The organism is Prochlorococcus sp. MIT 0701 (assembly GCF_000760295.1).
In the GTDB taxonomy this organism is placed as follows: Bacteria; Cyanobacteriota; Cyanobacteriia; order PCC-6307; family Cyanobiaceae; genus Prochlorococcus.
This window is the reverse complement of sequence record NZ_JNBA01000007.1, coordinates 1-57,671: the sequence shown is the minus strand read 5'-3', so window position 1 is coordinate 57,671 and position 57,671 is coordinate 1. Positions and strand designations below refer to the sequence as shown.

Sequence of the window (57,671 nt, the reverse complement as noted above, 5' to 3'; positions counted from 1 at the left end):
GCAAACCTTACACTGGTTGGAAACTTTGTGCCATTACATCTAGATATCTTGCGCCTCCAGAATATAGTAATGTCAATTCAGTAACCTGTACAGCTGCACGCAAGGCCGGAAAACTTCCTGAGCTGATTGAGTAGTGCTGCAGTTGTTTGTTTTCTACTGATTTAAGAGGCCACCAGACCTTATGCTCCCAAGTTCTTCTTTTGGGTATTAATTTTTTGCTTTGGTTGAATTGTTAGAAGCTTTTCTATGATCAAAAATTTCCCCTATATGAACACTTCCTAAAACGATAACGCCAATCATGATTGGCAGCTATGGCTAGCTGACCATTCATTATTTTCAGTTTTTCCTATCAAGCCTCATAGTAGATTAAAGCAATTATTATTAGCAATATTCTTATTGCATAAGTGTATGAATGAACACAAAGGTGAGCCTGTAAAGTAGAAATCATATGTTGATGAAACCAACTTAACTCTCTCTTGAATCCTGCTTTCGGCAATACCATCGGGCGTAATATTTTTCGAGTGATTGGGAGGAGAATTCATGCCCATCAAGAGTTCATTCACTTATCAATTCGTCAATGCGTCTGAATTGGCCAGGTTGTCAACATTGTTTGTACCAATAATGGACATTGGTCCACGTTGCAGGGGAAATGTCTACTGAGCTTGGTTTAAACACACTGGAGCTCCCCCCATGCTCCAGTGATCTCTATCTCTTAGTCTCTTGCCATGCAGCCACGGATTTTTCAAGTTCATTGACTTAGCCAGCCATGAAATGGCTCATTTCTTTTTTGAACAACGAATTTGCGTGTGCTTGCTGAAGCTAATGATGATGCAGAAAGTCAGACTAGTCAGACGTACTTTTACAAGAGTCTCAGGCTTCTAATGACTTACTTTCTATCTCAGACTATCGATGATGCCATGACATGAATGGCTTGGATAGCGAGCTACTTTGCCTTTTGTCTATAAACCTAAGGTCGCAATGATTGGGAAGCCAGCAGTGTGAAGCTTTTGGCAACACTTAAGTAATCCGGCTCTACGTCTATACATTCTTCAAAGCTTCTAGTCTCAATCTTTTGTAATTGCATCTACTTTGACCCATCTAAGTATGGATGATTTGTAAGTCTTGATCGAGCTATCACTGATTGGCATCAGGGATTATTTTGCCCTTGTTTGAACTTTAAGGCTGCTCAAGACGACTGGATATGCTTGATCACGTGGCCACACCATCACCTACTGAGCAGAAGAACCGCAAACGCCCACGCTTTTGGCTTGGACCTTTGTTGGTGGGTGGGTGTTTTGCCCTGGGCTATGGCATGACCCAGAGGATCATGATTCTGCGTGGGAACATGCAGCAGCCTCAGCAGCAGTCTTTTGGACCAACTCCTTTTCCATTCCCTGGAGAGCGCCTAGAAGGACTGCGTCGTCGGCATGGTGGCAGCAGTGCAGATCTTCAGGCGGACGTCGCTGCCAAAGAGGCCAAAGTTGCAGCCAAACGTAAGGCCAAAGAGCAGGCTGAGAAGCAGGCCAAACAGCAAGCAGAGAAGTTGGCTGCTGCGGCTGCTCTTCGCCGTGAACAGGAGCTGCAAGCGATTCGCCAAACCACAGAAGCCGACGCGGCAGACCCCGGTCTGGCTGACCCCGGTCTGGCTGCTCCAGAACTGCCTGCACCAATCACACCTCAGCAGACAATCCCTGCTCAGCCAGTAGCTCCAAAGCCCAAGCCTGCGAACACACCAGCATCCAACCCTCTTGGCAGGCCAGCGCCCCCTCAGCCAGTAGCTCCAAGACCCAAGCCTTCAAGCACACCAGCATCAGATTTCCTTAGGAGGCGGGACTCCCCTCAATCACCTCAATCACCAGTATCAGACTTTCTTAGGAGGAACTATCCCTAAAAGCCCTTGAAAGTGATCACACCATTTCCAAGCGCCCCACCTCATACTTTTACAAGGCCTCCCACCGCTCCTTAAGTGCTTTGATTGCGAGTTGGATCTGCCACAGTTTCAGGCATCCGTGCTGTGGTCATGAGTTCTCCTGATTCCCTGCTCAGAGCGACCTTGAACCGCTTAGCAGCTCGATTGGGTCATGGGCTTGCTGACGCGGCTGCTGGCCTGGCATTGCTGGCCCAGGATGCTCCAGAGCGCGTTGGCAAGGAATGGGATCTTTTTCAGCAGGAGGTGATTGCAGAGGCCGACCGTCTGGAGCATGAATCTGGCGAGGTCGGTGAGACAAAGGCAGCCTCATCGCCAGTTCCTAATGAAGATCAGGCTCAGGATCAGATCGATCGTCTTAGGGCAAAGGTGGCAGACCTCAATCGCCAGGTTGAGATCAACCAGTAATGGCTTGTCCGTCCCTGCTGGTAGCGATTCGGCGTGGGCTGCGTGCGCTGCGTATTTGGCGTGCAGTTTTGACGTTAATCATCTTTGTTTGGTGGGATGCCCGTCAATGGACTTATCCAGGTGGTTGGACCAGTGAGCGGCGGCAGGCCCGCCAAACGGTTCGAGCTCGTTGGCTCACCACAGAATTGCTCCAACTTGGTTCCGCTTTTATCAAGCTTGGCCAGTTGCTCTCGGCACGTCCTGATGTTTTGCCAGTTCAATGGGTATCTGAACTGGCCGATCTTCAGGACAAAGTCCCTGCATTTAGTTTTGAGCAAGCTCAAATTCTGCTGGAGCAGGAATTGGGGGACCGCTGTGCAGAGATCATTGATCTTGATGATCAGCCCCTTGCAGCCGCCTCCCTAGCTCAGGTTCATCGCGCCAGTCTGCGCAGCGGTCGGCAAGTTGTCCTGAAGATTCAACGGCCCCGCTTGGAGCGATTGTTTCGCCTGGATTTGGAAATCATGCAGCAGGTCGCTGCTGTCCTTCAACGTCACCCAAAATGGGGGCGTGGACGCGACTGGGTGGCGATTGCTCAGGAATGCCGGCGGGTCTTGTTAAGGGAGCTCGACTTTCGTGTGGAAGCTCAGTACGCAGCTCGGTTTCGTCAGCAGTTTCTTGATGATTCTCGTATTCGCGTGCCTGCAGTGGTCTGGGAGCTCAGCACCCGGCGTGTTCTTTGTCTCGATTATTTGCCAGGCATCAAGGTGAATGATCTTGAGGCTTTATTGAAGGCAGGAATTGATCCCACGGCCGTAGCGGAGATTGGAGCCGCCAGTTATCTGCAGCAGCTAGTGCGGTTCGGTTTTTTTCATGCCGATCCCCATCCAGGCAACCTTGCCGTGGCCGCTGATGGAGCTCTCATTTACTACGACTTCGGCATGATGGGACTGCTCTCCGATTCTTTGCGCCGTCGGCTCGGTTCGATGATTCGTGCTGCGGCAGCTAGAGATGCGGCAGCCCTGGTTGAGGAGTTGCAGGCTGCGGGTTTGATTGCTTATGGCATCGACGTTGGGCCTGTGCGGCGGTTGGTGCGAGTGATGTTTCAAGACGCTTTGACGCCGCCCTTCAGCGCCAATGTGATCGAGAAACTTTCCGGAGATCTTTACGAGTTGGTTTATGGCCAACCCTTTCGGCTGCCAGTTGAGCTGGTTTTTGTGATGCGTGCTCTCTCCACCTTTGAAGGTGTGGGGCGAAGCCTCGACTCAGGCTTTAGTTTGATGGCTATAGCCAAGCCATATTTACTGCCACTGATGACTTCAAGCGGTTCTGGTCCAAACGATTTGCTCAATGAGCTCGGACGTCAAGTAGGTGCTATTGGCAGCCGGGCTGCAGCCTTGCCACGGCGTCTGGACGAAAGCCTTGAACGACTTGAACAAGGAGATCTGCAATTACAGATCCGGATGGGTGAATCCGATCGACAATTGCGGCGCATGATCAGCGTTCAGAAGGCCCTTGGTCAATCGGTGTTATTGGGCTCTCTAGGCATTGCAGCTGCTCTTTTGGGGGCAAGTAATCGGCCGATTTGGGCTGTCTTGCCGTTGGTCGCGGCTCTCCCGGTGGGCTTCGGTTGGTTCAGATTGCAGGTCAAGCTGGGACGTGAGGCGCGCATGGATCATGTGTCTAGTCAGAGTCGCTGAAGGGATTCCAAAGTGATACCCGGCGAGCCCCTTTGAGGCCTGTGCTTAGCTTCGCCCCCGTGGCCCTTGTCCTGTGGCGCCTGCATAGACCGCTTGACTACCGAGTTCGTCTTCGATTCGCAGCAGTTGGTTGTATTTCGCTACCCGTTCACTGCGACTTAGGGAGCCCGTTTTGATCTGCCCAGCACGGGTAGCAACAGCAAGATCGGCAATTGTGGTGTCTTCCGTTTCGCCGCTGCGGTGGCTGATCACGCTGGTGTAACCAGAGCGCCCAGCAAGATCAATGGCCTGAAGCGTTTCGGTTAGCGAGCCGATCTGATTCACTTTGATCAGAATGGAATTGGCTACGTTTTGATCAATTCCCTGTTGTAGGCGCTTAGTACTAGTCACAAAAATATCGTCACCTATCAGTTGGATACGCTTCCCCAATTTTTTTGTAAGTAGAGCCCAACCTTGCCAATCATCTTCTGCTAATCCATCTTCGATCGAAATGATTGGGTAGCGATCAACAAGTTTTTCGAGCTGATTGACCATTTCGGTACTGGTGTAACTCCCACCCCCAAAGGCATAGCAGCCGTCTTTATAGAACTCTGTGCTGGCTACATCTAGTGCCAAGGAAATATCCTTACCAGGCGAATAGCCTGCTTTTTCGATTGCTTGAATGAGCAGATCTCCTGCTGCATCATTGTTGGTCAGGTTGGGTGCAAATCCACCTTCATCTCCAACTGCCGTTGAAAGCCCCTGAGCACTGAGCAGGCCCTTGAGTGTGTGGAATACTTCTGCACCCATGCGAAGTGATTCTCGGAAGGTGCTTGCCCCATGGGGCACCAGCATGAATTCTTGAAAATCGAGATTGTTAGCAGCATGCGCACCACCGTTGATCACATTCATCAGCGGTACGGGCAGCAATGAGGCCATTGGGCCTCCCAGGTAGCGGTAGAGGGGCAAACCCAAGCCATTGGCCGCCGCGCGGGCAGTGGCCATGCTCACCGCCAGGATCGCGTTTGCGCCCAGGCTTGATTTGTTGTCGCTGCCATCAAGCTCTTGCATGGTGCCATCAACGCTGGCCTGATCTAGGGAGGAGATCCCACAGAGTGCTGGGGCAATCCGATCCTCGATATGGTTCACAGCCTTAATCACCCCTTTGCCCATGTAGCGGCTGTCGCCATCTCTTAATTCGTGCGCCTCATGGGCACCGGTGCTTGCTCCGCTGGGCACGATGGCCCGACCGATGGCACCTGCTTCGAGCAACACTTCTGCTTCAACTGTGGGGTTGCCGCGGGAGTCCAGAACCTCTCTGGCCACGATGGTGTCAATGACGAGGTCGAGGGAATCGATCACCTGTGACGAATTGAAGTTGCGTGGATCCTATGGTTTGCCATCCCGCGGACTGTGTACCGCCTAGCCCTTTTACTGATGCTGAGGCTGTTGTCAGTCGTAGAACGACGCAGAATGAACTGAGTCCTAAAGGTCAGGATCGCTCGAGATGCGGATGTTGCACACGATGCTGAGGGTGGGGGATTTGGATCGTTCTCTGCGCTTCTACACCGAGGTTCTAGGCATGCATCTTTTGCGGCGAAAGGACTACCCCTCAGGTCGCTTCACCTTGGCGTTTGTCGGTTATGGCGAGGAGAGTGACACCACAGTGCTGGAGCTCACATACAACTGGGACCAAGATCACTACGAGTTGGGAGAGGGCTATGGCCATATCGCCTTGGGCGTGGAGGATATTCAATCCACCTGCTTGGCTATCTCAAAGCGGGGGGGGCGTGTGGTGCGAGAACCCGGGCCTATGCAACATGGCAACACCGTGATTGCCTTTGTGGAAGATCCCGATGGCTACAAGGTGGAGCTGATTCAACTGGCCTCTCGTGAGGCCGTGAGCTGATCCCTATGCATCCTGAGACCAGCCAAGCGGCTTCCGCCCAGGGAAGTCTCACAAGTGATCCTGATCGATTCAGTGATGACGCTTGGGATTTGTTGCTTGTCGGTCAGGATGTCGCCCGCCGTTGGCGACATGGTCAGCTGGATGTGGAGCACTTGATCCAGGTGCTTTTCAGTGATCGGCGTTACAGCGATTGGGTGTTGGCTCTGCCCATTGATTCAACTGCGCTGCTGGATCGCTTGGAAGGTTTTTTGGCCGAGCAGCCGATGGCTCGAGGCGATGGGTTGTTCATCGGCGATGACCTTGAAGACCTCCTTGAAGAAGCAGACCGTTCCAGAGTTCGCTGGGGATCTCGGCTGATTGACGTGTCTCATTTGCTGATTGCGTTGGGGCGCGATCCGCGCATTGGGGCAGAGCTATTTGAAGAGCTAGGAATGCCCAGTGAACGCTTGGAAGCGGAGTTGAGACGCTTGCCCAAAGGAAGGCGCCAGTTGCGTACATCAACGCCGCCTTCTCCTCCTGCGCCAGATTCTGCGCCGCCTGCATCGGTGGCCTCACAAACGAGACCTGTCTCCTCTCCTGCCCCGCCGATCATCCAAGAACCTGCAGTCGCTGCTGGGGAGCCAACTCCATTGCAACTCCAGCAAGAACCTCAGGCTCTTGAGGCCTATGGTCGTGACCTTACCGCTGCAGCTCAGGCAGGACAGCTAGATCCTGTGATCGGTAGAGATCCAGAGATTCGCCGTTTGATCAAGGTTTTATCGCGTCGCGGCAAGAACAATCCGGTGTTGATTGGAGCTCCTGGCGTTGGTAAAACGGCCATCGCCGAGCTGTTGGCTCAACGCATTGTTGCTGGGGAGGTTCCTGATTCCCTGAAGGGTTTGCGCTTGGTCTCCCTGGATCTTGGTGCACTGATCGCTGGTGCCAAGTTTCGTGGTCAATTCGAGGAACGGCTTCGGTCTGTGTTGAAAGAGGTGAGCGATCCAGATGCAGGTGTGGTGTTGTTCATCGATGAACTGCACACAGTGGTGAGCAGCGATCGTTCCAGTGCGGATGCTGGAAGTTTGCTCAAGCCGGCTTTAGCAAGGGGAGACCTCCGCTGCATTGGGGCTACAACCCCTGAGAACTATCGCCGCACAGTGGAGAAGGATCAGGCACTCAATCGGCGTTTTCAGCAGGTTTTAATCAAGGAGCCGAGTCTTGAATTGAGCGTTGAAATCTTGCGAGGCCTGAAAGAGCGCTACGAACTTCACCACGGCGTCACGATCACCGATGGTGCGGTGACTGCTGCAAATCGCTTAGCTGATCGCTACATCAGTGACCGCTGCTTACCTGATAAGGCCATCGATCTCATCGATGAGGCTGCAGCCCAGCTGAAGATGGATGTCACCTCGAAGCCTCAGGTGGTTGAAGAGGCGGAGGCGGAGCTTCGTCGTGTCGAGCTTGCTTTGCTGGCGGCTGAGCAGGCACCGGAGGTTGAACGGGTTCAGTTACAGGCTGCTCGGATTGCTGCGGCGTCTCAGCTCACAGATTTACGAGAGCGCTGGCAGATCGAACGGGATCATCTGGCCGAGCTGCGGGATTTGTTGCAACAAGACGAGGATCTCCGCAATGCCATTGCTGAAGCAGAGCGACTCGGTGATCTAGAGGCGGCGGCACGTCTTCAATACGACCAATTGCATAGGGTTCAGCAACGACGGGCCGACCTTGAAGAAACGTTGGCTGTTGCCAAGGCATCTGGTTCGGCGCTCCTACGGGAGCAAGTGGAGGCTGAAGACATTGCCGATGTCGTTGCACGCTGGACTGGGATTCCTGTTCAGCGGTTGCTGGCTGCTGAACGGCAAAAGTTGCTAGATCTTGAAGCCCATCTTGGCGAGCGGGTGATTGGTCAGCCCGAAGCGGTTCAGGCGGTGGCGGCAGCGATTCGTCGGGCTCGTGCGGGCATGAAGGATCCGCGCCGTCCTGTTGGTTCGTTTTTGTTTCTTGGACCCACTGGCGTGGGCAAGACAGAACTAGCAAAAGCGCTTGCGGCCTCCTTGTTCGATGAGGAAGAGGCGCTGGTGCGACTCGATATGAGTGAATTCATGGAACGCAATGCCGTGGCGCGTCTTTTGGGGGCTCCTCCCGGCTATGTCGGCTATGAGGAGGGTGGACAGCTCACCGAAGCGGTGTGTCGCCGTCCTTATGCGGTGTTGCTTCTTGATGAAATTGAGAAGGCTCATCCTGATGTGTTCAATGTGCTCCTGCAGGTTCTGGACGATGGCCGTCTCACTGACTCGCAGGGCCGCACCGTGGACTTCCGTCACACCGTGGTTGTGATGACTAGCAACTTGGCGAGTCGCGCCATCCTTGATGCGTCTCGCTTGGCACAGCAGGAGGGGATAGATGGGGATTGTCTTGATCAGAGCCTGGCTCAAAAGGTGGATCAAGCCCTCAATAAGCAATTTCGGCCTGAATTTTTGAATCGCATCGATGAGGTGATACGTTTTCGGCCGCTCAAGGCTGATGACCTTCAGCGGATTGTGCAGCTGCAATTGGCCGATCTCTCCAGCCTGCTGGCTGAGCAAGGTCTTGAGTTGCGTGTGGAGGCAGACGCCGTTGAGGCTTTGGCTTTGCAAGGTTATGAACCGGAATATGGCGCTCGCCCTTTACGGCGTGTACTGCGTCGTCGGGTTGAGAACCCGTTGGCCACGGAATTGCTGGAAGAACGTTTCAGCGGTGCCCGCGCCGTGCGCGTGATACCAGGTGCTCAGGCCTCCGAACCATTTCAGTTCCTTCCTGAGGATTGAAACAGGTATCCGGTAAGGTGTTTGTTTGCCGGCGTGTGCTTCAGCACCGGCGATAGCCACCGGCCTAAGCTCCGTGACCAGCCCTATTTCCGAGGACACCACAGACTCCAGCGAATCTCCTGCCGAGGACACCACCGACTCCAGCGATTCTCCTGAAGCAGAACCAACCCGTCAGAGTGGGTTTCTTGCAGCAACATATGAGGAGTTGAGCCTGGTGGTATGGCCCAGTCGCCAGCAGCTGTTCAGCGAATCCATCGCCGTGATCCTGATGGTCAGTCTCTCGGCTGCATTCATCGCTGCCGTGAGTCGGTTTTATAGCTGGGCGTCGTCCCAGATTTTCGTTTGATTGTGTAGGGCGGTTTTGCTGTCTTGCATCAACCGTCTTTCCAAAACCATTAGCTTCTTATCAGCGCAAGTGTCAGAACTCGAGCTCACACCACAAGAACCATCTGAGGTTCTGGAACTGCCTGCTCCTAATGATGGAGAGGAGGGTACCAAGGCCCCAACTCCTGCAGCCAGAACAACCGTAGCCCGCTGGTATGCCGTTCAGGTGGCCTCTAGCTGTGAGAAGAAGGTGAAGGCAACTCTTGAGCAGCGGGCCGTCACCCTTGGTGTGAGCAACAGGATTCTGGAGATCGAAATTCCCCAGACCCCAGCAGTGAAATTGAAAAAGGATGGCAGTCGTCAGTCCACTGAGGAGAAGGTCTTTCCGGGGTACGTGTTGGTACGAATGGTTCTTGATGAAGACACAATGATGGCGGTGCGCAGCACCCCCAACGTGATCAACTTCGTGGGGGCTGAGGACCGCCGCGCCACAGGGAAAGCTCGGGGTCACATCAAACCCCGACCGCTCAGTCGTCAGGAGGTGGATCGCATCTTCAAGCGTGCTGCTGAGAAAAAGACGCTCGTCAAGGTCGATCTCGCTGAGGGCGATCAGATCCTTGTGACCTCGGGTCCTTTCAAGGACTTCCAGGGGGAGGTGATCGAGGTCTCTGGAGAGCGCAGCAAGCTGAAAGCTCTTCTCTCAATCTTTGGCAGGGAAACACCTGTCGAACTCGAGTTTTCTCAAATCAATAAGCAGAATTGAGCTAACGGCGGCCGTCTCCCTGCGGAGGGCGGCCAAAGAGGTGGGCCACCATCTTGCCGCACTTGTCCCAAGGGCCAGGTCATCCGCAATCGTTCAATCCCGCTCGTCCATGGCCAAGAAAGTTGTATCTGTGATCAAGCTGGCCCTTCAGGCTGGCAAAGCTAATCCTGCTCCGCCTGTGGGTCCTGCCCTTGGCCAGCATGGAGTCAACATCATGGCGTTTTGCAAGGAGTACAACGCTCGCACGCAGGACAAAGCCGGATTTGTGATTCCGGTAGAGATCTCGGTTTTTGAAGACCGTAGTTTCACATTCATTACCAAGACTCCCCCAGCATCAGTGCTGATCACGAAGGCTGCCGGGATTGAGAAAGGTTCTGGTGAGTCCGCCCATGGCAAGGTCGGCTCCCTAAGCCGTTCTCAGCTTGAAGAGATCGCCAAGACCAAGCTGCCTGATCTCAATTGCACCAGTATTGAGTCGGCCATGCGCATCATTGAAGGTACTGCTCGAAACATGGGCGTTTCCATCAGCGACTGACACTGATGTAGCGTCCGTCTTCAAGATTCATCTATTCACCATTTTCGGGGGAGACACGTTGTGTCGCCTGCACCCCTCATCTGCCATGCCAAAACTGTCTAAACGTATTACTAGTCTTCTCGCCAAAGTTGAAGACCGTGTTTATCAGCCTCTTGAGGCCATTCAGCTCGTCAAAGAGAACGCCACAGCGAAATTCGACGAAACCATCGAAGCCCACGTGCGCCTTGGGATTGATCCCAAGTACACCGATCAACAGTTGCGAACCACTGTTGCTCTGCCTCAGGGTACGGGTCAGAGCGTGCGCATCGCCGTGATCACCAGGGGAGAGAAGTTAGCTGAGGCAAAGGCCGCTGGGGCTGAGTTGGCTGGGGATGATGATTTGGTGGAAAGCATCGGCAAAGGACAGATGGATTTTGATCTTTTGATCGCTACCCCTGACATGATGCCCAAGGTGGCCAAGCTGGGCCGAGTGCTCGGTCCCCGTGGCCTGATGCCAAACCCTAAGGCTGGAACAGTGACCACAGATTTAGCGTCTGCGATCAAGGAGTTCAAGGCAGGCAAGCTGGAATTCAGGGCTGATCGTGCTGGCATCGTGCATGTGCGTTTCGGCAAGGCAAGTTTTTCCGCAGACGCCCTGCTCGATAATCTGAAGACGTTGCAAGAGACCATCGATCGCAATAAGCCAAGTGGTGCCAAGGGTCGTTATTGGAAGAGTCTGTACATCACCTCCACCATGGGCCCTTCAGTGGAAGTTGATGTGACTGCTCTTCAGGACATCGAAGAGGACGATTGACCTTGTTGCTGTAGGGTTGCCCCTTGGCGAAAGCCAACGGGCACGCGCCCGGCCCAAGACAACAGGTTGCCATCTTGCAGTGATGCTTCATGCATCAGTTGAGGTTGTTTAAATCCTGTCGAGGTAGATGCGAAGGTTTTTCCCTGTTGGGATTGGATCGACACGCGGCCTCTGCTCATTCTTGAGCACTTGGCGAGTGCGTGTCCAGCTTGTTCACCCGATCCGATCCAATTCCTATGGGCCGCACTCTGGAGAGCAAGCAACAGATCGTCGAAGAGCTCAAGGGGCTTCTCGGCGAGGCTGAAATGGCACTGGTCCTGGATTTTCAGGGTCTCTCCATTAAGGAAATGTCTGATCTGCGCACGCGTTTGCAGGCCAGCAACGGGGTGTGCAAGGTGACCAAAAACACCTTGATGCGCCACGCCATTAATGGGAATGGTGCCTGGTCGAATCTCGAATCCTTACTGACTGGTACCAACGCCTTCGTTCTGATCAAGGGCGATGTTGGTGGTGCTGTTAAGGCCGTACAGGCTTTTCAGAAGGACACTAAAAAATCCGAGACGAAGGGTGGTCTTTTCGAAGGCAAGCTCCTCTCACAGGGTGAGATCAAGGCTATTGGTTCTCTTCCAACCAAGGAGGTTCTGATGGCACAGATCGCAGGTTCCCTCAATGCCTTGGCCACCAAGGTTGCTGTGGGTATCAACGAGGTTCCTTCCGGCCTTGCCCGGGCGCTTCATCAGCACGCCGAGAGTGGCGAGAGCTGAACGTCTTCGATCCGACTATTTCTCCCTGATCTGTTGCTTAATCCAAACCATGTCTAAAAAAACCGACGACATTCTTGACTCGCTAAAAACCCTTTCTTTGCTTGAGGCTTCTGAGCTGGTTAAGCAGATTGAGGATGCTTTTGGTGTCTCTGCCGCTGCTTCTGCAGGCGTTGTGATGGCTGCTCCTGGTGCTGCTGGTGGCGCTGCTGATGAGGCTGCCGAAGAGCAAACCGAATTTGATGTTGTGCTTGAGAGTTTCGACGCTTCGGCCAAGATCAAGGTCCTTAAGGCAGTTCGTGAAGCCACCGGCCTCGGCCTGGGCGATGCTAAGGCCATGGTCGAAGCCGCTCCTAAGACCATCAAGGAAGGCATTTCTAAGAATGATGCTGAGGCTCTCAAAAAGGCCATCGAAGAGGTTGGCGGTAAGGTCAGCCTCAAGTGATTGCCAGCGGATAGCGACCTTCAGGTTGGTTGCTATGCATCCGTTTTTTTAACTCTTAGCCGGTCCTTCGGGGCCGGTGTTTTTTTTGCATATTGGCCACGCAAAAAAAATCCCTGCCAAAGGCAGGGATTTTTAGGTGGGACAGATTCAGGAGTCTTTCCTTGTTTCGACCCTGAACTGTTGATTCGCACCCCTCACAATATTAATGATATGGGACATTTTTTGGAGTTACTGGTGTTAAGGGGCGCTACGTCAACTGTCCTCTCTGCAGTGACCTACGTCAGGGACGATAAGGAATCACAACGAGTCGAATGGGGCCCTTGCCTTGTATGGCGCTGTTATTCCCTATTGAAATTGGGGGAGGAAGTGGTGCCTTGGGAGCTCCTAGTTGATTGAAGACGGAAGGTCCTTGATGAGCAGACGATTTAGCAATTAAGAGGTTCACAGGATCTGGATGAGCAAAGTAAACGTGGCTGAGTTTGCGTCCTTGATATGTGCGACGCTCCAGCTTCCAACCGGGTTCCAGGTTTAATTTCACAAATGCATCACGATTGCGTTGAGGAAGGATTGCGCTGGCAACGGTAATTGGAACCGCTCGCGCAGGATTGAGAGCTTTGAGTTCCAGACGTTCTCGGCTTTGTTTGATTCGCAGCCGAAATTTGTTAGCCACGTCTTCGCCACTACTTCGCAAGGAATAGCCGTTGCTGTCTAAATAACGATTGCAGATTCCTGCAAAGTTGAAGTTATTGAGGGTGGGATTGACCAATCCGTCTGGACGGGTTTCCCAGCAGAGGGGCAGGGGCTTGATTTGTTCGAGTACGAGCAGTTTCCAGCGATTTCCTCCCACTGCCTGAGCCAGTACGACCAAGCGTTCTTGGTTGAGAGGCTGACTGTTGAAAATCGTTTTGGAGATTACTGGCAAGGTCGTCAACAAAGTGAATAAACCAAGACCTAAAACCAACAGCCTGTTACCTGGCTTTCTCAATGCCATGAGGAGCTCGGGGTAGGTTCGCGACATAACGTCTAATTACTAAGGACCAAGCGAACCGTGTTGTACCAAACAACAGCAGACTTCTCAAATGGCTGATGGTCGTGGACGGGTTGTGGCTGCTGCCACTGATGGGGCTTGTAGTGGAAATCCTGGCCCTGGGGGCTGGGGGGCACTGCTGCGCTTTGAGGATGGCAGCGTGGAGGAGTTCGGAGGCTATGCGCCGGCCACGACCAACAACCGCATGGAACTTCAGGCGGCCCTTAATGTGCTGGAACAGCTCAAAGAGCTTCCTTGCCACCCCGATTTAAAGATCCGTACCGACAGCAAATATTTGATTGATGGTTTGAGCAAATGGATGGCGGGATGGAAACGTAAGGGTTGGCGAACGGCGGCTGGCAAGCCTGTGCTGAATCAGGATCTCTGGCTAGCTCTGGACCGTGCTCGCTTGGATGATGTGCCCCTGGCTTATGTGAAAGGTCACAGCGGTGATCCAGACAATGAAAGGGTTGACCAAATCGCTGTGAGCTTTTCCAAAGGTGGTGGTGCTCCAGCGTTGATGTCTGGACGGAGGTCAGCCTCTATTGCACTCGATCTTGTTGAGCCGATCAAAGAAACTGGAGACGGCGAAGATTATGCCCCTGCTCATTTGCAGCGGCTGCTCACAAGACTGGAGCTCGCTGATCGTTTAGCTGAGCGTGGCTATAGCCTCAGCCTGGTTGAGTTGGCCCAGTTGGTGGAGCAACCAATCGAGCAGCTTGCGGGTAAGACTGCCCCCTGGCATTGGCGCGATTGGCTATTGGAGCCTGTGGGGGAGAACCGCTGGCGGTTGCGCCGCTGCGCGGCAGGATCGGATCAGATCTGAGGAGGCCCTGGATGGCTGAGCCATCACCTGCAAAGGTGTACTCCACCGGTGGGTTGTATCGCCGTTGGCTTGGACCAATACTCGCGAATGATCAGGGCTTAGATGCGGAACAGTTGAGTCAAGCAGCATTGAGTGCCCTTAGCCAGACGTCCCTACGTAGAGATTGGCCAGGCGTGTCAGCTGTCCTGGCAGCTATAGCCTTGGATTTACAACGCCGTGATCTGCGGCTTGAGCAAGTGTTATTCGGCTGCCGGTTTCGTAATCCTGTTGGACTGGCCGCTGGCTTTGACAAAAACGGAGTGGCGGCCAGTATCTGGGATCGCTTTGGATTTGGATTCGCCGAACTCGGCACTGTGACTTGGCATGGGCAGACCGGCAACCCTCGGCCCCGACTCTTTCGCCTTGCTGCTGAGCAGGCCGCTTTGAACCGAATGGGTTTCAACAACAACGGTGCTGAAGTGATGCGTCGCACTTTGGAGAAACAGGCTTTGCCTTCACCTGGCCAGCGTCCAGCTGTGCTGGGTCTCAACTTGGGCAAATCCAGGATCACGCCATTGGAGCTGGCCCCAGACGACTACGCCTTATCGCTTGAGTTGCTGGCACCATTGGCGGATTACGCCGTGATCAATGTCAGCTCTCCTAATACACCCGGCTTGCGTGATCTCCAGGGTGCCAGCCAGTTGAGGCGGCTGGTGGAGCGATTGCGACGGTTGCAAGGATGCCCGCCGCTGCTGGTGAAGATCGCTCCGGATCTCGAAGACGATGCCATTGATGGTCTGGCTCGATTGGCTTATGAGGAGGGTTTAGCAGGTGTCATTGCTGTAAATACAAGCCTCGACAGGTTCGGCCTCGACGGGCGGGTCCTTCCCCAAACGGGTCGCACCCTTGCGGAGGAGGCTGGTGGGCTCAGTGGAGCACCACTACGTCAACGGGCCTTGGAGGTGCTGCGTCGGCTGCGGGCTAGTGCAGGTCCGGCGTTGCCCCTGATCGGCGTGGGAGGCATCGACTCACCAGAGGCCGCATGGGAGCGAATCAGTGCCGGGGCTTCCCTTGTGCAGCTATACACAGGTTGGATCTTTAAGGGCCCAGATTTGGTGCCGAATATTTTGGATGGGCTGATCGACCAGCTTGACCGCCATGGCTTCCGGCATGTGTCGGAGGCTGTCGGGAGCGGCGTGCCCTGGCAGTAGCCGATACCCTTCGTCCAGAGCGGGGTTGCCTTTCCTTGGTGTTGGCTGGTCTACGCGAACGTTTTCCGCAGCTGGAGCAGTTGCAGGCCATGGCGGAGCGATGGCTTTTGAGGCAACGGGTACTGCTTGCTGTTGATGAGTCTGCTCTCGTGATGCTCTGGAAACAGGGGGAGAGGTTGACTCTTCGACATGTACCACTGCCTCAAGGTCTTTGTCGTGGAGGCATGCCAACCCAGCGTCAAGCTTTGGGTGAGTTGTTAGGGGACCTACTTCTGGATATAGGTCTTCTCGGAGGCCAGCTTGAGATGTTGTTGCCAATGCAGACCTGTCAATGGCGCTTGCTCTACTGGCCTGATGGTGAACCAGAGGGGGATCAGGTGAAGGCCCTGCGAGAGCTCAACCTTGAGCTGAATTGGCCATTGTCCTTTTCGGAGTCTTATTTAGCTGTGTCATCGGTGCAGCTTGCTGGATCTTTGTCGACTCCAACGCCGCTGTCTTTAGCGGTTGGGACTGATAGGTTGATGGTGAATACCTGGATTGATGTCGGCGAGGCGGCGGATCTACCGCTACTGAGCCTTGAGTGGATGCTGACAGCTGCCTGGCGGACTGTACGTACGGCCAGCCAACACTTTGAAGGTGATCTGGCTTGGTTGCTGAAGCATCATGGGCACTGGCGTTTAGTGCTATTACGCAGCGGTTTGCCTGAGCTCGACCATGCTCTTTCGGCTTCTTTTGATGGTGGCGATCTGTCGAAAGATCTTTTACAGGAGCTTGATGAGGTTTTGCAGGCTTGGCGGTTGCGCAGCGAAGGGGCGTCGCCCCCTTTGGCATGGTGGGTTACAGCCGGTGCTGTTGATCAACAGCAACTTTGTTTAGCGTTGGAGTCTCAAGGTCAAGGTGAGTGCCTAAGCAAGCAGAAGCTTTGGTTGGTTGGTGAAGAGCAACCCGCCCTTGAAGGGCCAGAGCCTGATTTCTGGCAGGGTGACTTCGCAGCTTTGGCTTGTTTAGCCCTAGCGGGCGCCTGGGAGCAGCGCTGATGGCTTCATTGACTAGGGCTGAGTTGAATCTGTTGCAAGAGCGTCGCCAGGAGTTGGGTCTGACGGCTCAGCCTGCTCTTATGCCTCAGTTGCGATCCTTGCTTGGCAAGGGCATTGGGCTCGGGGCTCTGCTGGTGCTTGCTTTTGTAGCAGTGGCCGCTTGGTTGACCTGGCAAGAAGGTCAGCAACAGGTTGAGCTTGATCGCTTGCAGCCACTGGAACAACGATTGCGGCTGGATCAGACGCAACTGAAGCAGCTAAAGGCCCGTACAGCAGTCATCCGTAAAGAAAACACCCAGATCGCTGAACAGTTGGTCGCGGTTCGAGCGAGCTCTGCACTGATGGAACAATTGCGCCGGCTAACGCCTCAAGGCATACAGCTGAAGGAAGTTGCGGTAAGGACTCAGCAGATCAAAGTCATCGGTCAATCCTTGGGCGTTGGTTCTCCGGGTCCCTTTGAACGCATCAATGCATTGGTTCTGGAACTTGCGGCCCTGCCGATGGTGAAACCTGATGGGGTAAAGGTTTTGAAAGTGGTGAGGGAGGGGGCTGGTGAGGATGAGGAATTCGTGAAATTCAGCGTCGATGTGACGTTAGATCCCAAGGCCAGGTCTTCTTTGCAGGAGTTGAGTGAGTTGGGTGCAAGCGGTTTGGTAGAGCGCTATCAGCTGCTTCAGGAACAAGGGGTAGCACCATGACCAATCTCAGCCAAGAGCGGCCGAGCTGGCAGCGCAAAATCACACGTGAGCGTGTCTTGGTGGGGGTGCCGCTCTTGATAGGCGGCATGGTGGCTGGCTCGTTGGTCTTCACGGTTGTATCGCCTAGCTTGGTTCGCTTGGAAGCCCAGCAGCAACGTCTGGAACAGCTTCTCAACCAGGAGGCCTCATTACCGTTGCTGCCTGGCCAGTTGAAGACAGCCACTGAAGAGCTAGCAAAGGTTCAACAACAGCAAGATGTGTTGCTGAATCTGGTGGCAGGTAAGAACAAAATTCAAACCTTTTTGGCTCAGTTGAGCCGCGAAGCCATGGCGGCAGGGGTGGTGCTGGAGCTCTATGAACCTGTGTTAGTCGCCCCGTCACCATCGGCAGCTACCAGCCAAGAGCCTCCGGGAACGAAGTCGAACCCAGATGGCGAGGAGATCAGCCCTGAAAACCCACTGGCAGGACGTGGTTACGAGAAAACAGCCGTTCTCCTTCAGGCCCGTGGACCTTTTATCGCCCTGCAGGACTTTCTTAGAGGAATAGAAGCTTTGCAGCTCGTGGTCCAACCCAGTGATCTTGAGCTCACAGCACTCGACCCTCAGCAGAGGCCAGAAGATGACGTCGTAACAGGACCAGCACTCACGCAGCTCAAGCTGAAACTAACCTTCTATGACAAAACATCCGTTCCTGCCAAGCAAGGCAAGCGAAGGATTCTTGAGTCTGAGGAAGGATTCCCTCCTGAAGCCTGAAGCGCCCCTAGCTGGCGAGGAAATCGATCGATACCATCCGTGAAGATTGTGTGCCAGATCGACCCTGGGTCGCCGTATGTCTCGTTCCCAGCGACTGGTTCCTTTGCTTACAGCTCTTGGTTTGTATGGCGCGTCTATAAGCGGTGGCTTGATGCTGCCAGCTCCGGTGAAGGCACAGAAGCAGGGGACGATGGAGCTGAAGTTGCGACGCTCTCAAGACAGCGTTGAAGTCATCATTGAAGGTGTGGGCCCGCAGCCCGTTGTGCAGCAGCGACAAACTGGTCAGAACTGGGAAGGTCGATTGACTACCCAGGGCAAGCCTGGACTGCGCCGCGGCCCACAGCAAGTGTCGATGCCGCAACTGGGGCTGCAATCTGTGAGCCTTGCAGGATCAGGCGAGAGCTATCAATTAAATGTTGAAGGGGTGGCCGGCAGGCCGTTACTGAAACCATTGGTTAGTGCCGACGGCCGCAATTTGATCCTTAGCTTTCCTGGGTTAACTGCTCAGGCTACGCAAACTGGACGCTTGGATTTGCGCACGCCAGGCAGGGTCCCTCAGGCGTCTTATGTACCGCCTTTGCGACAACGAGCTGTCGCGCCTCCACTAGGAGATATGGCCGTGGGCACCATGGTGCTGAGTAACCGCAGTTTTGTGCAGGTGAGTGGTCCTTCAGTGACTCTGACCTTGAACAATGCTCCTGCGAAAGATGCCTTGATGTCTCTTGCTCGATTGGGAGGCTATGGATTCATTTTTGTCGGGGATGATTCAGAAAGTGGAAACACGACTGGAGTGGACACATCAGCAGATGCGCCAGTCAATGGTGGAAATAAGAAGGTGTCGATGGCTTTTCAAAATGAGAGCTATGCCCGTGCCCTCAATGGGGTGCTGTTGGCATCAGGGTTACAAGGCAAGCTTGATGGCCGCACGTTGCTTGTTGGCAGTGCCGTTGCGAGCAAAACATTTGGTCCTCAGGTTTCGAAGGTGTATCGGTTGAATCAGGTCAGGGCCGACAAGGCTGCAGATTATTTAGCCAGCCTTGGAGCAACGATTAGCAAGGTAAATACCACCACCATTACTTCAGGCGAATCGTCCTCTGCAGGAACATCTCAGCTCAATAATCAAGTCTCTCAAACGACATCCACTTCAACCAGTATTGACACCTATGGGGCCTCTGTGGGCCCGCTAAAGGGTCTTACAGGCACAACTGATTCTCGCTTGCAGACAATCACATTGGTAGGCGATTCGCAATTGGTTACTGTGGCGGAGAGCTATCTCAAGCAAATTGATCTGCGCTCACGCCAGGTGGCACTTTCAGTGAAGATATTGGATGTAAATTTGGACAATGTTAGTGATATTGATAATAGCTTTTCATTGCGGTTTGGTGATAATTTAATTGTCAACGATAATGGCCAATTGTTGGCAGCATTTGGTCGCAACTTGCCAGCTAACTCAGACTCTTTTGAATCTGCTCCAGTGGAGACTAAGACTGAAAGCAGCTCTGATTCTACAGCAAGCACTTGGAAACAAGGTTATGACTATGGTTATATTTATGAGTTGGACGATTATGGTATGTCGACTGGAAAAGTTCAGCGTGATGACGAAGGGCTTCCTGAAAAGGCTGATGGGCTTCAATTTGATAGCCTTGGCAATCTCTTGACGAATGCAGGCCGCGGGCCAATTCTGTTTGATATAACAAGCGACTCATCGGAAGAATCCACGAAGTCTAGTAAAGAAAAAGGTACTGAAAGCAAGACCCGCAATCCTTCCCTAAATTACCCCGATCAAGCCTTCTATGATTTTCTCCAGGCTCAAATTTTATCCACTAACACCAAGGTATTGGCCTCTCCTACGCTAATACTCTCTGAGAGCGATGAGAGGAGTAGTGATGGAGATATAGGTCGAAAAAATGCAAACGAAGCCTATGTGCGCCTCGGCGATAAAGTTGTTACTGCCTTTGTGGTCACAACGGATCAGAATGGCAATGTTTATTGTGAGCCAACATTTGAAACGGCGGGTCTATCTCTAGGCGCTAAAGTTAGTAAGATTGATGACAATGGATTTGTGACATTCTCGCTAGAACCCAATCTGTCGGCTGAGGTTGGTGAACTTGATCAGGGCGAATGTGGCGTCATTAAGACCGTCAATGAAAGGCTTCTTGAAACTGGTGCTGTTCGTGTTCGAGATGGCCAAACTTTGATTCTTACAGGTGTAATTAGTGATCGTGATATTCAGGTGGTTACAAAATGGCCAATTCTTGGAGACATCCCTGTGATTGGCCAGTTCTTTAGGTCCACAAATGGAACAAAGAGCAAGAGTGAGCTGGTCATCATGGTGACACCTCGCATTATTGACGATGAGCAGGGTGGTAGTTATGGCTATGGCTATCGACCTTCTACTCAAGCAGCGCGCAACTTAATTTATACTCAACCGCGGCGTTGAGCTACAAGATTGTTTTGCTTGGCTTCTCAGAACGCGAGGGGAGAAAAATATTTTGCTGCCAGAGGGAGTAGCTGTTGGAATAACCCAGCCGCTCCGCTGAGTAAAGCTCCACCCATACCATTTCCGCCACGCTGAGTTGGATTTTTCTTGACTCGTTCTGCTCCCTCGCGCATTTGTTGAGCTAGTTCAGGTTGCTCTTGCTGCTCGAACAATTCAGCTGCATAAGCAAAATCGCGTGAGGCCATGTTTCGATTTGCCTGTTCAGCTCGGCAAATCCCTCGTGCAACCCATGTGATTGCTGCATCCGGTCGACGAATCAGGGCTTTATTGAAGTAGTCCTCTGCTTCTGGATAGCGACCTTGCAAAGCTTCCTCCACACCAGCGTTATGGAGCGAGGCATAATCGCTAGCCACTGCTTGTACTCCCTTGGCATCCTTCCAGTGACTACTAGACAGTCCGTTTTCGTCCAGTTTTGCGCCACTGAGATCGGCTCCGATCAGATCAGTTCCTGTGAGGTTGGCGCCTCTGAGATCGGCCCCACGTAATGAGGCGTGGCGAAGGGTGGCAAAGCTCAGATCAGCCCCGTTTAGGTTGGCTCCATCAAGCTGAGCGCGACCGAGGTCGGCTCTCTGCAACTTGGCCTTTTCAAGGTTGGCAGCACGCAGATCGGCATGCATCAGATCGGCATCCTCAAGACTGCAACTCATGCAGGCGCCTGTCTCCAGCAATTGCACGAGATGCTTGAAGTTGTTTTCAGCTCCACTGCGTTGAGCAATGCCAAGGATTGCAGTGCTGCTAACCAGGATCACCATGAGGGCGGTCAGACGACGGCGCATCGTTTGAGCGATTAGAAATTTGCTGTGCCATTGCTTTCTATCGGCTTTTTTGAGCACGTCGACTCCCTCCCACTCGGCAGGATGGATTGTTGTTATGGGTCGCCATTGACTTGAGCTCCGCTCCCTCCCTTCACGGTGGCAATCGCATTGATGAGGCGCAACGGCTGGGTTGTCGACCGGAGCAGCTTTTGGATGCCAGTGCCTCTTTGGTTCCTTTCCCTCCATCGCGAGCTTTACAAGGGTGTTTAAGAAGGGCTCTAACTGACAACACGCTGAGGGATTATCCGGATCGCAGCCATCAGCGCTTGCGAGACGTGATCAGCAACTGGCATGGGGTTGATCCCCTGATGGTGTTGCCGGGAAATGGCGCGGCGGAACTGTTCACCTGGGCCGCTCGTGATGCAGCGTTTGAAGGCGTGAGTGGCCTGCCTACTCCAGGCTTTGCTGATTACGGCAGGGCTCTGAGGTGCTGGCAAGCCTGCCAGCAAGCTTTGCCACTGCCCCTCTCCTGGTCTGGTGAGATGCCGCAGCCTTTTCCGGGATTTTCTGGTTCGCCAACAGCCAGCTCACCAGCTGGCGTGGCTCCAACAGCACCAGCAGTTGCGACTTCAACCGCAGCCTCACCAGCAGGCGAGCCTCTCGCAGCCGGTTCAACAGCAGCTGCTGCAGAAGTCGCCTGGATCACCAATCCTCATAACCCCACAGGGCAACTTTGGAGTCGTGCGTCTTTAGAGCCTCTGCTTGAGCGTTATCGCCTGGTGATTTGTGATGAGGCCTTTTTGCCTCTAGTGCCCCATGGTGAACCTCAGTCTTTAATTCCTCTGGTGGAGGCTCATCCCAATTTGGTGGTGATCCGCAGCCTCACGAAGCTCTATGGCATTGCCGGCCTGAGGCTTGGTTATGCCCTGGCTCAGCCTGAACGCTTGCAGCGTTGGGCTGGCTGGCGTGACCCTTGGCCTGTGAATGGCATCGCTGCTGCTGTTGGAGAGCATTTACTGCGAAACCCCCGCCGCTATCAACGTTGGTGCCGCAAGGTGCAACGTTGGACAGCCAGTGAAGGAGTCTGGTTGCAGCGCAAACTTGCGGAATTACCTGGCATTACTGCCATGCCTTCGGCTGCAAATTTCTTGTTGATTCGTGCTCAGAGCTCTCTGCTGCCTCTGCGTGAAGCCTTAGAAGCGCGCCATCGCATTCTCTTGCGTGATTGCCGCTCTTTTGAGGGGCTAGGCGAGAACTGGTTGCGGATCGGTTATCAAAGCCGTCGCAATAATCGCCGCATCATTAGCGCCATGCGACTGGAACTACAACGCCACCCTCTGGCTTAGGGGATGACATCTTCAAGTCGATGTCTTAATTGCTGATCAGCATCCCGCACGGCCAGTCGTTGCATGCCTTGCCTCATCTTCAGCAATGGATCCTCTTCTCGATTGATTCCGCGTAGGCGAGAGCCCAGTAAATGCTGCAGAGCATGACCAAGAGCCTGATGTTCGGCTGCATGTTGATGCACGATCACGGCAGCCCCAAGCGCAGCGGCGCAGGCTGCGTTGGCCTCTTGATGCTGGTCTGCCGCTTGGGGGAAGGGCACCAAAATCGCTGGTGTGTTGCAAACGGCTAGTTCACTCAAGCTGCCAGCGCCAGCACGGCTAATCACCAGATCGGCATGTTGCAATAAGCCAGGGATCTCATCACTGAAGGGTTGTTCCACCAGGTTGGCGTGATCGAGTTCTCCTACCTCTGGATCGTTGTTGCCGGTGAGATGCACCACGCGACAACCGGCCTCCAGCAACGATGGCAATGCGCCTCGCACCATGCGGTTGAGTCCGACGGCCCCTTGACTACCACCAATCACCACCAGCAATGGGCCATCACCGCAAGGAACCCAACGCGGCAAGGCCTGTGGCGAAAGGAATGTCGAGCGCACAGGTGTTCCTGTGACCACAACTCTGCTGCCTGGGATGCGCTCGGCAGCAACAGGGAGGCCTACAGCCACGACCTGGCAGAAGCGGCCCAATAAGCGCGTCACTCGTCCGGGGATGGCATTGGATTCGTGCAGCACCACAGGGATGCCGCACCAGCGAGCCGCCAAGATTGCCGGCGCAGCGATGTAGCCCCCAGTGGTGAAAACAGTCTGGATGCCTTGCTTTTGCAGTAGCTTTCGCACCCTGCCAGTGGCAGCGAGTAATTGCAGCAACTGCACCAGCTTGCGCAGGCCGCGACCTTGTAGACCACCGGCGCGCACAGTGGTCAGCCCATAGCGTTCTGGCACCAATTGGGTTTCGAGGCGATCTGGTACTCCCAGCCAGCACACGCTCCAGGAGGCGGGCAAGGCTTCGGCAACAGCCAGTGCTGGAAAAAGATGGCCACCGGTGCCGCTTGCAGCAATCAGAAGCCTGGGCATGGCAGTGGGCAGAGCATGAAGGTGCGGCCTAACTTATCGGCAGTGCCCTCAAGCCTCCAGTGCGTCATCTCAAGCCAGTTGCTTTGGCCTCCAGTCTGCTGGCATTGTGTTCAGCGTTGATGCCATTGATTGGCAGGGCTGCAGATGCTGTGCCTCTCAGCACCCGCTTACAACAGGCTCTCAATACACCTGGAGGTGAAGCCCTCAGTGGTCTGCTCGCAGACGAATATGCATCTAATCTGGAAAGTCGTTTGCGCATTTTCTCTGCCAAGTTTCCTGATGCCCGTTGGTCTGTTCGTCCAGCCGAACCTTTAAAGGATGGACAGCCGACCTTTGAAGTTGAAGTGCGTGGTCGTCGTGAAGCGGAAAGCCTTAGCTATGCCCTTGAGGCCAACCAACGCTTGGCATTGCTCACTGAAGGCAAACTGATCACTGGTGAAGAAGTGATCAGCGAGCAGTCGATCCTGCGTAGCGCCAGCAAACCCTTGCCGATCAGCCTGTTGATTCCTGATGCTGTGCTCACAGGTAGTCGTTACGACGTTGACGTGATCTTTGATCAGCCCTTGGGGCATGCGATGGTTGCCGGTGGCTTGATTGCGCTTACGCCTGCACAGGTCAGTCTTCAAAGCACGCCTGATATCCAGCTGGCACCGATGCATGGTGGTGGCATCTTTAAATCGGTGCAGGCCCCGTTCACGCCCGGCAGCCAAACATGGGCAGCGATGTTGGTGCATCCTGATGGTGTGATCACAGTGACCAAGCGTGTGCGGGTGGTCAGCAATGAAGACGAACTGATCCCTTGAGTTTTGGTTGGCTTAAGTCTTCTTCGTTGCCGTCAGCGGTAGGGATGGGATGTCTTGATTCGCGTGATCAAGTCATGATTGCCTAGGCGTGAAGATCAAGGAGAGGTTGTTGGCAGGCATTTCAATCACATCATTCAACAAGAGGCCTGAACTGACACCAAGATGTTCTACATCTTCAAGTTCACGCACTCCCCAACTTGGATCTTGCATGCGCAGATAATCATCAAACCTGGCATTACTTTCACTCGTGTGAAGACCATTACGCTTGTATGGCCCATAGAGAATCAGTGGTGCAGAATCGCCCAGCAATTGAGCAGCTTCTTGGACCAAAGATTCACAACAATTCCAAGGAGAGATGTGAATCATATTGATGCAAATAACCCCGCAGAGATGATCAGTTAGTCCATCAGGCAATTCCCAGGGGCGCGCGTTGACATCGATCTTGAGGGGTGGAGGCATGATCTGTTCAAGCTGCTCAAAATGGATCCAAGCATTGATGCTGCGAAGATGCATTGGATCAATATCGCTGCAGTGCCAAATGAGCTTTGGGAACAATTTTTGAAAAGCAACGGCATGTTCGCCACTGCCACTTGCAAGTTCCAACACTCTGCCATCACTCGGCAGCGCCTTGCTCAGAACAGCAGCAATTGCATCACGGTTCCTCTCTGTTGCTGCAAAGTGAAGACGATCTTGATAGGCATCAACGCGTTCATTCATGGATAAGTTTCCACAAGGTCTACAGCGCTCAAAGGCAGGACTCCAAAAAGATGAGGGAACAGCTCCCCTGCTGATGAGGGTTCGGCTCGAAGCGGCATTGTCAGTTGCTCTGGGTTTAATTTCAAGCTAAGCACCTGGCCTCGATCACGATAAAATTGATGATAAGTAGACTCAAGTTGATGCTGATAGCTCAAATGGATGAATCCAATCTCTTTGAGTTTTAATCCGCGAGTAGAGAATTGATAAACCCCTTGATTGCATGCGTCTTGCCAGTCTTCAATCAAAGCCAGATGAAACAATGGTTGATCTGTTTTAACTAAACTTGAATCAGCAGGGAAAGTCTGAGGTTGATGTTCTGGCAACCAAGGTTTGACTGGTGTCATCAATCTTGCAAACAGTGGATGTTGCAGAAAGGCTTGCAACCATCTTTTGATGGCTTGAAGATCTTGATCGCAATCAAAGCTTGATGGATCAGCGAGACGATATTGACGCACAAAAGGCCATAGAGCCCAGTCTGCCAAACTCTGAGATTCTCCAATAAAGCAAGCATAGTAATCACTTGATTCTTGTTGTGCTAGTCGCGCATTCCATTCCAAAAGAATGTCTCTAGCCATGTTGCGATGTTCTTCGGCATCCTCTCCTTTGAACCTGCAGGCATATTTAAAACGATCTAAATGATATTTAAAAGGGCCATCATTCTGTTTAATAAGCTGCTGGATTGTTTTTTGTTCTTCGGCTTTTCCACTTCGCAGCCCATCGAAGGGATCAGCTTGCTGAAGAGCCCAGTGCATGATATCCATGCTTTCATCAATCACTGTCCCATCTGCAGTCATCAGCACTGGCACGGTTCCTTTTTGAGAAGCCTGCAGCAGCTCTGGCGGCTTATTTTTTAGAGCCACTTCTCGCAAGTTCACCAATAAACCAGAAACCAAAAGAGCCCATCGGGCTCTCATTGCATAAGGGCAGCGACGGAAGCTATACAACAACGGAGTCGGCATCAGACTCAAAGCCGTGGACAACTTGATTGGTGATGCAGGCTGTCATTGTTCGCCATGGTGGGAAGTGAGTTTTTAGGTGCGCGTTGTGTATCTTAAGTCGTTGCATTGAATTGATTTATGTAGCCTAGCCGCTCAATCAAATATTGCCGATTTCATGGCTAATCCCTTCTAAACATATCAGTTAAAGTTGGTGCAATAGTAGGCCATGAATAAGCATTCGGACTGAATATATTGGCTTTTATTTGAATGAAATACTAGCTTTCAATTAAAGTTGTACCAACAACTTGTTCAGCCTATCGAAGGCTAGATCAGAATTACTGAGATTCTGCCTGTTGCTGATCAAACCACCGCCTCAGCACTGATACATCTTCCTCGCTATGGCCAAGTTCAATCAGGTTTTCCTCCATGGATTTCACTTTGCTTGTGATTGGCAGTTGTAGTCCCACGCGTTCTGCCGTTTCCAGGGCAATGCCGAGATCCTTGTGATGCAAAGCCAGCTTGAAGCCAAGCGGATAATGATCTTCCAGCATCGCTGTTGATCGGTGCTTAAGGGCCCATGAGCCTGCGGCACCATGCTGTAACGCTGTAATCACCGTCTGCATCGGTAGGCCCAGCTGCTGCCCTAGCGCGATTGCTTCTGCTAACGCGGCATAGCTGCCGGCCACCAGCACTTGGTTGAGCGCCTTCACCTGCTGGCCCCGTCCCACCGGACCGAAGTGATGAATGCGCTCACCGATCACTTCCAGCAGTGGCTGCACCCTTGCCAGAGCTTGTGTGTTGCCACCCACTAGAACGGTCAGAGTTCCTGCTCTAGCCCCTTCGGTGCCTCCGGTTACCGGTGCATCCAGATAGGTCACCCCTTGCTGAGCAAGTCGCTCAGCAAGGGTGCTCGACGTTGCTGGGGCGATCGTCGAGCAGTCGACCACCGTGGCACCTGATGCCAGCCACCTGGCAGCTCCCTTGCCACCGAAGATCACATCCTCCACAGCAGCACCATCGCTGACACAGATCAATAACGCTTCCACGTCAATGGCTGTGGTGGCTGGAGAGTCGCAGCGTCTCGCTCCCTGCAGGCTTGGATCTGCCTCTGCTCGGCGACTGCGAGTGTGCACCTGCAGGCTATAGCCGGCCTTACGCAGGTTGATGGCCATCGGCAGTCCGAGTGCACCAAGGCCTATCACGCCGATTCGTGCCGGTGGCGCCAGTTCAGATTGGGTCATGTTTGATGGAGAAATCCGGTCAGACCTTCAGGCTGAATCACAACAGATGGGATGGGTTATCGATTGATTCACCTTGATTGCTGTTTAGCGGTCTTAAAAAGTTCAACTAGATCACTGCAGCTCTTCAAGGTGATTGAGTTGGAGCGATTGCCGATCGATCAGGCCGCTGTGATCTTTTTTTTCATCGATCCCTTGACCGCCAAAGCAATGAACTGATCCAGCTGACCATGACTTAGGACGAAGAAAATTTTGACAGCTTTCAAAGCTTTTGCAGCATTTTTAACTTTTACAGGACGAGAGATAAACGCTAGGTTCCATCCTTAGTTGTGACGGTAACGGCAGTGCTCTTCAGCAAACAACCTTCTCAGCGCTTTTCAAGGGGCCGTGTGCTTTCTTTTGTCGGCGCTTTGCTGTTGTTGCCTGTGCTGGGAGCACTCTCAAAGCGTGAGGCGCCGTCAACGTCTGCCAGCAAGGTTGAGATCGCTAAGGCTGCTATTGGTTCCATCCCTACGCGCGCCTACTTCGGTGATACCCATCTACATACGGCCTATTCCGCTGATGCCGGCATGGTTGGAACCACAGTTGGCCCAGAGGATGCCTACCGATTTGTGCTTGGTCAGCAGGTCACCAGTAATACAGGTTTGCAGGCCAAGCTCAAACGCCCATACGACTTCGTCGTGATTGCTGACCACGCTGAGAACATGGGCTTGCAAGACATGATCGGTCAGTCAGACCCAGGTTTACTCAATGATCCTTTCGGCAAACAGCTTTACGATCTTGTCAAGGCTGGCAAGGGTTATGAGGCCTATCTACTCATACTGAATACGCTTGGAGAGGGTGGCGATAAAGCTGAGATCAAAAGTGAGTCGATGAAACGCTCTGCCTGGAACACAATCACCACATTGGCGGAAAAGTACAACGACCCTGGCAAGTTCACTGCTTTTATTGGCTACGAGTGGACGAGTCAACCAGGCGGAAACAACCTACATAGGGTTGTCGTCTTCCGCGATGACAAGACGAAGGCCGAGAAGGTTCTTCCCTTTTCGGCGTTTGATTCCGATGACGTGGAAGATCTTTGGGCTTATATGCAGAACTTTGAGAAAAATACCGGCGGCAAGGTGTTGGCAATTCCGCATAACGGCAATCTTTCCAACGGCATGATGTTTGATCCCTTTCATCAGAAGGATGACAGCCCAATTGATCGCGACTATGCCCGTCAGCGCAATCGCTTTGAACCCCTCTATGAGGTGACGCAGGAGAAGGGAACAGCCGAAGCCCATCCCCTGTTATCACCAGAGGATGACTTCGCCCCCTTTGAGGTGTACGACAAGGGAAATCTGAGTGGATCTCAGGCTAAAACCAATGCGATGTTGCCGTATGAATACGCTCGTCCTGCTTTAAAGCTCGGGTTGCAGCTCGACAACCAATTAGGTATCAATCCGTTCAAGTTCGGATTGGTTGGTAGCACTGATTCCCACACCGGTCTCTCCACCACTGAGGAGGACAACTGGTTTGGCAAGGCCAACATCCTGGAGCCCAGTCCAAATCGCTGGAAGGATGTGCTGATCAAGTCATTGAAGGACCCGAGCCTTGATATGACTGCGCAGGATCTGGCTGCCTCCGGTTTGGCCGCCGTTTGGGCTCACGAGAACACGCGTGAGGCTTTGTTCGATGCCATGGCTCGTAAGGAGGTTTATGGAACCACCGGCACCCGTTTGCAGGTGCGTGTCTTTGGTGGCTTCGATTTTGCTGAAGGGGATTTGAACCGCTCTGATTTCGCAAAGAATGGCTATGCCAATGGTGTGCCCATGGGTGGTGATCTGAGCAATGCACCTTCGGATAAGGCGCCGGCTTTTCTGATTCAGGCCATGCGTGATCCGATGGGCGCCAATCTGGATCGCATCCAAATTGTCAAGGGCTGGTTGTCAGCCGACGGGCAGACTCATGAGAAGGTCTACAACGTTGCTTGGGGAGATGCCGACAAGCGCAAGCCAGGTGCTGATGGCACGTTGCCAGTAGTGGGCAACAGCGTGAATCTTCAGGAGGCTACTTATAGCAACAGCATTGGAGATCCTGTTCTGAAGGGCTACTGGAAGGATCCAGACTTCGATTCCAGTCAGAAGGCTTTCTATTACGTTCGCGTGATGGAGATTCCGACGCCCCGTTGGCTGGCTTACGACCGCAAGCGCTTCAACCTCTTTGAGGTGATGCCAAAGGATATCCGCTACGTCTCTCAAGAGCGCGCCTATACGAGCCCGATTTGGTACAACCCAATCTGATCAACGAACAACGTCTCCGCAGCTTGATTGCCTAGGCGAGGATTGAGGGAACTGCTGCGGGCTCTCCCATAATTGTTGTGTGAATGTCGACCCTGAAACGAGCCTTACCATCTTCGCTCGCGTTGCCGAGTTGGTTCAAGACAACCCTGAAGGAGCCGATTATCCAGTTTCTCCTCCTGGGTGGTGCCTTATTCCTGTTGCACGGGTTGATGCGGCCACCGGGTGCCGCCTCCGGTGGCGCGATCATCATCTCCGATGCACGCGTGGCCACCATGGTGCAGACCTTCATGCGCACTTGGCAGCGTCCTCCCACCTTTGCTGAACTCGATGGTTTGATCAATGACCACATCCGTATGGAGGTATATGTGCGCGAAGCAATGGCGCTGGGTCTGGATCGGGATGACATGATCGTTCGCCGCCGCTTGCGGCAGAAGATGGAATTCGTCTCCGACGCAGAGGCCTCCCGTAAGACTCCCAGCGAAGGAGACTTACAGGTCTATCTGAGCAGGCATGCCGATCAGTACCGCACCGATACGCAAGTCAGCTTTCGCCATGTGTTTTTAAATCCTGAACAGCGACGTGATGCCCTCCAGTCCGACGCCCGGTTGCTTTTGGAGAGGCTCAACGAGCCGGAGGCGGGAGTTAACGCTTTAGAGGTCGGCGACAAATTGGTGATGCTGAAACCAGAGTGGCAGAGCGTTCGCAAATCAGAGCTGGTTGCGCTGTTTGGCGGAGAGTTCACCGAGGTCTTGTTGCAGCAACAGCTCGGCACATGGGCGGGACCTATCTCCTCTGCCTATGGCATGCATCTAGTGAAATTGGATGAGATGAAGCCTGGTGATGTCCCCAGTCTCGATCAGGTTCGATCCAAGGTTGAGCGCGACTGGATAGCTGCTCAGAAGCGAAAGCAGCAAGAGGTTTTCTACCAGCGTTTACTCGGTAAATACACGGTTACCCGGCCGGAGCTGTCTGAGCCATGAGCCGTTTCAAGCTGCGCTCTTGGCTGGCGATTGTCGTCTTCGCTTTGACGTTAGTTTTACCGCGAACCCTATCGGCCCATGAGTTACTGCCTGGATATCTAGACCTGCACGAGACCGCCGCTGGCCAATACAGTGTTCTCTGGAAAGTGCCGCTTCAGCAAGGCAAACGTTTGCCGATCACCCCTCGTTTTCCAGAGGATTGCCAGCTACAGGGTGACCTTGACAGCAAGCTGGAGTCGTCCGCCTGGATTTATCACGGCAGCCTCAGCTGCACGTCCAGTCTGAAGGGGAAGCCGATCGTCATCGATGGTCTTGCAGCAGTGGGCACGGATGTGCTGGTTCGCTTCCAGCCTGCTGATGCTGTTCGGCCTGAGACCCATCTGCTCAAGCCGGTAAAACAAACGACCATCCTCGGTACTGATGTTGATTCTGAGCCATCCGGGCTAGTCGCCTACCTGCGCCTAGGCATTGAGCACATCCTGCTGGGTGTCGACCACCTGCTGCTGCTGCTCGGTCTCGTGATGATCGTTCGTGACGGCTGGATGCTGCTGAAAACGGTCACCGCGTTCACGCTCGCCAACAGCATCACCCTGTCGGTGTCTGCCATCGGCATCGTTCAGGTGCCTACAGCTCCCCTGAATGCGGCCATCGCGTTGTCGATCCTGTTCATCGGCACGGAAGTGGTGCGCTTCATGCGTGGCCAAACCAGTTTCACGCTCCGTCATCCCTGGGTTCTGGCCTGTGGTTTCGGATTGCTGCACGGCTTCGGTTACGCCCGTGGTTTGGCGGAGCTGGGATTGCCTCACCATGAACTGCTGCTGGCCCTCTTGCTCTTCAACGTGGGGATCGAAATCGGCCAAGACCTTTTTGTGGTGTTGGTTCTCGCTCTTGAGCGTGCGTTTCGGCAGCTGCAGATCCGCTGGCCTCTGTGGGTCCGGCGCATGCCGGCCTGGACCATCGGTTGTGCTGGTGCTTACTGGACGATCGAAACCACGCTTTCCCTGATCAAAGGAGGTGTTTGAGATGCGTTGGCGTTGGTTGGTTCTGGCTCTGCTGTTGTCGCTGCTTCCTTCCGGTGCATTGGCCCATGTGCCAGAAGGTGGAGCCAGCAGCGTGATGGCTGGACTGCTCCATCCCGTGACCGGAATCGATCATGTGGTGGCGATGGTGGCCGTTGGCCTCTGGGGCGCGGTTTTGGGAGCACCGGCGATCTGGCTGCTGCCCGTGGCGTTCCCGATGGTGATGGCCTTCGGAGGCGTCCTGGGTCTGCTCGATCTGCCTTTGCCAGGGGTGGAGACCGGCATTGCCCTGTCGGCCCTGGTGCTGGGGGTCTTGGTGATGCTGCAGCAGCGACTTCCGCTCACGGTGGCTGCTGTGCTCGTGGGCTTGTTCGCGTTGTTGCACGGCTATGCCCATGGCATGGAGCTCCCGGATGGTGCCGATGCACTGCTGTTCAGCCTGGCGTTTGTCGGAGCCACTGGTTTGCTGCATCTGGTGGGGATCGGCCTGGGTGAAGCGCGTCGTCTGGCCTGGGGGCATCGCCTGCTTCAGGTGGTCGGTGCCGTCATCGCGGTGGTGGGGGTCTGGTCATTGGTTCAGTTGGGAGGAGCGTGATGCCTCTGCTGTTCGCTCACTTGATGCAGACCGGTTTTGGCGGCTTCTACGACGGCATCGCTCACCTGTTCCTGACGCCCTCGGATCTGTTGCTCGTGCTGGGGCTGGCGTTGCTCGCGGGTCAGCAGGGCCCACAGGGTGGACGTCTATTACTGACGCTTCTGCCGTTGAGTTGGGGGATCGGGCTTGCCGTGGGTCAGCGTTGGGGTCTGGATCTCACGCTTGCGCTGCTCACCACCGTGCTGTTCACCCTGGTGGGTGTGCTGGTGGCGCTGTCTCTGCGCCTGTCTGCTCAGGTGCTTGCGTTCACGGTGGCCGGCTCAGGTTTGCTCTTCGGCCTGATCAATGGGTTCACGATGCCCCCCGCTCCGAGCGGGTTGCCTCTGGATGTGTTGGGGGTGGTCAGTGCTGTGGCGGTGCTGTCGGTGTTGATCAGCGCTCAGGTAGCGGCAACCCGCAGCACCGGTTTTTGCATTGCGGTTCGTGTGGCGGGCAGCTGGATCGCTGCTGCCGGGTTGTTGTCTCTCGGACTGCTCTTCAAAGCTTGATCGGCACGCTGCAGAACCAAAAAAGCCGCCCCCGAGGGAGCGGCTGAATCGGCGAAGGGTTCGGGCGGTGTGAAATTGCCTGTTTGCCTGTGATCAGGCTGCGTTGTCGAGAGCGGCGACACCTGGCAACACCTTGCCTTCCAACAGCTCAAGGCTGGCGCCACCACCAGTGGAGATGTGGGACATCTTCTCGGCGAGGCCGGCCTTTTCGACGGCGGCTACCGAGTCACCACCACCGATGATTGTGCAGCAACCCTTAGCGCTGAGATTGGCAAGGGTGGTGGCGATGGCGTTGGTGCCGGCGGCAAACTTGTCGAACTCAAACACGCCCATGGGACCGTTCCAGATCACTGTTTGGCAGTCAGCAAGTGCGTCTTGGAAGAGATTGATTGAGTCTGGGCCAATGTCCAGTCCCATCCAACCATCGGGAATGGCGTCGATGGATACGGTCTGACTATTGGCGTCGGGGGCGAAGTCATCGGCTAGCACAACGTCAGTAGGCAGAAGCAGTTGAACCCCCTTGGCCTTGGCCTTGGCCTCTAGCTCCTTCGCTAGTTCCAGCTTGTCCTCTTCAACCAGGCTCTTGCCGACTGAAAGGCCACGCGCTTTGTAGAACGTGAAGATCATGCCGCCGCCGATCAGCACCTTGTCGCACTTGTCGATCAAGGCTTCCAGCACGCCGATCTTGCTGCTGACCTTGGACCCACCCACGATCGCTGCAAGGGGTCGCTTGGGGTCGTCGATGGCACCTTGAAGGTATTGAAGTTCCTTCTCCATCAGGTGGCCTGCAACGCTGGGGTTGAGGAATTTCGTGACCCCTTCTGTAGAGGCGTGGGCGCGGTGTGCAGCACCGAAGGCGTCATTCACATAAGCGTCAGCAAGTGCTGCGAGCTTTTGGGCGAAGTTGGCGTCGTTTTTTTCTTCTTCTGAGAAGAAGCGCACGTTCTCGAGCAGTACGACCTCTCCATCGGCCATGGCATTGACCTTGGCTTCGGCATCGCTACCGACACAGCTTTCGGTTTTTGTCACGGTTTTACCCAGCAGTTCGCTGAGGCGTTTTGCTACTGGTGTGAGACGCATTCCTTCATTGATTTGACCCTTTGGTCGGCCAAAGTGGGCCGAGAGGATCACCCGAGCACCTTTGTCGATGAGGTCATTGATGGTGGGCAGGGCGGCGCGGATGCGGGTGTCATCGGTAATGGCGCCGTTCTCGTTGAGAGGCACGTTGAAGTCAACCCGAACCAGCACACGCTTACTACGTAGGTCCGCTGCGCTGAGGCTGGACAGTGAACGCTTCGCCATGGGGGTTGTGCCGTGCGGTAAGAAAAACCCGCTGAGATTAACCCGTGTTTTGCTTGCCTGGTTGGGTTGATGGGCCGGCGAACTGATCTGGTTGGCGCTAGGACAAGATTGAAGCAAGCATTTTGTTCAAACGCATGTTTGAAACCGTTCTCTTCCCGATTGATCAGAGCCGGGAAGCAATGGAAACGGCCAGCAAGGCTTTAGAACTGGCCAGAAGCCATAGCAGCCGTTTGATCATCCTGTCTGTGGTCCAGGCTGAGCGGCCTGAAATGCACGATCCTGAGGCTGTAGCAGTGCTATTGAAACGGGCTCGAGAACAAGTCGAGCAGGCTGGGATTGCTTGTGAAGTGTTGGAGAGAGAAGGTAAGCCTGCCTTCGTGATCTGCGATGTAGCTGATGAATTAAATGTGGATGTGATTGTGATGGGCACACGCGGTGTGAATTTGGATGGCGATAGCGAGAGCACAGCAGCCCGGGTGATCCAGTTGGCCCCTTGTCCGGTGCTGGTGGTGCCGTGAGCACTCCAACAATTCAGTGGTATCCAGGCCACATCGCTAAGGCGGAGCAACAGCTCAGCAAGAATCTCGACAAAATTGACCTTGTCATTGAGGTGCGGGATGCTCGCATCCCGATAGCCACTGCTCATCCGCAGCTGCAACGCTGGATTAAGGGCAAGCAGCATTTGCTAGTGATCAACCGCCGCGACATGATTTCCTCTGCGGCTCGTCAATCTTGGGATCGTTGGTTCCGTGACCAGGCCCAAACCCCATGGTGGTGTGATGCCAAGGCTGGCACAGGTGTTAAGCAAGTTCAACAAGCAGCCATACGAGCTGGAGATCAGCTCAATCAGCGCCGCCGCTCCCGTGGTATGCGACCACGCCCTGTAAGGGCCCTCACTTTGGGGTTTCCCAATGTGGGCAAGTCCGCCCTGATCAATCGTTTGGTCCGTCAGAAGGTGGTGGAGAGTGCTCGTCGCGCTGGCGTGACCCGCACCCTGCGCTGGGTGCGCTTGGGTCAAGACCTTGACTTACTTGATGCCCCCGGCGTTTTGCCACCCCGCCTCGATGACCAACAGGCTGCTTTGCATCTCGCCCTTTGCGATGACATCGGCCAGGCCGCCTATGACATTGAGTTGGTGGCCCTCGCCTTCCTGGAGATGCTGAGTGTGTTGGAGAAGCAGGCGGCGGCTGGGGTAGTTGCAGGGATCCTTGAGCAGCGTTACGGCATCAACTTGGCCGGTGAGCAAGCTGATGCCCATGCTTGGTTGATGACTGTTGCCGAACGCCACACCTCTGGTGATACAGGGCGTATGGCCCAACGGCTTTTAGATGACTTTCGTCGAGCACTGTTGGGGCCGATCGCGCTGGAGTTGCCGTTGCCATGACATTGAACGAACGGACATTGGCGTTCGGAGAAGGTGAGGGTGAATTGCTGAAGCTGCACTACCCCAAACCCTTGCCAATGCGCCTGGATCGTTGGCTTGTCAGCCAGCGATCGGAGCAGAGCCGTTCACACATCCAGAAGTTCATCGATGCCGGGTTTGTTCGCGTGAACGGCATCACCGGGCGAGCCAAGACTCCTTTGCGCCAAGGCGATGAGGTGCAGTTGTGGCTGCCGCCACCGGAGCCTTTGCCGTATCTGCAACCGGAAGCGATGCCCTTGGACGTGCTATTTGAGGATGGTGATCTGATCGTGATCAACAAGCCTGCGGGCCTCACAGTGCATCCGGCTCCAGGCAATCGCAACGGCACGTTAGTGAATGGTCTTTTGCATCATTGCTCGGATCTGCCTGGCATCAGTGGCAAATTGAGACCAGGCATTGTGCATCGTCTCGATAAAGACACCACTGGCTGCATCGTGATTGCCAAGAGTCAGGAGGCCTTGGTGAAACTTCAGGAACAGATTCAGAAACGCATTGCATCGCGCAACTATCTGGCTGTCGTGCATGGCGCTCCGACAGGCGACCAAGGCACGATCGTGGCCACGATTGGTCGCCATCCGGTGGATCGCAAGAAATATGCCGTGGTCAGTGACGAGCAAGGACGACATGCTTGCACCCATTGGACATTGGCTGAACGCTTAGGTGATTACTCCCTGTTGCGCTTCAAGCTTGATACGGGACGCACCCATCAGATTCGTGTTCATTGCGCACACATTGGTCATCCAATTGTTGGTGATCCCATTTACAGCCGCTGCCGCAAGTTGCCGATCGATTTACCTGGCCAGATCCTTCACGCAGTGCAGCTTGGTTTAGACCATCCGCTCACCGGTGAGCGGATGGTCTTTGAGGCACCGTTGCCAGATCTATTTGAGAAGCTTTTGGCTGTGTTGCGTCGACGAACAGGCACAACCTAAGTCTTGAATGGTGCGAGATGATTGCATCTGAAATGGACATCCATGATTTAGAAAAAAGATGCTTCATGAAAATAATCTCTAGATGAAACTTCTCATGCCTAGCGAGACTAGCTCTGGTTGAGATTCAGCCTTTTCTTTCTACCTATAACACTCAAATAATTGCTTGATTTTTATGATGTTAGGCCAGCTATCGCCTAGACCACTTTTTGAAGTCGTCATTGCTTGCTGCCACATGAAATCAATACTTTGATGATACGAGCTAGATTCAAGTCATAGCTTCCACCATTTAATGGTTTAGCTTAAAAGGCAGGGACTTGAATCATTGGCTATTGGTTTAGGGTTGAATTCTATTCATCGGCAATGGGTTATATATGCAATTGAATGCAGCAAAGTTTACCGGCAAAAACTCTTGCATTTTGGCGTGATTAGTTTCATTGAACCAGTCAAATTTTCTAATAGCTTAAGATCAAGTTAGCAGAAAATCTATTTTGCCGTCGGCTCAAACTTGATTTGAGACGTGCTCAGGCCTCATCTCTCTATAAGCAAAATCGTGAGATTGAGAGGCTCATCTTGCAGTGGCTAGATAAGAGAGTATGGATGGGAGCAAGGAACATAAGCATTGATTTTTTCATGACAATGCAGCTCCTAGCCTCGAAAGCAGGCCACTGGCGTTAGCCCCCCATCGCTGCGCTAATGGTGATGCTGTTTCGTGGGCTGAGGCTATGCAACCGTTAGAGCAGTACAGGCTCGCTGCCCTCTGCACATAGGCTCTCGGCGGTGAGAGAACCGCTACGCTCCAGCTCCATACCCGTTAGCGCGTTGAAGCCCACAGTCATCGATTGACCAGCGCCGATCGACTGACCCCAGTCAGCTCCATAGATTTTATAACTGTAGAGATCATCAGCGACCTCTTCGGTAACAACATCAACACCCCAGGACTCGCCGTAAAAGTGATGGGTACTGTTGAAGCCTACCGCCCAATTCTCCAGACGCTGAGCACTGCTATTGGTGATGGTGATCTCCGCGGTGAAGCCACCCCACCAAAGATCACCAGACACCTCAACATCCACCGCGCTACCGGTGATTGGATCAATCTGTGAAACCTGGCTTTGCTCAACGAGAACAACTGGTTCCTGTTGAGGTTTCTCATCCTCCTCATTGATCGGTGTACCTATAGCCTGCAAGTTTGATCCCAGTGGGTCCCCCAGGCTCACCATGCTTTGGAAGTAGTCGATCACGGTTTGGTCAGAAACCTCTAGCGCTGGCCACTGGGGCCAATCGAAGGTGTCATTCATGAACGGTTGTGTTTGGTCATGACTGAGCACTGTGAGGTGGTTGATGTCATGAGCAATAGCAACGTCTTCGATTGATAGCCATCCATGAGCCCTATCGTGCATCCAGCCACCAAAATGGGGCTCCATCTTCAAAGTGTTGATGAAGTGATCGACGCCATCGATGTCCTCAAGGTAATCGATGAAGCCAGGTTTAGCGATCTGCCTCGCCATGCTCATCACGTCATTGGGGCTACCAAGACGTGCGCTGCGTTGTAGATCGGCAAGCCATTGGGGATCGTAGTTTTCATCGGCGATCCAGCCAACTTTGGCCCCCTGCATGGAGTACCAGAGACCAACACCTTGGAGTTCATTGCCCCAGGCCTGGGAGTTGTTGGTGAGGTTATTAGCGAAGGCCCAGTTGCCGATGTCTTCTAGGGATGCAGGATCCAGTCCGAGAAAGGTGCGGAGATTGTTATACGCAACATGTGCTTCTGTGGTAATGGGAGTGCGTCCTCCCATCAGTTCATCGTGGGTGGTGTGTTCACTGCCGCTTGATGCACCCCATTCGGTGATCAGGGTGAAAGCAGAGTCGGAGGTTGTGTGTGCATGCATTCCTTCCATTGCAGAGTCATTCTCGCTCTGTTGATGCCCTTGCACTTCAACTGCTGGTGCATCACTTACCGCAAGAGATGATGCAACCGTGATTGCAGTTTCTGACGCGTTAGTCATCAACAATTCAGCGGTCAGTACCCCTTCTGTACCTAGTGGCTTGCCCTGTTGTGCATTGAAGCCGACTGTGACGGACCCTCCAGCGGGAATGGTTTGCGCCCAACCGAGTCCTGTCAGTGTGTATTTCGTTTGTCCGTTGGCGAGCTGCTCGGCCGATGTGCTGACACCCCATGGCATCCCTGAGATTTTGTGAGGTGTTGTGAAGCTATAACTCCATTCTGAAAGAGTTTTGCTTGACGTATTGGTGATGTTGAGTTCGGCTGTCAACCCGTTCCACCACACGCTCCCTGCAACTGAGACATTCAACTGTGATGTCATGAGCTGATTGATTTGCTTATGCAGGTCTAGGCGTGATGTGTCCTACAACTCAACCCTTCAAATGAAGGATTTTTGCTCCATACAGCAGACTTTTTTTATCTGAGAATTCTCTGAGGATTCCAGGTCTTAATTCTGCCTCAGCAGCAACTCAACTTTTCACGCCAAGGCGTTGCAAGATGGATTGAACATGCTCACGTTCTGTAGTTTTGGCAGTCTGCAGTTATTTAGCCATATCTAGGCTGCTATCTCCATCAGCCATTCAATATAAAACTTCAATTTGGCAAGGAGAAAGCTTTGCTGAGTTCATCTCAGCAAGTTCCTAGCAGGGAGAATGTAGGACTAGATCAAGCCAAGAGTAGTCTCTAGCGAGTGCTTCGAGGGCAGAAATTAAGGCACCAGTTCTATGCTCAAGGCTTTCATCTAGAATGATTGCATCTAGTCCAGACTCAAGATCTTTTTAAATTTATTTGATGATTTCGTGTCAAGGGCAACAAGCTTCTATTCGCTTGATTTTTGGCTTTTACTGCTTTCATTAGGCCTGCACCAAGCCCGTCTTTAAGCTGTTCTATTATGATCACTATAAATTGATCTTTTTACTCAGATAGTCGTCGAATGTCTGCCTCAAGTATTGACTCAAAAAATCGTTTTTCCTACTATCACTTCCTGCACTTTTGACGGAAACCAATTGAGAGTAAATACATGCCAGAACGCATTAACTGCATGCCAAGTGTTTAATTTTGGAGATGATACTCCAGCTCGAAAAGGCTTTATTCAAGAACTTGTCGTTATTTTGGCATGCCTTTAATGCCTTGTTTTGGCAGTCTCGGACAGGCTTCTACGAGTGTGCGGGTAATCGCTGCTTGGGGGTTCTGCAGGAGCTGATCGCCGGGTCCTTCCTCAACGATTTGCCCATGGTCGAGCACGATCACTCTGTGGCAAAAACCACTTGCAACGGAGAGGTCGTGGGTAATGAACAGCATCGCTAGCCCCAATTCTTTCTGAAGCTGACGCAATAGAGCCAACACCTCAGCTTGAATTTCTGCGTCCAGCATGCTGACGCTCTCATCACAAATCAGCACCTTCGGTTTTAAGGCCAGGGCTCGGGCAATGGCGACGCGTTGTTGCTGGCCACCAGAGAGCTGGCGAGGCAGTCGGTTTTGATAGTCCTCTGCTGGGCTGAGACCCACCTGCTCGAGTAACTTTCGCCCGTTTTGCCTTGCTTCAGCTCGGCTTGCCATTCCATGGATGAGCAGTGGGTCGGCGATGGCTTCTGCGATCGTCATTTTTGGATTGAGGCAAGCGAGAGGATCTTGGAAAACCATCTGCACGGCCTGACGGGCTTGCCTTAATGGCTGTCCTTGCAGGCTGAGCAGGTTGTGGCCTTGGAGATGTACCTGGCCACCCCGGATCGGCGTAAGACCCATGAGGGCCCGGCAGAGGGTGCTTTTGCCACAGCCAGATGCTCCAACCACACCAAGGCTCTCGCCAGCACGGATGTTGAAGCTCACTCCATCAACAGCTTTGAGCCAGGTCGGTGCCCAGGGCCAGCCTCCCAGAGCATGCCAACAGCGCAAGGCATTGACTTCTAGAACGACGGCAGCGGTATGCGAGCGAGTTGGAGTGCTACCGCCTTCACGCGCCCTGGCGGCACCCACGAGCCGAGTGCCGATGGCGGAGCGGGGATGAGAAAGCAGCTCTTCGCTCAGGCCCTCTTCCACCATGCGTCCCCCATCGAGAATGGCCATGCGCTCGCACCAGCGAGCTGCCATCGCCAAGTCATGGCTGATCAGCATGAGAGCACTGCCGAGCTCGTCGCAGAGGTTGCTGAGTTCGGCCATAACCTGACCAGCCACGGCGACATCAAGGCTGGTGGTGGGCTCATCGGCGATGACCAGAGGGGGATTGAGGGCGATTGCTAGAGCAATGGACAGCCGCTGACGCATGCCACCACTGAATTCATGGGGGTAGGCACGGAACCGGTTCGCCCCGATTCCCACTCGCTCCAGGAGTTCCTCTGCCCGCTGCTCTCGCCAGCTGGGGGTAGCTTCTGGTTGGTGGGCGTTGAGAGTGTCAAGCAGATGCTGCCCCACCGTCATCAACGGATTGAGGCGGGTCATTGGATCCTGAAAAACCAGCCCTACCGCTTCACCACGTAGTTGCCGCAATCGCTTCTGTTGCAATGGTCTTGGATCTTGGCCGGTCAGTAGCAACCCTCCCTGGCAAATGCTTCCAGGTGGAAGTAGATGCAGTACGGCCTTGGCCACGGTGCTCTTGCCGCAGCCTGAAGGGCCCACCAGGGCGAGCCTCTCTCCTGAATTAATACTTAGGTTCAGTCCATCCAGTGTCCAATCAGCGCTGCGGGGATAGCGCATGCGCAGTTGGCTTAGTTCGAGCACCTGCTCTGAAGAGCTGGGCATCGTTAGTAGCACGGAGTCTTGAGACTGAATACCATGGATTAATCCGCTGGGTCGGATGCTCAACGTCACCACTGCCCCGAACTCCACACAGACCAAAGCTGGCTGTGGTTCAGAGGTGTGTGGTTTGCCTGAGATCAGAACACATCCGTTCAGCAGTGTTGATGACTACGGCATTGCCTTGCCGGAATGGTTAAAAGACTGTATTAGGCACATTCCTCCTGGGCTTGGGCAGAGTTGCCCAATCGATTCAGAAGCCCTACTTGCAGCAGCTTTTGATTTGGCCTTTCAGTTGCATGAGGGGCAGTTTCGAGCCAGCGGTGACCCATATATCGTTCACCCCGTGGCAGTCGCTGATCTGTTGCGGGATATCGGCGCTAGCGCCAGCGTGATCGCTGCAGGGTTCCTTCACGATGTGGTGGAAGACACCGATTTAACCCCAGAGCAACTGGAAGATTATTTCGGTGCTGAAGTACGGGAACTGGTGGAAGGCGTCACCAAGCTGGGCGGGATTCATTTCACTAACCACACTGAGGCCCAAGCTGAGAACTTGCGCAAGATGTTTCTGGCAATGGCCAGCGATATCCGCGTGGTGCTGGTGAAATTGGCCGATAGGCTTCACAACATGCGCACGCTTGGCTCATTGCAGGCTGATAAGCAGCAGCGCATTGCTCGTGAAACCCGCGAAATTTATGCACCTCTGGCCAATCGTCTCGGCATTGGTCGGTTCAAATGGGAACTTGAGGATTTGGCCTTCAAGCTCCTTGAGCCTGAAGCTTTCCGCGAGATTCAACAAGAGGTGGCGACCAAGCGCAGTGAACGGGAGAACCGTCTGGCAACCACGGTTGAATTGTTAACGGAACGACTGGCATCTGCCGGTCTTGAAACTTGTGAAGTCAGTGGTCGACCGAAGCATCTCTATGGCATCTGGAGCAAGATGCAGCGCCAGCAAAAGGCCTTCCATGAGATCTTCGATGTGGCGGCATTGCGAATCATCGCTCCCAGTGTGGAGACTTGTTATCGCGCTTTAGCTGTCGTGCATGACACCTTCCGGCCTATTCCCGGACGCTTTAAGGATTACATCGGTTTAGCCAAACCCAATGGCTATCAATCGCTACATACGGCGGTCATCGGCAAGCATCGGCCCATTGAGGTGCAGATTCGCACTCCAGGAATGCATCGTGTGTCTGAATTCGGCATCGCGGCTCATTGGGAGTACAAAGAGGGTGGTTCTCCAGCGGCCGCCAACAAGGAGCGATTTAATTGGCTTCGTCAGCTGGTCGAGTGGCAACAGGAAGGAGGCAATGACGACCACAACGACTACCTTGCTTCGATCAAGGAAGACTTGTTTGATGAAGAGGTGTTTGTATTTACTCCTAAAGGCGATGTAGTGGGCTTACGCAAAGACTCCACAGTTGTTGATTTCGCCTATCGGATTCATTCAGAGGTTGGCAACCATTGCCATGGTGCGCGAATTAATGATCGGCTTTGTCCATTATCGACCTCATTGCAGAACGGCGATTTTGTGCAAGTTCTCACCAGCAAGACAGCTCATCCAAGCCTCGATTGGCTCAACTTTGTGGCGACTCCCACAGCCCGTAATCGCATCCGTCAGTGGTATAAGCGCAGCCATCGTGATGAAACGATTCAACGGGGGAAAGACCTGTTGGAGCGCGAACTCGGGCGCAATGGTTTTGATGCGCTACTCAGTAGCGAAGCGATGACACGCGTAGCAGAGCGCTGCAATTTGCCGGTCACCGAGGATTTGCTGGCGGCTCTTGGTTTTGGCTCTTTAACGTTGCAACAAGTGCTGAATCGTTTGCGCGAAGAAATCCGTCTTCAGACTGTCGAACCTGAGCAACCACTCAGCAATGTGAGTGTTGCGAAAAGGCTTGTGGCTCAAGTGGAATCGAGCCCAGCCAGGTTGCCAACTTCTGATGGCGTACCGATCCTTGGCCTAGAGGGGCTTGAGTACCGCCTTGGCGGCTGTTGTAGTCCGCTGCCAGGAGAAGCGATCCTTGGCACTGTTGCTCTTGGTAATCACGGCATCACGATTCACCGGCAGGATTGCGTCAATGTTGGTTCGATACCCAGTGAAAGACGATTGCCGGTGCGCTGGAATCAAGGTGCCTTCATCGAAGGCGAGCGATTCCCGGTGCAGTTGCGTATTGAAGTGATTGACCGGGTGGGAATTCTGAAAGACATCCTGATGCGTCTTTCAGATAACCGCATCAATGTGAGCGATGCCAGGGTAACAACGTCCTATGGCAAACCCGCCTGCATTGATTTGCGGGTTGAGCTCAACAGTGCTGCTCAGTTGGTCTCAATGATGGATCAGATTCGCTCGATGGCCGATGTTCTCGATATAGCCCGCACTGGCTTGAGCTAGTACAGCGCGATGTAAACAGGCAAAAGCAACTGGGATGTCTCTTAGTGGCCGTTCCTTTCTTGGTTGAGCTTGGTATCTACGTCTACTGTCGTGAGGCATCTCTGCTGTATGAGCAACTATTTCGTATCGTGCCATTCCGTTATGGATCTAGCTCCATGCCCTGTCTAAATAGCCGTTCCCCTGGCGTTGTTGTTTGAGGCCCTCAGGCGTCTTGGCGGATCTATTCCTTGCCTAATGGCTTATGGGTGGTCTCTACATGCTGTTTCCGAAAGCATGACTTCATGTAATGCAGCGCGCATGGACAAGCCTGCAGATTATTATCTATACGGCGATTCTTCTGACATCTGAATGACATCTGAATAATGGTATCGTAAACGATCCTTTCAATCAGTCAACTTAGTTTTAGGTCTTCTTGCAATCGCTCTCGTTGATCCTACTTGCCAGGGGGTCAGGCTCTGATGGCCAATGTCAATATGATCTTACTGAGTATATGTACGCTTAATAAATAGAACTCTGCGATCGCTAAGCGATCTTGCGTTGTTCGTCGTCTTAGTCACTGACTCTATTAAAGATGATCGCAAGATAACCATGCTAGCCAACGATTAGAGCAACCCTAAGCATAGGGGGAATTGCAAGGCCATAGCTGATGAGCTCCTGGCCGATTCTTTAACGCTGGAGACATATTGAAGATCAATCAGTTGACACAGAATGTTCCATAAGCCCTGTAAGCATAGACTTACTTAGTGCCCTATAGATCAGCATGACTAGTGGATTAGATTATGGAATCATGAGCTACAATCTACAAGGCAAAAGTCTTGAGTTAGCATCAAGATTGCCAAGGGTAAACTGCATTGCTCTGGCAGGTATTGTAGGCAATCCAACGATGGGGTCTCCCTCTACCGCTGCCATGTGGTTCACCAAGGGAATAAAATATTGGTCATGAATGCATGAGGGCTGTCTATGAATTTGAGAACAACCTGTAACGACAGCTTTGTGTTGGATTGACTAACTTGCTACTCGCATTGAACTTTGAGCCGCAGATTGAAAGTCTAGGTTCTGAGTATTGGGATGTGGTCGATGCCGCACGATTTCCGCGCACTGAATTGCGTTTCCGTAATGATGCCTTGCTTAGGCAGCTTGGGATTGAGCCTGATGCCGTAGAGAATCATCATCTGGAGCAGGCTTATGGTTGTTTTGAGGCTCGTACTCCGTTATTAGCGCTGCGATATCACGGCTATCAATTCGGTACATACAATCCATTGCTTGGGGATGGTCGTGGCTTCCTTTATGGTCAACTGCGTGATCGATTTGGACAGCTTCAGGATCTTGGCACTAAGGGATCTGGTACAACTCCCTGGAGCCGTGGAGGGGATGGTCGACTTACCCTCAAAGGGGGGGTGCGGGAGATCATCGCCAGTGAGGCGCTGCACCGTTTAGGCGTCACCACGAGCCGAACTCTTTGCTTGGTGGAAACCGGTGAGAAGCTTTGGCGTGGTGATGAGCCTTCGCCTACTCGCAGTTCAGTGATGATGCGTATGGCGCGCACGCATCTACGCTTTGGCACTTGTGAGCGGCTGCTGCATTTGCGGGATGCTCAGAGCCTAGAGCGTTTGTTGCGTCATGTGGTTGATGTCTATTATCCGCTGATTGCCGCTGCCTATCCAGTTCAAGAAGGCAATGCTGCTAGCGCGATCGAAGCTCAGTTGCTGGCTTTCTACGCAGAACTCGTTGAACGGGTGGCCAGGTTGACGGCGGAGTGGATGGCAGCAGGTTTTACCCATGGTGTTCTCAATACCGACAACATGTCTCTGCTGGGAGAAAGTTTCGATTACGGTCCATTCGCCTTTTTCGATCAATGGGAGCCTGGATTTACTGCTGCTTATTTTGATCAAACAGGCCTCTATGCCTATGGCCGTCAACCTGGGACTTGCCATAACAACTTGCGGCTACTTCAGGAGCCATTGGCAATGCTGCTGCCACGGCAACCAATGGAGCAGTCATTAGAGACATTTGCTCCAATTTACCAATCTCATTATAGAGCTTGCATGCAGCGTCGTCTCGGTCTTCCGAGTAGTTCTGGTCGTAATGGCAATGTTGAGGGTGGTGATGATGCCGTGCGTAAAACTCTTGCACTCCTCGCCGCTTGGCCTGTTGGTTATGGCGCCTTCTTTGCCGGCCTTGCTGCTCAAATATCGACCAAGGGGTTGCCGGAAGAGCCAGAAGCTTTGTTGCCAGTGGTCTTAGATGCTGCTGAACCTGCAAGGAAAGTCTGGCTGGATTGGAGAGATCGTTGGTGGACACAGCAACGGGAAGCGGTGTCTGCGGAGCCGGCTGAAGCACAAGCCATCAATGCGCGATTGCAGCGCTGGAATCTTGTCAAAACACCGATTCGATCTGTGATTGAGGAGTTTTGGCAAGCGATCGATCAAGATGATGATTGGCAGCCCTTGCAGGCTTGGTTGAAAACCATCAGTGTGGAGTAATCACAGTTTCAGATGGGGTGATCTGATTCAAGACATAGAGCAACGTCATCATTGGTTGATGTAGCAACACTTGCTAAAGCTATGACTTAAGAAAAAAGCTGGCCAAGAAGATGTGATCAGCTAATGAAACTGATGAGATGCGATTAGAAGCAACTCCATTGGAAGATGTGTATTAACATCACATGATTGAATGATGCGATCCGAGCATTGCAAGGAAACAATTCACATATAGAGAATAGAGCGACAATTCTCTTAATTATTCTAAGAACCCCCAACCCAGCTATCATGTCCAATTAACGTCTACGTATGCAAGAGTCAAAAATCAATACCTGGCAACATGCCAATGACTCAGAAAAGGCCCTGCCCAAACCGGCAGGGCATGAATTGAATTGACTAGAAGTACTATGAGAGACGCTAAAAAATTAATTCTTTATCCGAAGTACTGTTTGCAACTGTGACATCTGATGCATTGCCCTATGCGTTAATTGGTCGATATTTAAATTCAGCTCGTCTTCATTTGGGCCAGGAAAAAAGGGACCAGGACTTCCAGTGCTTAAAAGCCATTCGGAATCAAAGACACTTGCTTTAACAAGCCTTCCAGATCCACCATGCACAACTTTTAGCAAGGCAGGTGTTAACTCTTCCTCGACAATCTGAGATTGAGAATTGAGCTTGATTGTGTTAATTAAATTCATTGGTTTGGGGTGATGATAAGGAATGATTAGGTTATGTAGTGCCTATTTTGTTTAGCCTGGCTGCTTGGCTTCCTGAAATTCCGAGAGTAAGTGCTGACTTTAAGCCATAATCCATACTCCATCTAGATAGTAGCCTCCGTTCCCGGTTGCTCCCTTCTGAGCAAGCCAATCTTTGTACGCCAGAATAATTGCCCCAGGAAAGTTGGCATGAAGTCGATAAGCTCGACTTCCATTCAGCATCGATAATTCTTCTTGAGTAAGTTCTTTGTCAAGACTCAGATCTTCATTAGTCATTAGCTTTAGGTTGTTGTGAGGGAAATGTCCCTCTGACAAACACACCATCTTCTAAATCAACAACCGATGTGATATCCCCAATCACACGTTCTTGTGAAGCTGGTCACACCTTGTAGGGAGATTCAAAAAAATAAAACCAATCCAGGAAACTGGATACCTATGGAGAATGACGTTTTTACCCCGTAGCCACTGTTCCATGCAAAGCCATTTGAATGAAACGTGATGTTTTAGGGTGAATTACTTGTGCTGAGTCGAGGCCACCAGAGCCATGAAGCCAAGCGGGCAACAGAAGCGCTCTCAACAGGCAGAAAGCGACTTAAAGTTGCATTGGGGAATGACTGGATGCCGTGATCCCTATACCGATGACCACGGAGTAACTCATCCCATCCCAACCTTCTTAAGTGCTCTTCGTAAACCACCTATATGCCCAGTAACCGCAGATCGCGACGATCACCAACGGAATCAATGCTCTGACAATCCAAAAGGCAAGCAGTAGTACCACCGCAGACACAGCAATTCGCTTGGTGATTACCTTTGCCTCATCAGTCATGACTTCCCAGCGAGGTACAAGAGACATCGTTGCTTCTTTCTTGAATGCATCTGATCTTCTACCGATACCTCCTGCTATGCAACCTCAGGCGCCCATCCAACCTCCAGTTCCCTTCTGATGATCCATTGATGGCATTTGCTATTGAGGTGCTCTCCTTGAGGAATCAGGCGCTGGTGGATCGGACAGGTCAATAAGGTCTGGCACTGCTTCCCGACCGCATAGCGGAAGTGATTACAGGTCATGCAGACCGCTCCTGATCGCGAGGATTTGAGCGTGCCCTCATCCATGCACTGCCACTCCTCTGGGTCAGAAGAAGGGGTGGGTGATAGTTGCCTGCCTGAGAACCGTGTCATCAAACCCTTCACCGCTGGTACCTCTGTACTAGCTCAGGCAGGCCTCTTGGGTCAAGTGATTGGTGGTGACTGCTCTGATCTCCAGTGCTCAGAACGATCGGCAGTGCAATGGTGACTGTTAAGCAAGGACAGCATTGTCCTTCATGAAAGCAACTTCGGCATAATCTCAGGTCTTTTCCATGCCACCCAAACGGGCCTTTTGCGCCCTGCACCTAGAGGGGATTTTTAAATATTTACACAGTATCAGAAAGAATCAGTTATGTTTAGTTTGAACATTAACCATTAATTGAACAATGCTTCGCAAGCAAGAAAAAAATGCAATCACAAGAGGTGTTTTACTCGGCATTGGCTGGGGATGGGGTTTAGATAGATTTTACGAGGGGGATAAAAAAGGAGGGATTCTTTCAATTATTGGATGGGCGATCATTTTTACAAGTTTCTTCTATCTACAATGTTCTGGAATTGAATACGTCGATGGTGTAAAGGATTATTCGAACTACAGCCCTAATCCATTAGTTGTTCTTCCCTTAATCGCTGGGCTATACGGAGCCTATCTAATCATCAGAAAGGCATTCAAACTGGCAAAGCAATTTGAAAATGCAGAAGATTAGTTAGTTATCGATTAAACTAGAGACTCGACACTCCTCAAGTAGGTTTTGAGGTATGGGCGCTGATTGAAGTTGGCGCCCCTTTTCATACTTCTATGCCACTGGTTTAATCTGATTGTTGGGTCGAGATCTAATGCTGCTTATATCCAGAATAAATATTCCAGAGGAATGGGAAAGATGAAGCCAGATGCACTTAGCACAGGAATGATTGTGCTGTAATCAGTTGAGAGGTAGTCAAAGAAATAAAAAGCCCCTGCTAATGCAAGGGCTTTGCTGGGTGCCTCTCTTCGGCTTCCTCGGCTCAACTAATCAGAGAATTTCTTCTCAATGTCCAAAACCATCACCATAGGGGTCGCAAGGTGGGTTTTTGATTGAGATATAAACCGCAGGAGATTGGATAATAGTTGTCACCACACCACCAGCCACGCCTTCCAGTTCTTCTTCTGAAATCTCTACTGAATCGAATTGAGCCTTGTTGATGTCATCAGCAGAGATGCTAAAACCTGCTTCTTTGGCAATCGCAGCAACAGCATTAGCATCAACAGCATTAGCAGCAGCAGCTTTGAGCTTCTCCTGAAGGCTGGTGTTTGCCTGAACTTTGGCGATAAATGCTTTGAGTTGTTGATCTGACCTTGACGATATTCAACTTTCTTAAGCATACTCATGCCTTGGAGAAATTGCCAGAAATATTTTTAAATAGCCTCAAGGTTTTACACCGCACATCTATCAAGCCTCATCTTGAAAAGCTAAAGAGCGTCTATCCCTCCATAGGCAACCTTCAACAATACTAAACTAATGAAATCAAATACAAATCCAACTACTGCTAACAACACAACTACCACAGATCCAGAGACTCAGCGCAGGGTTGATGAATTGAATAAGTGGCTAAGAGAACCCACAGATAGTTAGGATTCAGTTCCCGAAGAAAAATTATTGCATCATAATCGGCATATGTTCTTCTTTTTCAGTCTATTTAACATTAAGAATCTCTCTCCCAACGATTTTACTTACTGTCTCTTTAAAATTCTGCTGGCGAATTGCGTTTCTTGTCTACTCTGTTTCGATCTCTGTCTATGACTGCCGGCTTCCTGCCGGGGATTGGGTTCTTAAAGCCATTTGCACTTGTCCAAGTACACAAAGATCCTCCAAGGCATATTAGCCAGGCCATTGGGATGTTCCCCCCTCCAGCCACGCTCTCGAGCTCTTCTTCTGACAGCTCACTTGCATACGAATCTACATACGACTTTATATCCTCTGTGTTAATTGTGAACCCAGCCTTTTGTGCAATCGCAATAACATCTGCGCCCTCCGCTGTCAGTTGTTCCTGCAGTGAGGTCTCTGCTTGAACCTTGGCAATGAATGCATTGAGTTGTTCTTCTGACATTTTAGTTGGGTTGCTTTATTATATGTATAGTCCAATCCAAAGCGCTGATCATGGATCAAGCGACCAGTGCGTTACACAATCACTCCCAATAGCTGATCAGACATACTCTTACGGAGCAGGGCATGACCCGGATCAGCATTGCCCACCGCCTGAGCACGCTCCAGCAGGCAGGCAAGATCGTCGTGCTGGAGAGAAATCAACCAAAACAGGTCATGTTAGGTAAATGGGATGAGCTTAATGGTCATGGCTATCTGGCCAGCATGTTGGCTAGTCATTGAGCAAAGGCCAGAGCCCAGCGCTGATTAGTTGAGATACAGCAGCGCGTGATTGATCATCTTCAAGTAGAGCTAATCCCATCCCGCTTAAGCCTGTGAAAAAGCCAGGCAAAGCAAGTGACCCTTCTTTTGTGCCAAAGCAACGCAGTTCAATCTGTTCTGCTGAACAGCGATTTAAAGCTTGCAGGCGATACTGAACAGCTACGTCTTGGCAATGAGATCTGAGCTGATCGTCAATCGACCAAGGGCCAGAGGAAAGCATTTCAAGCAAGACCATCAAACCCATCGATCCGCAACACAGATGATCCGCTTGCAAAGCTTGCGATGTTGCTGTGGTTTGCAAACCAACCGCTATCTCTTCGGTGCACTCCTCATCCCAAAGAGACGTGCCCCATAGACAAGCCCGGCCAAGCGCAATACCCGGGGCCCCATGACACCAGCTCACCATGAAGTCTGGTTGCTTGGAATCGGGTTCCTTATAGCTGCTGCGGTAGTCGGGCCAATTGCCGACATCTGGATTGAATTGCGCTCGCTCATATGCCAATGCCGCTATGGCAGCTGTGCGATATCGCTCTTCATTTGACACCTTATGTAGATGAGCCAGAGCAGCCGCATAACCCGCTACTCCATGGGAGAAGCCCAATAGCCCTTGTTCCCTTTTCGATGAGCTCAAAGCACCTGCTTCATTTTGATGGGAAATGAGTTGGTCGCCAGCACACAAAGCTAGCTGCAACGCAGATTCCGTCCCTAGCCGCAGCAGCGACCCAATTAAGCCTGCACAACCGCCAATCACATCCAGTTGCTGATCGGCATTAATGAAACGAGGCAGTGCCGCCGCGACCAGACTATTTGTTATCGCCTGTTCGCCTTGAAGCTCGAGAGCCAACAGGATCCCGCCACAGCCACTTAGTCCCAGTGGCTGATCACGCCACCAGCGCCGCCGGATATCGTTGCTGGGTTGATCAACTAAAGAACGTAGGGGTTGCAGGATTTCATCCTGAATGGCATCGGCATCATTTGGCGAAACCTGCTGTGCTTGCAAGCACTCCAGTAGGTGGGCAATGCCTATGGACCCACCATAGAGCGATAGGCCAACGGGACCAAAGCAAAATCTTTCTCCATCAGCGCCCAGGTCCATACCCAACCATTCCACCTGCCCGTGCGAGTCGCGTATCGCTAATTCCAAAAGTCGCTGAGCGATCCGCTTTGCTGCCTCCAAACTCGTCGCAGCTGATGTAGACATCAGCACATCTGATGCCTTGGAGGCCTCTTGAGCTGGTTGTCTCTCGAAGGTTGTGCGCAGTTGTCGTGCTTGAACGACACCACGAATCAGTCGCAGTTGAAAAGTAATTTCATCGGCATCTAGATTGCGCAATCGTTCATAAGCGGCAACCAAACCACTGGTTTTAATAAAACCGGGTAATTCCTGTCCCAATCCGCCGAGCAGCAGGGAATCAGCATCAATCAGATGGGTGAAGAAAGGAATATCCAAATGCTGCATCTGCCTGACTTCTGCGGCAAAAACAGGCCAGTGCTGAGGCTTGGATTCGGCGAGCAAAAAACTACGCGCCAACTGCTCAAGTTTGATTGCCTGGGCAAGCGAAGAGCGCAAGGCCGCAGGTTCCAATTGTTGACGTTGAATCGCGAAATACACACGCGTGGCTCGCAGCACAATCCTGCGTTGAAGGCCTGCAAAATTGGCTAACACGCCATTGGCATCTAGCCAGCGATTGCGAATCTCGATGAACGCCTCACTTTGAAGAGAAAAGCCATCGCAGAAGTTTTCCAGAAATCGATCAAAGGGATTGAGCTGGCCGACTCCTACCGGCAAACTTGTTGGGAGTTCAACAGGCTGGCTAATACGACCAGGCATCATCCCGTCGCTATTCAACCCAAGCCAGCCGGCAGTAATTTGCTCGGGCTTCTTCGGTGCCGAGATGCCGAGGGCGCTGATATCAATTGCCTGTTTGGATTCCCCCAGAAACATCCATTGCGGTAGTAAGCCAGAACGCAAGACTGAACTCTGAAACCGCTTAGCTAGAGTGGAGGTCTTATCTTGAGTAGTCGTTGAGGAAGCATCGCTGATGTGATCAGGAAGATCAGCTTCTAATAATGTTTCTGTATCGATCAGTAGCAACTGATCACCGCAGGCCATCAGATTTTCGTAATGGCAGTCAGTGCAACCGAGTAGATGCAATAAAGCGGTTAGTCGTCCAGCATTCGAATAGAAGTTGGCGAGTTCTTTGTCATTAGCGCAAAGGCGATGGTCTACATACTCCATATAGCCATAGCCATTGCCATTATGGATGGCAAGAGTTCGCAGCGGTTTGAGATCACTGTGGGCATTGAGATCAGCCAACGTGCCCTGATAGGCCGCATCCACCCCCATGTCTTTGGGCTTGTACACCACATGAATGGAGCAGTCAGGCGTGGAATTGGGATCAGCAAATTCCAGAACAGCCACGGCACGGCCACCGCGGTGAGGATCACTCAATCCCTGCTTGATGGTTTTGAGATAATGGGTACAAGGAATGGCAAATCGCGCCTCAAGGAGATTCCGATCAGCACAGATCCGTTGCAGCATCTCCACATTGGCTTGCAACCAAAGCGAAAGCACGGTGCCGATTAGGTGCCCAAGGACAGGGAAGTCTTTGAGCAATGCTGCTAAGCCATCGCGGCGATGGGATTGAATAAACCTCTCGTAGTGTTCACGGATTGGAGGCCCTGATCCATCCCCACTAGCGCCCAGATGCGCAAGCAACATCGTGCCCGGCGAGCGCTCCGCATTGAAGGCTTCCCACAACACTTGATCACCAAGGCCGGAAAGCCGATCAAGGAGAGCGTCTGCTAACTGTTCAAAAACCTCATCTTTAAGACCAGTGCTATCAGAAGCGAATACTTGTCTCAAACTCTCCGTTGAGCGGCAACGAATCGGCCACCAAAGGTCAACAAAAGGCCGCTGGAAATTGTTGTCGACGGGCAACAAGGGCAGGTCCCAAGCGACCTTTAACGCTTCAAGCGCATCTTGCAGAACGTCCTGATAACAAGAGGCAGCTTGGTAAAAAGAGGCATCCTCAGCGAGGGAAACGGGCTCTTTGTTTAGTGCAGCATGGAATTCACTTTCCGTGAGTCCATCCCATTCCAGTCGTCGTTTGAATTTGTGCGGTTCATCAGCTGCTACAGCTTCTAGCCAAAGGGATTTCCAAGATGATTGAAGTGCCAAAGGCTCAGCAGCTCCCATTGAAGACTGTGCAGAAAATCTGTGGTCAGGTTAATCAATTACCTATCTTCCTTTCTATACCTTTTATATAATCATTATATTCATTATCACTCTTGAATTTATCTCTTTGTTTAACAGGAGAACTTCGTTGAGTAGAGGTGCTAACATCGCACTAAAATCCTAAATAACTTCCTCTCACAGACTACAAACACTAGAGATTGCATTTACGTAGTGTAATCGGCGTTGATGCGCACATACTAGTCATAACCTAGTTATTGCAAGGGATTATACGTGATGCAACTTGCGCTAACATGGTGCTAACTAAGGCAAAGGGCTCCTTGCAGCTCAGCCCTTGTCATCACACTGCTGACAACGCGCTAACAAGCGCCTCCTTTCATCCTCAAGCAATGGCGGAGTCTTGGGCCCTAGATAAGAAAGCAATTCCTTCCGATCCAAACGCTTTTGTGTTTAGGAATGGCAGTCGTGATGGTCGGTGGTACCTCTATTTCTACGAGCGTGAGTCAGGCGGTAGACATCTACGGGTCTTAAAAGACGGCAATGGGACATATCCAAAACCAGATATCTCTGGTCAAGACGATGCCTGGATGCTCGGTGTCGCTACTTTCATTGATCTAAAAGCCAAAGCTGATCGCGGAGAAGCCATCCATTCGATCTCATTCGCTGAGATGGCTCAACAGTTCCTAGCCAAAGAACAAAAGAAGATCAGCTCTATCCCACTGCAAGGGATTACAGCTGCTCGCTACAGGCTGCTTGCCAATCAGATGCGCTGGCTCAGGGACTACGTCGGAGATGACAAAAAGCCCATTCACAAGTTTCGGCGCTCGGCCTTTTTGAGCTACGAGACATGGCGCAAAGAACGAGCCATACAAATCGGCAAAAAGATCCCAGTGCAAACAACCATCCTCCAAGAGATGTCTGCCCTTAAACGCGCCTTTGAGGAAGTCGGCGTCGCCCATGGTTTTGTCACGCGAGAGAGCCTTCCTGAGATCCCACGCATCAAGCTGCCGAAAGATCAAAAGCACCGCCGTGATGACTTCTCAGACAAAGAGTGGTTAGAGCTTGAAAAAAGCAGCCGGCTCTGGTGGAGCAAAGGCTTGCAACGCACTTTCGATGAACAAGGTCAGCTACTCAAAGATTCCAGCGGCAAGTACATCACAACCGTCAGCGTTGATGGCCTTTCGCCCCGCTCTGCAGCACAGCTCATCCATCGTCAACTCATCTACTACGCGATGCGCATCTCGATGGATAGCGGCATCCGTCCTGGCTCCCTACGCAAGATCAAGTGGAAGCACATCTCAGAGAACACCGCTATCCCCAAAGCAGAAAGGAAGACATGGATCATTGTTGAGGTGCCGCCAGAGAACACCAAAACAGCTCGCTATTACCGCATCTCTGCTCCCATCGCTCGTCACCTTGAGACCCTCAGAGAGATCACCAGATTCAAGAAGCCCGACGACTTGCTTTTTGTCAATCAACGGACAGGGCAAGCCTTTAGTGAACGCATCTGGAAAGACACTTTCGCTGAGGCATTAGTAGAGGCAAGACTCGCCGATTGGGCCGATGATGACAGCAACAACCAAAGGCGCATCAACATCCACTCCGGTAAGAACCTCACCTGGTACAGCTTTCGACACACTCACATCAGCATGCGTCTTAAAGCCGGTGTACCAGTTCCTGTCATTGCTGCAAACACCGACACCAGCATGAAATACATAGAAGACCATTACTTCCACTACCGAGCCGATGAAGCAACAGATCTACTGAGCAAAGGCAGAAAGACAATTAAAGCTGCAGAAAATCACCTCCATTGGATTGGTTAGATCAAACAATAAAACACGTCTCACCAACACGAACTCATGGGTCAAAGCAAGCAAAACAAGTTCAATACAACATCAAAGTCCAAGGCCTTCTTCCCCATCAAGCAGCATCGCTTTGACTCTTCAAAGCATCCAATCATTCAATCAACTCAAAAGTGTGCAGCACGCATGACAACGATGCTCTCAGCTCAAGAAGATCAAATGTTAGAAGGTCTTATTAACTCGCTTCAATGTAATCAAAGGGAAGCCATTCGCATCGCCTTACACGAGGCCTCTAGAAGCGGCTCTAAGGCTCTGCAAAGCACCTCTAGATGCGCAAGAGCATCGGCAACAAACAAGGGCCATACAGGGCGCTCTGGTCCTCTTTCAGTGAGTCTTCCCAAAGCAGAAAAGCATCAGGCAATCTGCTTAGCCAATCAACTCGAACTTACAGACAAAGAAATCATCAGGCTTGCAATCATCTGGCTTGCTAAAGCCATCAAAGATGAAACCATCACCAAGCTGCAAGACACTCCCAAGCTCTCTCAAGATTCATTAGCTAAGCAATGGAGCCAAACGCACAAAGGCGAGCCATCCAAACTCACAAAGCTCAAAGCATCAGCCAAAGCTGCTTATCAACAAGCAGAAGCATTGGGCCAAGAAAAAGATAAGCAGCTCTACGAGCAACGAGGTTTGATGATGCAGCAGCTTGGCGATCAAGCACAGCTAACAACCATCGACGCCATGCTGCAGCGAGAAGCAGACGATCTCATCGATCAGATCATCAATGACTTCAAAGGCACAGAAGCTCTCGATCAAAAAGAAGAGGAGATCTTCCGCATCATGATCTCTTACCAGATTTGGGATGAGCAGCTCGCAACTGAGATCTGGCAGCAAGAGCAACAACGAAAACAAGCAGAAGCCTTAGAACCTGAAATGACAGATGACATGCTCGATGAATGGCTAAAGGGGATTAGAGAAGAGACTCAAGACAACGAGGATCCCCCAACGCCTACCCCCTTACAGCTGATTACTCAACAACCTCGAGAGCACCTCACACCAGAAGAGCTAATCATCAAGCGCTTCTTTGATGCTCTTGACTGAAAACCCTTGCAAGCACTAGAAAAAGCCACCTGCCCCCCTACTCTAAGAGAAAAGACAACATAGACATACCAGCACCATGACGACACTCACTACCGCTAAAGAAAAGCTTTGCCGCTCCATGCTCAGCAAAGTCGGCATCTACGAAAAGATGCTGTTAGCAGCACAAGAGGACAAAGACACAGAGACAGTCAAACACCTCTACCAACAGCACACTCATCTAATGAACAGGCTTGAAAGGTTGCTCTGCTCATAAGCACCACACACCATTTACGCAAGACATCACAGTTCCTTAGCTCCCTATTGCTGATCGTGCGGTGAACGAGCGAGCAAAGCGAGCGAGTGAACCACCATCTTGAATACAACTTCCTTCACTCCTTAAACTGATCAATAAATGCCTACTCAATCATTACGCCCCAAGCAAGCCCAACCCAACGCAAGACAACAACTCAAAGTACAACAACTACTGGTACCTGAAATAGAACGGCTACAGCAACAAGAGCTTCAGGCTGCAAAGAAGCTAAGCATCAATAAACCAATCAATCAGATACCAAGGCAGAACATTAAGAAAGCTGTTAAAGCTTCTCCCAAGCCTAACCGCTTAGAAGCTCCATATAAGAAAACTACAGCTAAGACTCCGGTTAAACCAGAATCTAGAACTCTAACTTTCGGAGATACAACTATCGAGCTACCTAGAGACCAACACAAGCTAGAAGCTCTTAAACAAGAGGCACTGGATTACTGGAAGAATCTACCGGAGATCACCTAACTTCTAACATCAAGTTCCTGCCAGGTATCGGATGTCATCTTAGGCAAATATTGAGGTGGTTAAGGAAATAAAAAGCCCCTGCATTATCAGGGGCTTTGCGTGTGTAAGCTTGGTTAAGCTAGTTTGTTTAGTCTGTGGTTATTTTGAGCGTTGTTGGCATTGAGCGCCACATGAGAGCAGCCCGTTCCAGCTCTCCTGAGTTTAGTAGGTACATTTAGGCCAGTAATCCAAGCTGTCTACTTCATCTAATTTTTTTTCGAGTAGTTTTTCAGGATAGCCCGCAGCTCTCAGGATCTCAGCCCGCTCCTTTCGTTGAAGTGCCAAGTAGCCAGCCTTATCCGCCCAGCCGCCAGCAACTCCCTCAAGCTGTTCAATCGTCAGCTCTTGATCGAGCAGTTCAGTGTTGTTGTAGTCAGTGTTGAAAGTAGTCATTGTTTTAAAGGGGATAAGTGTGTGAGTTGTGTTGGGTTGTTTTCCCTCGACTCCTATAAGATCTCAGCCTTTCTGGTGATCTCCACTACACAGCTCTGGTGTAGACCCCAAGAGGTTCTGGTGAGCTTCTGGTGAACCGCTCAGATCCCAGTTGCAGCAAGGAATCGAAACACCACAGCCATGAAAAAACCCCGCTCTTGGTTGAACTAAGTATTAATTAGTGCCAATGGTTGGAGG

Annotated in this window: 52 protein-coding genes and 1 pseudogene (1 of these 53 running past the window's edge); 38 read left to right on the top strand and 15 right to left on the bottom strand. The window is 52.2% G+C overall.

What is annotated here, in order from left to right; genetic code table 11:
• From EV12_RS01305 to EV12_RS01290, 4 genes are all read left to right on the top strand, one after another.
• Nucleotides 1–134, top strand: the final stretch of a protein-coding gene (locus EV12_RS01305; protein WP_241466528.1) for a hypothetical protein. The gene continues 214 nt to the left of window position 1, outside the view; the window shows 134 of its 348 coding nt (coding positions 215–348); the start codon falls outside the window, past its left edge; its stop codon occupies nucleotides 132–134.
• Nucleotides 135–1,213: 1,079 nt separating this feature from the next.
• Complete coding sequence (locus tag EV12_RS01300; protein ID WP_241466527.1) at nucleotides 1,214–1,891, top strand: hypothetical protein; 678 nt, start codon at nucleotides 1,214–1,216, stop codon at nucleotides 1,889–1,891.
• A 129-nt stretch (nucleotides 1,892–2,020) separates the two neighbouring features.
• Nucleotides 2,021–2,335 (top strand): hypothetical protein, encoded by a 315-nt coding sequence (locus EV12_RS01295; protein WP_036911039.1) that lies wholly within the window; start codon nucleotides 2,021–2,023, stop codon nucleotides 2,333–2,335.
• Complete coding sequence (locus EV12_RS01290; protein WP_036911037.1) at nucleotides 2,335–4,014, top strand: ABC1 kinase family protein; 1,680 nt, start codon at nucleotides 2,335–2,337, stop codon at nucleotides 4,012–4,014. Before EV12_RS01295 ends, EV12_RS01290 begins: the two co-directional genes overlap by 1 nt.
• A gap of 45 nt (nucleotides 4,015–4,059) precedes the next feature.
• Here the strand turns inward: EV12_RS01290 and eno are convergent, their stop codons facing one another.
• Nucleotides 4,060–5,355 carry a phosphopyruvate hydratase gene (eno, locus tag EV12_RS01285; protein WP_036911035.1) on the bottom strand — a complete coding sequence of 432 codons (1,296 nt, stop codon included), beginning with the start codon at nucleotides 5,353–5,355 and terminating at the stop codon, nucleotides 4,060–4,062.
• A 145-nt stretch (nucleotides 5,356–5,500) separates the two neighbouring features.
• Between eno and gloA the strand changes: the two genes are divergently transcribed.
• The 8 genes from gloA to rplL all read left to right on the top strand — a co-directional run bounded on the left by gloA (nucleotide 5,501) and on the right by rplL (nucleotide 12,309).
• Complete coding sequence (gene gloA / locus EV12_RS01280; RefSeq protein ID WP_036911033.1) at nucleotides 5,501–5,902, top strand: lactoylglutathione lyase; 402 nt, start codon at nucleotides 5,501–5,503, stop codon at nucleotides 5,900–5,902.
• Nucleotides 5,903–5,907: 5 nt separating this feature from the next.
• Nucleotides 5,908–8,688 (top strand): ATP-dependent Clp protease ATP-binding subunit, encoded by a 2,781-nt coding sequence (locus tag EV12_RS01275; protein ID WP_036911031.1) that lies wholly within the window; start codon nucleotides 5,908–5,910, stop codon nucleotides 8,686–8,688.
• A gap of 73 nt (nucleotides 8,689–8,761) precedes the next feature.
• Nucleotides 8,762–9,034, top strand: coding sequence for a preprotein translocase subunit SecE (secE, locus tag EV12_RS01270; protein ID WP_011131450.1), 273 nt, complete (start codon nucleotides 8,762–8,764; stop codon nucleotides 9,032–9,034).
• Nucleotides 9,035–9,103: 69 nt separating this feature from the next.
• Nucleotides 9,104–9,775 carry a transcription termination/antitermination protein NusG gene (gene nusG / locus EV12_RS01265; RefSeq protein ID WP_036911080.1) on the top strand — a complete coding sequence of 224 codons (672 nt, stop codon included), beginning with the start codon at nucleotides 9,104–9,106 and terminating at the stop codon, nucleotides 9,773–9,775.
• A 109-nt stretch (nucleotides 9,776–9,884) separates the two neighbouring features.
• Entirely contained in the window at nucleotides 9,885–10,310 is a 426-nt protein-coding gene (gene rplK, locus EV12_RS01260) for a 50S ribosomal protein L11 (RefSeq protein ID WP_036911027.1), read from the top strand.
• Nucleotides 10,311–10,395: 85 nt separating this feature from the next.
• On the top strand, nucleotides 10,396–11,103 hold the full coding sequence (gene rplA, locus EV12_RS01255) for a 50S ribosomal protein L1 (RefSeq protein ID WP_036911025.1): 708 nt from the start codon (nucleotides 10,396–10,398) through the stop codon (nucleotides 11,101–11,103).
• A gap of 236 nt (nucleotides 11,104–11,339) precedes the next feature.
• Nucleotides 11,340–11,867 (top strand): 50S ribosomal protein L10, encoded by a 528-nt coding sequence (gene rplJ, locus EV12_RS01250; protein ID WP_036911022.1) that lies wholly within the window; start codon nucleotides 11,340–11,342, stop codon nucleotides 11,865–11,867.
• Between the two features lie 49 nt (nucleotides 11,868–11,916).
• The gene (rplL, locus tag EV12_RS01245; RefSeq protein WP_036911021.1) at nucleotides 11,917–12,309 is read left to right on the top strand and encodes a 50S ribosomal protein L7/L12; all 393 of its coding nucleotides are present in this window, start codon (nucleotides 11,917–11,919) and stop codon (nucleotides 12,307–12,309) included.
• A gap of 280 nt (nucleotides 12,310–12,589) precedes the next feature.
• Here the strand turns inward: rplL and EV12_RS01240 are convergent, their stop codons facing one another.
• Nucleotides 12,590–13,327: a DUF3747 domain-containing protein gene (locus EV12_RS01240; protein ID WP_036911019.1), complete on the bottom strand. Its 738-nt coding sequence runs from the start codon at nucleotides 13,325–13,327 to the stop codon at nucleotides 12,590–12,592.
• A gap of 61 nt (nucleotides 13,328–13,388) precedes the next feature.
• Between EV12_RS01240 and EV12_RS01235 the strand changes: the two genes are divergently transcribed.
• The 6 genes from EV12_RS01235 (at nucleotide 13,389) to EV12_RS01210 (ending at nucleotide 20,279) form a co-directional block, all read left to right on the top strand.
• Nucleotides 13,389–14,162 carry a ribonuclease H family protein gene (locus EV12_RS01235; RefSeq protein WP_036911016.1) on the top strand — a complete coding sequence of 258 codons (774 nt, stop codon included), beginning with the start codon at nucleotides 13,389–13,391 and terminating at the stop codon, nucleotides 14,160–14,162.
• Nucleotides 14,163–14,173: 11 nt separating this feature from the next.
• Nucleotides 14,174–15,352, top strand: a complete 1,179-nt coding sequence (locus tag EV12_RS01230; RefSeq protein WP_036911014.1) for a quinone-dependent dihydroorotate dehydrogenase — start codon at nucleotides 14,174–14,176, stop codon at nucleotides 15,350–15,352.
• Nucleotides 15,353–15,390: 38 nt separating this feature from the next.
• A complete protein-coding gene (locus tag EV12_RS01225) occupies nucleotides 15,391–16,389 on the top strand; it encodes a hypothetical protein (RefSeq protein WP_052039508.1) in 999 nt (332 codons plus the stop codon).
• Complete coding sequence (locus EV12_RS01220) at nucleotides 16,389–17,087, top strand: PilN domain-containing protein (protein ID WP_036911010.1); 699 nt, start codon at nucleotides 16,389–16,391, stop codon at nucleotides 17,085–17,087. Before EV12_RS01225 ends, EV12_RS01220 begins: the two co-directional genes overlap by 1 nt.
• A complete protein-coding gene (locus tag EV12_RS01215; RefSeq protein ID WP_036911008.1) occupies nucleotides 17,084–17,839 on the top strand; it encodes a hypothetical protein in 756 nt (251 codons plus the stop codon). Before EV12_RS01220 ends, EV12_RS01215 begins: the two co-directional genes overlap by 4 nt.
• A gap of 76 nt (nucleotides 17,840–17,915) precedes the next feature.
• A complete protein-coding gene (locus EV12_RS01210) occupies nucleotides 17,916–20,279 on the top strand; it encodes a type II secretion system protein GspD (protein WP_036911006.1) in 2,364 nt (787 codons plus the stop codon).
• Nucleotides 20,280–20,305: 26 nt separating this feature from the next.
• Here the strand turns inward: EV12_RS01210 and EV12_RS01205 are convergent, their stop codons facing one another.
• Complete coding sequence (locus EV12_RS01205) at nucleotides 20,306–21,115, bottom strand: pentapeptide repeat-containing protein (protein ID WP_036911078.1); 810 nt, start codon at nucleotides 21,113–21,115, stop codon at nucleotides 20,306–20,308.
• A 110-nt stretch (nucleotides 21,116–21,225) separates the two neighbouring features.
• Here EV12_RS01205 and EV12_RS01200 point away from each other — a divergent pair, with 110 nt between their 5' ends.
• Nucleotides 21,226–22,440: a pyridoxal phosphate-dependent aminotransferase gene (locus EV12_RS01200; protein ID WP_036911076.1), complete on the top strand. Its 1,215-nt coding sequence runs from the start codon at nucleotides 21,226–21,228 to the stop codon at nucleotides 22,438–22,440.
• On the opposite strand, the gene murG is transcribed toward EV12_RS01200, so the two are convergent.
• A complete protein-coding gene (gene murG / locus EV12_RS01195) occupies nucleotides 22,437–23,513 on the bottom strand; it encodes an undecaprenyldiphospho-muramoylpentapeptide beta-N-acetylglucosaminyltransferase (RefSeq protein WP_036911003.1) in 1,077 nt (358 codons plus the stop codon). The genes EV12_RS01200 and murG overlap by 4 nt on opposite strands.
• Before the next feature lie 119 nt (nucleotides 23,514–23,632).
• On the opposite strand from murG, the gene EV12_RS01190 reads away from it, so the two are divergent.
• A complete protein-coding gene (locus EV12_RS01190; RefSeq protein ID WP_052039510.1) occupies nucleotides 23,633–24,316 on the top strand; it encodes a hypothetical protein in 684 nt (227 codons plus the stop codon).
• A 72-nt stretch (nucleotides 24,317–24,388) separates the two neighbouring features.
• On the opposite strand, the gene EV12_RS01185 is transcribed toward EV12_RS01190, so the two are convergent.
• The 3 genes from EV12_RS01185 to EV12_RS01175 all read right to left on the bottom strand — a co-directional run bounded on the left by EV12_RS01185 (nucleotide 24,389) and on the right by EV12_RS01175 (nucleotide 27,251).
• Nucleotides 24,389–25,033 (bottom strand): DUF938 domain-containing protein, encoded by a 645-nt coding sequence (locus EV12_RS01185; protein ID WP_036910999.1) that lies wholly within the window; start codon nucleotides 25,031–25,033, stop codon nucleotides 24,389–24,391.
• The gene (locus tag EV12_RS01180; RefSeq protein WP_036910996.1) at nucleotides 25,030–26,031 is read right to left on the bottom strand and encodes a DUF952 domain-containing protein; all 1,002 of its coding nucleotides are present in this window, start codon (nucleotides 26,029–26,031) and stop codon (nucleotides 25,030–25,032) included. The genes EV12_RS01185 and EV12_RS01180 overlap by 4 nt, the downstream gene beginning before the upstream one ends.
• Nucleotides 26,032–26,345: 314 nt before the next feature.
• On the bottom strand, nucleotides 26,346–27,251 hold the full coding sequence (locus EV12_RS01175; protein WP_036910992.1) for an NAD(P)-dependent oxidoreductase: 906 nt from the start codon (nucleotides 27,249–27,251) through the stop codon (nucleotides 26,346–26,348).
• A 326-nt stretch (nucleotides 27,252–27,577) separates the two neighbouring features.
• Between EV12_RS01175 and EV12_RS01170 the strand changes: the two genes are divergently transcribed.
• The 5 genes from EV12_RS01170 (at nucleotide 27,578) to EV12_RS01150 (ending at nucleotide 32,672) form a co-directional block, all read left to right on the top strand.
• On the top strand, nucleotides 27,578–29,530 hold the full coding sequence (locus tag EV12_RS01170; RefSeq protein ID WP_241466526.1) for a DUF3604 domain-containing protein: 1,953 nt from the start codon (nucleotides 27,578–27,580) through the stop codon (nucleotides 29,528–29,530).
• 122 nt (nucleotides 29,531–29,652) lie between these two features.
• Nucleotides 29,653–30,510 carry a peptidylprolyl isomerase gene (locus EV12_RS01165; protein ID WP_036911072.1) on the top strand — a complete coding sequence of 286 codons (858 nt, stop codon included), beginning with the start codon at nucleotides 29,653–29,655 and terminating at the stop codon, nucleotides 30,508–30,510.
• Entirely contained in the window at nucleotides 30,507–31,532 is a 1,026-nt protein-coding gene (locus tag EV12_RS01160; RefSeq protein WP_052039507.1) for a HupE/UreJ family protein, read from the top strand. Before EV12_RS01165 ends, EV12_RS01160 begins: the two co-directional genes overlap by 4 nt.
• A 1-nt stretch (nucleotide 31,533) precedes the next feature.
• Nucleotides 31,534–32,124: a HupE/UreJ family protein gene (locus tag EV12_RS01155; protein ID WP_036910990.1), complete on the top strand. Its 591-nt coding sequence runs from the start codon at nucleotides 31,534–31,536 to the stop codon at nucleotides 32,122–32,124.
• The gene (locus EV12_RS01150) at nucleotides 32,124–32,672 is read left to right on the top strand and encodes a HupE/UreJ family protein (RefSeq protein WP_036910988.1); all 549 of its coding nucleotides are present in this window, start codon (nucleotides 32,124–32,126) and stop codon (nucleotides 32,670–32,672) included. Before EV12_RS01155 ends, EV12_RS01150 begins: the two co-directional genes overlap by 1 nt.
• Before the next feature lie 93 nt (nucleotides 32,673–32,765).
• Here the strand turns inward: EV12_RS01150 and EV12_RS01145 are convergent, their stop codons facing one another.
• Nucleotides 32,766–33,974 carry a phosphoglycerate kinase gene (locus EV12_RS01145; protein ID WP_036911068.1) on the bottom strand — a complete coding sequence of 403 codons (1,209 nt, stop codon included), beginning with the start codon at nucleotides 33,972–33,974 and terminating at the stop codon, nucleotides 32,766–32,768.
• A gap of 134 nt (nucleotides 33,975–34,108) precedes the next feature.
• Between EV12_RS01145 and EV12_RS01140 the strand changes: the two genes are divergently transcribed.
• From EV12_RS01140 to EV12_RS01130, 3 genes are read left to right on the top strand one after another with little or no spacing between them, the layout of a single operon-like run.
• Nucleotides 34,109–34,492, top strand: a complete 384-nt coding sequence (locus EV12_RS01140) for a universal stress protein (protein ID WP_011827370.1) — start codon at nucleotides 34,109–34,111, stop codon at nucleotides 34,490–34,492.
• Complete coding sequence (gene ylqF, locus EV12_RS01135) at nucleotides 34,489–35,358, top strand: ribosome biogenesis GTPase YlqF (RefSeq protein ID WP_036911066.1); 870 nt, start codon at nucleotides 34,489–34,491, stop codon at nucleotides 35,356–35,358. Before EV12_RS01140 ends, ylqF begins: the two co-directional genes overlap by 4 nt.
• The gene (locus EV12_RS01130; protein WP_036910985.1) at nucleotides 35,355–36,329 is read left to right on the top strand and encodes an RluA family pseudouridine synthase; all 975 of its coding nucleotides are present in this window, start codon (nucleotides 35,355–35,357) and stop codon (nucleotides 36,327–36,329) included. The genes ylqF and EV12_RS01130 overlap by 4 nt, the downstream gene beginning before the upstream one ends.
• A gap of 731 nt (nucleotides 36,330–37,060) precedes the next feature.
• On the opposite strand, the gene EV12_RS01125 is transcribed toward EV12_RS01130, so the two are convergent.
• Both EV12_RS01125 and EV12_RS01120 read right to left on the bottom strand, forming a co-directional pair.
• Nucleotides 37,061–38,650, bottom strand: a complete 1,590-nt coding sequence (locus EV12_RS01125; protein ID WP_036910983.1) for a cellulose binding domain-containing protein — start codon at nucleotides 38,648–38,650, stop codon at nucleotides 37,061–37,063.
• 785 nt (nucleotides 38,651–39,435) lie between these two features.
• The gene (locus EV12_RS01120) at nucleotides 39,436–41,067 is read right to left on the bottom strand and encodes an ABC transporter ATP-binding protein (RefSeq protein ID WP_036911064.1); all 1,632 of its coding nucleotides are present in this window, start codon (nucleotides 41,065–41,067) and stop codon (nucleotides 39,436–39,438) included.
• 55 nt (nucleotides 41,068–41,122) lie between these two features.
• On the opposite strand from EV12_RS01120, the gene EV12_RS01115 reads away from it, so the two are divergent.
• From EV12_RS01115 to EV12_RS01110, 3 genes are all read left to right on the top strand, one after another.
• Nucleotides 41,123–43,453 (top strand): RelA/SpoT family protein, encoded by a 2,331-nt coding sequence (locus tag EV12_RS01115; protein ID WP_036910981.1) that lies wholly within the window; start codon nucleotides 41,123–41,125, stop codon nucleotides 43,451–43,453.
• Between the two features lie 44 nt (nucleotides 43,454–43,497).
• Entirely contained in the window at nucleotides 43,498–43,650 is a 153-nt protein-coding gene (locus tag EV12_RS13870) for a hypothetical protein (protein WP_193742103.1), read from the top strand.
• Between the two features lie 804 nt (nucleotides 43,651–44,454).
• Nucleotides 44,455–45,936: a protein adenylyltransferase SelO gene (locus EV12_RS01110; RefSeq protein ID WP_036910979.1), complete on the top strand. Its 1,482-nt coding sequence runs from the start codon at nucleotides 44,455–44,457 to the stop codon at nucleotides 45,934–45,936.
• 1,386 nt (nucleotides 45,937–47,322) lie between these two features.
• Here EV12_RS01110 and EV12_RS01095 read toward each other — a convergent pair.
• Nucleotides 47,323–47,502, bottom strand: a complete 180-nt coding sequence (locus EV12_RS01095; protein ID WP_036910974.1) for a hypothetical protein — start codon at nucleotides 47,500–47,502, stop codon at nucleotides 47,323–47,325.
• 213 nt (nucleotides 47,503–47,715) lie between these two features.
• Between EV12_RS01095 and EV12_RS13860 the strand changes: the two genes are divergently transcribed.
• Both EV12_RS13860 and EV12_RS01085 read left to right on the top strand, forming a co-directional pair.
• The gene (locus tag EV12_RS13860) at nucleotides 47,716–47,943 is read left to right on the top strand and encodes a hypothetical protein (RefSeq protein WP_036910972.1); all 228 of its coding nucleotides are present in this window, start codon (nucleotides 47,716–47,718) and stop codon (nucleotides 47,941–47,943) included.
• Between the two features lie 178 nt (nucleotides 47,944–48,121).
• Nucleotides 48,122–48,439, top strand: coding sequence for a hypothetical protein (locus EV12_RS01085; protein WP_036910970.1), 318 nt, complete (start codon nucleotides 48,122–48,124; stop codon nucleotides 48,437–48,439).
• Between the two features lie 321 nt (nucleotides 48,440–48,760).
• Here the strand turns inward: EV12_RS01085 and EV12_RS12985 are convergent, their stop codons facing one another.
• Both EV12_RS12985 and EV12_RS14500 read right to left on the bottom strand, forming a co-directional pair.
• Nucleotides 48,761–49,078, bottom strand: coding sequence for a Nif11-like leader peptide family natural product precursor (locus EV12_RS12985; protein ID WP_081939847.1), 318 nt, complete (start codon nucleotides 49,076–49,078; stop codon nucleotides 48,761–48,763).
• Nucleotides 49,079–49,613: 535 nt separating this feature from the next.
• Nucleotides 49,614–49,820 (bottom strand): annotated as a pseudogene (locus EV12_RS14500) (Nif11-like leader peptide family RiPP precursor); the annotation flags it as partial.
• Between the two features lie 122 nt (nucleotides 49,821–49,942).
• Between EV12_RS14500 and EV12_RS13855 the strand changes: the two are divergent.
• Entirely contained in the window at nucleotides 49,943–50,098 is a 156-nt protein-coding gene (locus EV12_RS13855) for a hypothetical protein (RefSeq protein WP_193742102.1), read from the top strand.
• On the opposite strand, the gene EV12_RS01075 is transcribed toward EV12_RS13855, so the two are convergent.
• Entirely contained in the window at nucleotides 50,088–53,336 is a 3,249-nt protein-coding gene (locus EV12_RS01075) for a type 2 lanthipeptide synthetase LanM family protein (protein WP_036910968.1), read from the bottom strand. The genes EV12_RS13855 and EV12_RS01075 overlap by 11 nt on opposite strands.
• Nucleotides 53,337–53,626: 290 nt before the next feature.
• Here EV12_RS01075 and EV12_RS01070 point away from each other — a divergent pair, with 290 nt between their 5' ends.
• The 4 genes from EV12_RS01070 to EV12_RS01060 all read left to right on the top strand — a co-directional run bounded on the left by EV12_RS01070 (nucleotide 53,627) and on the right by EV12_RS01060 (nucleotide 57,002).
• Entirely contained in the window at nucleotides 53,627–55,156 is a 1,530-nt protein-coding gene (locus EV12_RS01070) for a site-specific integrase (protein ID WP_036910966.1), read from the top strand.
• Nucleotides 55,157–55,321: 165 nt separating this feature from the next.
• Nucleotides 55,322–56,236: a hypothetical protein gene (locus EV12_RS01065; RefSeq protein WP_152563007.1), complete on the top strand. Its 915-nt coding sequence runs from the start codon at nucleotides 55,322–55,324 to the stop codon at nucleotides 56,234–56,236.
• 76 nt (nucleotides 56,237–56,312) lie between these two features.
• Nucleotides 56,313–56,489, top strand: a complete 177-nt coding sequence (locus tag EV12_RS13850; protein WP_193742101.1) for a hypothetical protein — start codon at nucleotides 56,313–56,315, stop codon at nucleotides 56,487–56,489.
• Nucleotides 56,490–56,627: 138 nt separating this feature from the next.
• A complete protein-coding gene (locus EV12_RS01060) occupies nucleotides 56,628–57,002 on the top strand; it encodes a hypothetical protein (RefSeq protein WP_072014246.1) in 375 nt (124 codons plus the stop codon).
• 201 nt (nucleotides 57,003–57,203) lie between these two features.
• Here EV12_RS01060 and EV12_RS01055 read toward each other — a convergent pair whose 3' ends face one another.
• On the bottom strand, nucleotides 57,204–57,434 hold the full coding sequence (locus EV12_RS01055) for a CCRG-2 family RiPP (RefSeq protein WP_036910962.1): 231 nt from the start codon (nucleotides 57,432–57,434) through the stop codon (nucleotides 57,204–57,206).
• Nucleotides 57,435–57,671 lie beyond the last annotated feature (237 nt).

Coding starts and splice junctions, on each gene's coding strand:
- EV12_RS01295 (WP_036911039.1), top strand. CDS start 2,021: ATGAGTTCTCCTGATTCCCTGCTCAGAGCGACCTTGAACCGCTTAGCA.
- EV12_RS01290 (WP_036911037.1), top strand. CDS start 2,335: ATGGCTTGTCCGTCCCTGCTGGTAGCGATTCGGCGTGGGCTGCGTGCG.
- gloA (WP_036911033.1), top strand. CDS start 5,501: ATGCGGATGTTGCACACGATGCTGAGGGTGGGGGATTTGGATCGTTCT.
- EV12_RS01275 (WP_036911031.1), top strand. CDS start 5,908: ATGCATCCTGAGACCAGCCAAGCGGCTTCCGCCCAGGGAAGTCTCACA.
- rplK (WP_036911027.1), top strand. CDS start 9,885: ATGGCCAAGAAAGTTGTATCTGTGATCAAGCTGGCCCTTCAGGCTGGC.
- rplA (WP_036911025.1), top strand. CDS start 10,396: ATGCCAAAACTGTCTAAACGTATTACTAGTCTTCTCGCCAAAGTTGAA.
- rplJ (WP_036911022.1), top strand. CDS start 11,340: ATGGGCCGCACTCTGGAGAGCAAGCAACAGATCGTCGAAGAGCTCAAG.
- rplL (WP_036911021.1), top strand. CDS start 11,917: ATGTCTAAAAAAACCGACGACATTCTTGACTCGCTAAAAACCCTTTCT.
- EV12_RS01240 (WP_036911019.1), bottom strand. CDS start 13,327: ATGTCGCGAACCTACCCCGAGCTCCTCATGGCATTGAGAAAGCCAGGT.
- EV12_RS01235 (WP_036911016.1), top strand. CDS start 13,389: ATGGCTGATGGTCGTGGACGGGTTGTGGCTGCTGCCACTGATGGGGCT.
- EV12_RS01230 (WP_036911014.1), top strand. CDS start 14,174: ATGGCTGAGCCATCACCTGCAAAGGTGTACTCCACCGGTGGGTTGTAT.
- EV12_RS01220 (WP_036911010.1), top strand. CDS start 16,389: ATGGCTTCATTGACTAGGGCTGAGTTGAATCTGTTGCAAGAGCGTCGC.
- EV12_RS01215 (WP_036911008.1), top strand. CDS start 17,084: ATGACCAATCTCAGCCAAGAGCGGCCGAGCTGGCAGCGCAAAATCACA.
- EV12_RS01210 (WP_036911006.1), top strand. CDS start 17,916: ATGTCTCGTTCCCAGCGACTGGTTCCTTTGCTTACAGCTCTTGGTTTG.
- EV12_RS01205 (WP_036911078.1), bottom strand. CDS start 21,115: ATGCGCCGTCGTCTGACCGCCCTCATGGTGATCCTGGTTAGCAGCACT.
- murG (WP_036911003.1), bottom strand. CDS start 23,513: ATGCCCAGGCTTCTGATTGCTGCAAGCGGCACCGGTGGCCATCTTTTT.
- EV12_RS01190 (WP_052039510.1), top strand. CDS start 23,633: ATGCCATTGATTGGCAGGGCTGCAGATGCTGTGCCTCTCAGCACCCGC.
- EV12_RS01185 (WP_036910999.1), bottom strand. CDS start 25,033: ATGAATGAACGCGTTGATGCCTATCAAGATCGTCTTCACTTTGCAGCA.
- EV12_RS01180 (WP_036910996.1), bottom strand. CDS start 26,031: ATGCCGACTCCGTTGTTGTATAGCTTCCGTCGCTGCCCTTATGCAATG.
- EV12_RS01175 (WP_036910992.1), bottom strand. CDS start 27,251: ATGACCCAATCTGAACTGGCGCCACCGGCACGAATCGGCGTGATAGGC.
- EV12_RS01160 (WP_052039507.1), top strand. CDS start 30,507: ATGAGCCGTTTCAAGCTGCGCTCTTGGCTGGCGATTGTCGTCTTCGCT.
- EV12_RS01155 (WP_036910990.1), top strand. CDS start 31,534: ATGCGTTGGCGTTGGTTGGTTCTGGCTCTGCTGTTGTCGCTGCTTCCT.
- EV12_RS01150 (WP_036910988.1), top strand. CDS start 32,124: ATGCCTCTGCTGTTCGCTCACTTGATGCAGACCGGTTTTGGCGGCTTC.
- EV12_RS01145 (WP_036911068.1), bottom strand. CDS start 33,974: ATGGCGAAGCGTTCACTGTCCAGCCTCAGCGCAGCGGACCTACGTAGT.
- EV12_RS01140 (WP_011827370.1), top strand. CDS start 34,109: ATGTTTGAAACCGTTCTCTTCCCGATTGATCAGAGCCGGGAAGCAATG.
- EV12_RS01130 (WP_036910985.1), top strand. CDS start 35,355: ATGACATTGAACGAACGGACATTGGCGTTCGGAGAAGGTGAGGGTGAA.
- EV12_RS01125 (WP_036910983.1), bottom strand. CDS start 38,650: ATGACATCACAGTTGAATGTCTCAGTTGCAGGGAGCGTGTGGTGGAAC.
- EV12_RS01120 (WP_036911064.1), bottom strand. CDS start 41,067: ATGCCCAGCTCTTCAGAGCAGGTGCTCGAACTAAGCCAACTGCGCATG.
- EV12_RS01115 (WP_036910981.1), top strand. CDS start 41,123: ATGCTCAACGTCACCACTGCCCCGAACTCCACACAGACCAAAGCTGGC.
- EV12_RS01095 (WP_036910974.1), bottom strand. CDS start 47,502: ATGTCTCTTGTACCTCGCTGGGAAGTCATGACTGATGAGGCAAAGGTA.
- EV12_RS13860 (WP_036910972.1), top strand. CDS start 47,716: ATGCAGACCGCTCCTGATCGCGAGGATTTGAGCGTGCCCTCATCCATG.
- EV12_RS01085 (WP_036910970.1), top strand. CDS start 48,122: ATGCTTCGCAAGCAAGAAAAAAATGCAATCACAAGAGGTGTTTTACTC.
- EV12_RS13855 (WP_193742102.1), top strand. CDS start 49,943: ATGACCCGGATCAGCATTGCCCACCGCCTGAGCACGCTCCAGCAGGCA.
- EV12_RS01075 (WP_036910968.1), bottom strand. CDS start 53,336: ATGGGAGCTGCTGAGCCTTTGGCACTTCAATCATCTTGGAAATCCCTT.
- EV12_RS01070 (WP_036910966.1), top strand. CDS start 53,627: ATGGTGCTAACTAAGGCAAAGGGCTCCTTGCAGCTCAGCCCTTGTCAT.
- EV12_RS01065 (WP_152563007.1), top strand. CDS start 55,322: ATGACAACGATGCTCTCAGCTCAAGAAGATCAAATGTTAGAAGGTCTT.
- EV12_RS13850 (WP_193742101.1), top strand. CDS start 56,313: ATGACGACACTCACTACCGCTAAAGAAAAGCTTTGCCGCTCCATGCTC.
- EV12_RS01060 (WP_072014246.1), top strand. CDS start 56,628: ATGCCTACTCAATCATTACGCCCCAAGCAAGCCCAACCCAACGCAAGA.
- EV12_RS01055 (WP_036910962.1), bottom strand. CDS start 57,434: ATGACTACTTTCAACACTGACTACAACAACACTGAACTGCTCGATCAA.